50 protein-coding genes (1 of these 50 only partly in view) are annotated in these 57,671 nt (G+C 37.6%); 16 read left to right on the top strand and 34 right to left on the bottom strand.

From position 1 onward, the window contains the following. Positions 1 to 221 precede the first annotated feature (221 nt). Positions 222 to 641, bottom strand: a complete 420-nt coding sequence (locus tag DKG80_RS07955; protein ID WP_109830780.1) for a DUF1801 domain-containing protein — start codon at positions 639 to 641, stop codon at positions 222 to 224. Positions 642 to 689: 48 nt separating this feature from the next. On the opposite strand from DKG80_RS07955, the gene DKG80_RS07960 reads away from it, so the two are divergent. The 3 genes from DKG80_RS07960 (at position 690) to DKG80_RS07970 (ending at position 5,006) form a co-directional block, all read left to right on the top strand. Then, positions 690 to 1,061: a VOC family protein gene (locus tag DKG80_RS07960; protein WP_109830781.1), complete on the top strand. Its 372-nt coding sequence runs from the start codon at positions 690 to 692 to the stop codon at positions 1,059 to 1,061. 452 nt (positions 1,062 to 1,513) lie between these two features. Then, positions 1,514 to 3,328, top strand: a complete 1,815-nt coding sequence (locus DKG80_RS07965; RefSeq protein ID WP_109830782.1) for an arylsulfatase — start codon at positions 1,514 to 1,516, stop codon at positions 3,326 to 3,328. Between the two features lie 10 nt (positions 3,329 to 3,338). Next, positions 3,339 to 5,006: a sulfatase-like hydrolase/transferase gene (locus DKG80_RS07970; protein ID WP_109830861.1), complete on the top strand. Its 1,668-nt coding sequence runs from the start codon at positions 3,339 to 3,341 to the stop codon at positions 5,004 to 5,006. Between the two features lie 79 nt (positions 5,007 to 5,085). Here DKG80_RS07970 and DKG80_RS07975 read toward each other — a convergent pair whose 3' ends face one another. Then, on the bottom strand, positions 5,086 to 5,616 hold the full coding sequence (locus tag DKG80_RS07975; RefSeq protein WP_109830783.1) for a peroxiredoxin family protein: 531 nt from the start codon (positions 5,614 to 5,616) through the stop codon (positions 5,086 to 5,088). A gap of 175 nt (positions 5,617 to 5,791) precedes the next feature. Between DKG80_RS07975 and DKG80_RS07980 the strand changes: the two genes are divergently transcribed. The 3 genes from DKG80_RS07980 to DKG80_RS07990 are packed head-to-tail and all read left to right on the top strand — an operon-like array spanning position 5,792 to position 8,560. Then, a complete protein-coding gene (locus DKG80_RS07980) occupies positions 5,792 to 7,354 on the top strand; it encodes a transglutaminase domain-containing protein (protein ID WP_109830784.1) in 1,563 nt (520 codons plus the stop codon). Positions 7,355 to 7,360: 6 nt separating this feature from the next. Then, the gene (locus DKG80_RS07985; RefSeq protein WP_109830785.1) at positions 7,361 to 7,924 is read left to right on the top strand and encodes a Crp/Fnr family transcriptional regulator; all 564 of its coding nucleotides are present in this window, start codon (positions 7,361 to 7,363) and stop codon (positions 7,922 to 7,924) included. Positions 7,925 to 7,981: 57 nt separating this feature from the next. Further along, positions 7,982 to 8,560, top strand: coding sequence for an NAD(P)H-dependent oxidoreductase (locus tag DKG80_RS07990; RefSeq protein ID WP_109830786.1), 579 nt, complete (start codon positions 7,982 to 7,984; stop codon positions 8,558 to 8,560). A 51-nt stretch (positions 8,561 to 8,611) separates the two neighbouring features. Here the strand turns inward: DKG80_RS07990 and DKG80_RS07995 are convergent, their stop codons facing one another. The 10 genes from DKG80_RS07995 to DKG80_RS08040 all read right to left on the bottom strand — a co-directional run bounded on the left by DKG80_RS07995 (position 8,612) and on the right by DKG80_RS08040 (position 15,749). Next, positions 8,612 to 8,995, bottom strand: a complete 384-nt coding sequence (locus DKG80_RS07995) for a hypothetical protein (protein ID WP_109830787.1) — start codon at positions 8,993 to 8,995, stop codon at positions 8,612 to 8,614. Between the two features lie 82 nt (positions 8,996 to 9,077). Then, positions 9,078 to 9,953: a DUF5777 family beta-barrel protein gene (locus tag DKG80_RS08000; protein ID WP_109830788.1), complete on the bottom strand. Its 876-nt coding sequence runs from the start codon at positions 9,951 to 9,953 to the stop codon at positions 9,078 to 9,080. Beyond that, a complete protein-coding gene (locus tag DKG80_RS08005) occupies positions 9,953 to 10,486 on the bottom strand; it encodes a YceI family protein (protein WP_162555756.1) in 534 nt (177 codons plus the stop codon). Before DKG80_RS08005 ends, DKG80_RS08000 begins: the two co-directional genes overlap by 1 nt. Further along, positions 10,486 to 10,839, bottom strand: coding sequence for a hypothetical protein (locus DKG80_RS08010; protein ID WP_162555757.1), 354 nt, complete (start codon positions 10,837 to 10,839; stop codon positions 10,486 to 10,488). The genes DKG80_RS08005 and DKG80_RS08010 overlap by 1 nt, the downstream gene beginning before the upstream one ends. A 203-nt stretch (positions 10,840 to 11,042) precedes the next feature. After that, positions 11,043 to 11,846 (bottom strand): SprB repeat-containing protein, encoded by an 804-nt coding sequence (locus DKG80_RS08015; RefSeq protein WP_109830791.1) that lies wholly within the window; start codon positions 11,844 to 11,846, stop codon positions 11,043 to 11,045. A gap of 132 nt (positions 11,847 to 11,978) precedes the next feature. Continuing rightward, a complete protein-coding gene (locus tag DKG80_RS08020) occupies positions 11,979 to 12,185 on the bottom strand; it encodes a hypothetical protein (protein WP_109830792.1) in 207 nt (68 codons plus the stop codon). A gap of 118 nt (positions 12,186 to 12,303) precedes the next feature. Then, positions 12,304 to 13,560, bottom strand: coding sequence for a DUF819 family protein (locus DKG80_RS08025; protein ID WP_109830793.1), 1,257 nt, complete (start codon positions 13,558 to 13,560; stop codon positions 12,304 to 12,306). A gap of 79 nt (positions 13,561 to 13,639) precedes the next feature. Continuing rightward, positions 13,640 to 14,281 (bottom strand): NUDIX hydrolase, encoded by a 642-nt coding sequence (locus DKG80_RS08030; protein WP_109830794.1) that lies wholly within the window; start codon positions 14,279 to 14,281, stop codon positions 13,640 to 13,642. 3 nt (positions 14,282 to 14,284) lie between these two features. Beyond that, positions 14,285 to 14,800, bottom strand: coding sequence for a DUF350 domain-containing protein (locus DKG80_RS08035; protein ID WP_109830795.1), 516 nt, complete (start codon positions 14,798 to 14,800; stop codon positions 14,285 to 14,287). A gap of 67 nt (positions 14,801 to 14,867) precedes the next feature. Then, positions 14,868 to 15,749 carry a hypothetical protein gene (locus tag DKG80_RS08040; protein ID WP_221409071.1) on the bottom strand — a complete coding sequence of 294 codons (882 nt, stop codon included), beginning with the start codon at positions 15,747 to 15,749 and terminating at the stop codon, positions 14,868 to 14,870. A 161-nt stretch (positions 15,750 to 15,910) separates the two neighbouring features. Here DKG80_RS08040 and DKG80_RS08045 point away from each other — a divergent pair, with 161 nt between their 5' ends. Further along, entirely contained in the window at positions 15,911 to 16,468 is a 558-nt protein-coding gene (locus tag DKG80_RS08045; protein ID WP_162555758.1) for a hypothetical protein, read from the top strand. A gap of 582 nt (positions 16,469 to 17,050) precedes the next feature. Here the strand turns inward: DKG80_RS08045 and DKG80_RS08050 are convergent. The 9 genes from DKG80_RS08050 to DKG80_RS08090 all read right to left on the bottom strand — a co-directional run bounded on the left by DKG80_RS08050 (position 17,051) and on the right by DKG80_RS08090 (position 29,739). Beyond that, positions 17,051 to 17,887 carry an HNH endonuclease signature motif containing protein gene (locus tag DKG80_RS08050; protein ID WP_109830798.1) on the bottom strand — a complete coding sequence of 279 codons (837 nt, stop codon included), beginning with the start codon at positions 17,885 to 17,887 and terminating at the stop codon, positions 17,051 to 17,053. Between the two features lie 53 nt (positions 17,888 to 17,940). Beyond that, complete coding sequence (locus DKG80_RS08055) at positions 17,941 to 18,936, bottom strand: hypothetical protein (protein ID WP_109830799.1); 996 nt, start codon at positions 18,934 to 18,936, stop codon at positions 17,941 to 17,943. Between the two features lie 125 nt (positions 18,937 to 19,061). Beyond that, the gene (locus DKG80_RS08060) at positions 19,062 to 19,670 is read right to left on the bottom strand and encodes a protein rhiA (protein ID WP_109830800.1); all 609 of its coding nucleotides are present in this window, start codon (positions 19,668 to 19,670) and stop codon (positions 19,062 to 19,064) included. Between the two features lie 37 nt (positions 19,671 to 19,707). Next, entirely contained in the window at positions 19,708 to 19,899 is a 192-nt protein-coding gene (locus DKG80_RS08065) for a hypothetical protein (RefSeq protein WP_109830801.1), read from the bottom strand. 89 nt (positions 19,900 to 19,988) lie between these two features. Next, complete coding sequence (locus DKG80_RS08070) at positions 19,989 to 20,801, bottom strand: helix-turn-helix domain-containing protein (protein WP_162555759.1); 813 nt, start codon at positions 20,799 to 20,801, stop codon at positions 19,989 to 19,991. An 890-nt stretch (positions 20,802 to 21,691) separates the two neighbouring features. After that, a complete protein-coding gene (locus tag DKG80_RS08075; RefSeq protein WP_109830803.1) occupies positions 21,692 to 22,420 on the bottom strand; it encodes a carbon-nitrogen hydrolase family protein in 729 nt (242 codons plus the stop codon). A gap of 228 nt (positions 22,421 to 22,648) precedes the next feature. After that, a complete protein-coding gene (locus DKG80_RS08080) occupies positions 22,649 to 27,154 on the bottom strand; it encodes a putative Ig domain-containing protein (protein ID WP_109830804.1) in 4,506 nt (1,501 codons plus the stop codon). A 687-nt stretch (positions 27,155 to 27,841) separates the two neighbouring features. Next, a complete protein-coding gene (locus tag DKG80_RS08085) occupies positions 27,842 to 28,846 on the bottom strand; it encodes a S41 family peptidase (RefSeq protein WP_109830805.1) in 1,005 nt (334 codons plus the stop codon). After that, the gene (locus DKG80_RS08090) at positions 28,843 to 29,739 is read right to left on the bottom strand and encodes a hypothetical protein (RefSeq protein ID WP_162555760.1); all 897 of its coding nucleotides are present in this window, start codon (positions 29,737 to 29,739) and stop codon (positions 28,843 to 28,845) included. The genes DKG80_RS08085 and DKG80_RS08090 overlap by 4 nt, the downstream gene beginning before the upstream one ends. 408 nt (positions 29,740 to 30,147) lie before the next feature. On the opposite strand from DKG80_RS08090, the gene DKG80_RS08095 reads away from it, so the two are divergent. Further along, entirely contained in the window at positions 30,148 to 32,286 is a 2,139-nt protein-coding gene (locus tag DKG80_RS08095; protein ID WP_109830807.1) for a response regulator, read from the top strand. Positions 32,287 to 32,473: 187 nt separating this feature from the next. Here DKG80_RS08095 and DKG80_RS08100 read toward each other — a convergent pair whose 3' ends face one another. Together DKG80_RS08100 and DKG80_RS08105 are read right to left on the bottom strand one after the other, a co-directional pair. After that, the gene (locus DKG80_RS08100; protein WP_109830808.1) at positions 32,474 to 34,426 is read right to left on the bottom strand and encodes a cadherin domain-containing protein; all 1,953 of its coding nucleotides are present in this window, start codon (positions 34,424 to 34,426) and stop codon (positions 32,474 to 32,476) included. A 302-nt stretch (positions 34,427 to 34,728) separates the two neighbouring features. Then, positions 34,729 to 35,577, bottom strand: coding sequence for a hypothetical protein (locus DKG80_RS08105; protein ID WP_109830809.1), 849 nt, complete (start codon positions 35,575 to 35,577; stop codon positions 34,729 to 34,731). A 230-nt stretch (positions 35,578 to 35,807) separates the two neighbouring features. Here DKG80_RS08105 and DKG80_RS08110 point away from each other — a divergent pair, with 230 nt between their 5' ends. Further along, complete coding sequence (locus DKG80_RS08110; RefSeq protein WP_109830810.1) at positions 35,808 to 37,955, top strand: ATP-binding response regulator; 2,148 nt, start codon at positions 35,808 to 35,810, stop codon at positions 37,953 to 37,955. 170 nt (positions 37,956 to 38,125) lie between these two features. Here the strand turns inward: DKG80_RS08110 and DKG80_RS08115 are convergent, their stop codons facing one another. The 3 genes from DKG80_RS08115 to DKG80_RS08125 are packed head-to-tail and all read right to left on the bottom strand — an operon-like array spanning position 38,126 to position 40,452. Further along, complete coding sequence (locus tag DKG80_RS08115; RefSeq protein ID WP_109830811.1) at positions 38,126 to 39,172, bottom strand: hypothetical protein; 1,047 nt, start codon at positions 39,170 to 39,172, stop codon at positions 38,126 to 38,128. A gap of 1 nt (position 39,173) precedes the next feature. Next, positions 39,174 to 39,893 carry a hypothetical protein gene (locus DKG80_RS08120; RefSeq protein WP_109830812.1) on the bottom strand — a complete coding sequence of 240 codons (720 nt, stop codon included), beginning with the start codon at positions 39,891 to 39,893 and terminating at the stop codon, positions 39,174 to 39,176. Continuing rightward, positions 39,883 to 40,452 (bottom strand): RNA polymerase sigma factor, encoded by a 570-nt coding sequence (locus DKG80_RS08125; protein ID WP_245906975.1) that lies wholly within the window; start codon positions 40,450 to 40,452, stop codon positions 39,883 to 39,885. Before DKG80_RS08125 ends, DKG80_RS08120 begins: the two co-directional genes overlap by 11 nt. A gap of 177 nt (positions 40,453 to 40,629) precedes the next feature. On the opposite strand from DKG80_RS08125, the gene DKG80_RS08130 reads away from it, so the two are divergent. After that, positions 40,630 to 40,830, top strand: coding sequence for a hypothetical protein (locus DKG80_RS08130; RefSeq protein WP_109830813.1), 201 nt, complete (start codon positions 40,630 to 40,632; stop codon positions 40,828 to 40,830). A 125-nt stretch (positions 40,831 to 40,955) separates the two neighbouring features. Here DKG80_RS08130 and DKG80_RS08135 read toward each other — a convergent pair whose 3' ends face one another. Together DKG80_RS08135 and DKG80_RS08140 are read right to left on the bottom strand one after the other, a co-directional pair. Then, positions 40,956 to 42,272: a glycoside hydrolase family 117 protein gene (locus DKG80_RS08135; protein ID WP_109830863.1), complete on the bottom strand. Its 1,317-nt coding sequence runs from the start codon at positions 42,270 to 42,272 to the stop codon at positions 40,956 to 40,958. A gap of 11 nt (positions 42,273 to 42,283) precedes the next feature. Beyond that, entirely contained in the window at positions 42,284 to 43,558 is a 1,275-nt protein-coding gene (locus tag DKG80_RS08140) for a family 16 glycosylhydrolase (RefSeq protein WP_221409072.1), read from the bottom strand. Between the two features lie 410 nt (positions 43,559 to 43,968). On the opposite strand from DKG80_RS08140, the gene DKG80_RS08145 reads away from it, so the two are divergent. Together DKG80_RS08145 and DKG80_RS08150 are read left to right on the top strand one after the other, a co-directional pair. Beyond that, entirely contained in the window at positions 43,969 to 45,021 is a 1,053-nt protein-coding gene (locus tag DKG80_RS08145) for a LamG domain-containing protein (protein ID WP_109830815.1), read from the top strand. A 50-nt stretch (positions 45,022 to 45,071) separates the two neighbouring features. After that, positions 45,072 to 46,241, top strand: coding sequence for a LamG domain-containing protein (locus DKG80_RS08150; protein ID WP_221409073.1), 1,170 nt, complete (start codon positions 45,072 to 45,074; stop codon positions 46,239 to 46,241). A gap of 77 nt (positions 46,242 to 46,318) precedes the next feature. Here DKG80_RS08150 and DKG80_RS08155 read toward each other — a convergent pair whose 3' ends face one another. Then, on the bottom strand, positions 46,319 to 47,131 hold the full coding sequence (locus DKG80_RS08155; protein ID WP_109830817.1) for a hypothetical protein: 813 nt from the start codon (positions 47,129 to 47,131) through the stop codon (positions 46,319 to 46,321). A 330-nt stretch (positions 47,132 to 47,461) separates the two neighbouring features. Then, positions 47,462 to 48,901, bottom strand: coding sequence for a sulfatase-like hydrolase/transferase (locus DKG80_RS08160; RefSeq protein ID WP_185140164.1), 1,440 nt, complete (start codon positions 48,899 to 48,901; stop codon positions 47,462 to 47,464). Between the two features lie 349 nt (positions 48,902 to 49,250). Between DKG80_RS08160 and DKG80_RS08165 the strand changes: the two genes are divergently transcribed. Together DKG80_RS08165 and DKG80_RS08170 are read left to right on the top strand one after the other, a co-directional pair. Then, the gene (locus DKG80_RS08165; protein ID WP_109830819.1) at positions 49,251 to 49,736 is read left to right on the top strand and encodes an RNA polymerase sigma factor; all 486 of its coding nucleotides are present in this window, start codon (positions 49,251 to 49,253) and stop codon (positions 49,734 to 49,736) included. Beyond that, on the top strand, positions 49,720 to 50,373 hold the full coding sequence (locus DKG80_RS08170; protein WP_109830820.1) for a hypothetical protein: 654 nt from the start codon (positions 49,720 to 49,722) through the stop codon (positions 50,371 to 50,373). The genes DKG80_RS08165 and DKG80_RS08170 overlap by 17 nt, the downstream gene beginning before the upstream one ends. 193 nt (positions 50,374 to 50,566) lie before the next feature. Here DKG80_RS08170 and DKG80_RS08175 read toward each other — a convergent pair whose 3' ends face one another. Continuing rightward, a complete protein-coding gene (locus DKG80_RS08175; protein ID WP_109830821.1) occupies positions 50,567 to 52,117 on the bottom strand; it encodes a sulfatase family protein in 1,551 nt (516 codons plus the stop codon). A 364-nt stretch (positions 52,118 to 52,481) separates the two neighbouring features. Here DKG80_RS08175 and DKG80_RS08180 point away from each other — a divergent pair, with 364 nt between their 5' ends. Beyond that, complete coding sequence (locus DKG80_RS08180) at positions 52,482 to 54,830, top strand: T9SS type A sorting domain-containing protein (RefSeq protein WP_109830822.1); 2,349 nt, start codon at positions 52,482 to 52,484, stop codon at positions 54,828 to 54,830. 41 nt (positions 54,831 to 54,871) lie between these two features. Here DKG80_RS08180 and DKG80_RS08185 read toward each other — a convergent pair whose 3' ends face one another. The 3 genes from DKG80_RS08185 to DKG80_RS08195 form a co-directional block, all read right to left on the bottom strand. Next, positions 54,872 to 55,744 (bottom strand): formyltransferase family protein, encoded by an 873-nt coding sequence (locus DKG80_RS08185; RefSeq protein ID WP_109830823.1) that lies wholly within the window; start codon positions 55,742 to 55,744, stop codon positions 54,872 to 54,874. Positions 55,745 to 55,805: 61 nt separating this feature from the next. After that, a complete protein-coding gene (locus DKG80_RS08190) occupies positions 55,806 to 56,252 on the bottom strand; it encodes a GNAT family N-acetyltransferase (RefSeq protein ID WP_109830824.1) in 447 nt (148 codons plus the stop codon). A 103-nt stretch (positions 56,253 to 56,355) separates the two neighbouring features. Further along, a complete protein-coding gene (locus DKG80_RS08195) occupies positions 56,356 to 56,667 on the bottom strand; it encodes an antibiotic biosynthesis monooxygenase family protein (RefSeq protein WP_109830825.1) in 312 nt (103 codons plus the stop codon). Positions 56,668 to 57,332: 665 nt separating this feature from the next. Here DKG80_RS08195 and DKG80_RS08200 point away from each other — a divergent pair. Further along, positions 57,333 to 57,671: the 5' portion of a hypothetical protein gene (locus DKG80_RS08200; protein ID WP_109830826.1), read on the top strand. The gene runs 312 nt beyond the window's last position; 339 of the gene's 651 nt are visible here — the first part of the coding sequence; the start codon lies at positions 57,333 to 57,335; its stop codon lies beyond the right edge, outside the window.

Consider the following 57,671-nt stretch of genomic DNA (forward strand, 5'->3'; position numbering starts at 1 on the left):
AACCTTGAGGCGTAAAATCAGGGGTATGTTGTATAGTACATGCTCCATGCTAAACATGAAGCTCTATTTGACTGACGTGGAGCTCTTAGTAAGTATTTGAGGATGATATTTATCAACCTGAAATTCCGAAATGATTACTCTGATTTAAAGAAATGAGCATCTTCTATTCATTTAGTCCGATCTATAGGTGATGAATCAAACCAAACAAATCATCTACCTTCTCAACCTCCTAACAAATCCAAGTGCTTGATTTTATGATAATTTAGAGTTTTTGAAATGCACGCTTTCAATTCTTCTCTAGGCACATCACCATTCAGAGGCAACAAAATGGCTCTGGTCTTCTCATATTGAAATAAGTCTCCATAGATGAACTGAAATGTAGAAACTAACTTACTTGTACAGACAAAGTATAGCGCATATTGATCTGGCGTTTTTTGCTTCCAGTCCATACGTAGCGTACTTCCATGCTTGGTCACATAGCTGGGTTCACCCCATTTGAGTGTTTCTTCAAGCGTATCAATTTGCTCATCTTCCTGAGCAGTCTCAATAACCAACTCACGAAGAGCATTCATTTTTTCACGAACGTGATCAGGATACTTATCAAACTTTTCTTGAACAGAAGGATTAGTCTTAAAGTGCATGATTGACGGATTGATTTGTAACTTTAAGTAAAATTAAATTTCAATACTATGCAACTTGGTACATTCTCAGTCAGCCTTACCGTCAAAGACATTAATGCATCAAAAGACTTTTATGAAAAAATAGGGTTCAAGGTTTTCGGTGGAGATATCGAACAAAACTGGCTGATCATGAAAAGCGGCAACAGCACCATAGGTTTGTTCCAAGGTATGTTCGACAAAAACATACTCACTTTTAACCCTGGGTGGGATGACAAAGCTCAGGAGCTTTTCAACTATACTGACATTAGAGAGATTCAAAAAGAAATGAAAGCGAAAGGTATCGCTTTAGAATCTGAAGTAGACGAAACAAGTTCTGGACCCGCAAGTTTTATCATCTCTGACCCAGACGGTAACACCATACTAGTAGATCAGCATATTTAGATATCAAAATATAATTGTAAAAAGCAAAGCCGTCCCGATGATGAGTCGAGACGGCTTTAAACTTCAAAATGAATTTAACTCTACTATGTGATGAAATAACAATTTGAGTCCTTTGGTTTAGGAATCAAGTTGTAATACTAAAATACATCACTAGTAACCTCCTGATAGGGATAAATTGTTCAGATTAGTATTCCCCCCCTCTTGTAATGACAAGATATCCTTCAAGGCCTTTACTCAATATTGTCTCATCACAAGAAATTGAATAAGATCTTATATCAGATATAATTACACCTCTTTCTTTGTTCCGTTTTTTCCACCTTTGAAAAAGGCACAGGGCTACTTTTGCTATACCAATCTATGATATAAAACTAAAATTGTGATTTGCTGATAAATGGAAAAACCCTGAATATTTTTCCGTAGATGCAACCTCACAAAATGAACAACAGATTAATATGAGACTAACAACACTACTTTTCACATTGGCTATGGTGGCTACCTTACAGGCGTATAGCGCTAGCTCCGATAAACCCAACATCGTGCTGGTCATCACCGATGATCAAGGCTATGGCGACTTAGCATGTCATGGTAATCCGTGGATCAAAACTCCTAATATCGACCAGTTATACACTGAAAGTACTCGTCTTACCAACTTCCATGTGAGTCCTACCTGTAGCCCTACACGATCTGCTGTCATGACAGGACACTACAACAACCGGACAGGTGTGTGGCACACTATCTCTGGCAGATCAATGCTAAGAGACAACGAAATCACTATTGCTCAGGTATTATCTGACAATGGCTATGCGACAGGAATATTCGGAAAATGGCATTTGGGGGACAACTATCCATTTAGACCTGAGGACAATGGTTTTCAGGAGGTGGTTTGTCACCTTGGCGGTGGTGTTGGACAACAACATGACTATTGGAACAATGACTACTTCAATGATGTCTATGTCCACAATGGTAAGCAAGAAAGATACGAGGGCTACTGTACTGATGTATGGTTTGAAGAAGCGACTAGATACATCGATGAAAAAGCCGAAGAGGGTAAGCCATTCTTCGCATACATCGCCACTAATGCGCCACATGGCCCCTATTATGTTGACAATAAATATGTAGAACCGTACAAAGACAATAAAAACATCCCCAACCCGATTTTCTACGGCATGATTGCTAATGCTGATGAAAACATTGGTAAACTTCAAAAGCATTTGGATGAAAAAGGGCTAGCAGATAATACCATCTTTATATTCATGACCGACAATGGCACCGCAGGTGGTGTCAAAATGAACTGGAAAACGAAAGAAGTGACTGGTGGCTACAACGCAGGTATGAAGGGAAAAAAAGCCAGTGAATATGAAGGAGGTCACAGGGTTCCTTTTTTCATAAAGTGGCCTAATGGTAACTTACCAAAAGGGAAGGATATTGATTACTTAACAGCACATGTTGATATGATGCCTACCCTATTAGAAATGGTAGGAATAGATTATAAATCTCCGGTTCCTTATGATGGCACTAGCATCATAGACGCTATCACTAAAGGAAAACAAAAGAAACTGGAGGATAGAATTTTAGTTGTAGATAATCAGCGTAAGGAAATTCCATTGAAGTATAAGCAATGTGCTACCATGCAAGGACCTTGGAGAATGGTCAACAACAAAGCGCTGTACAATGTATCTGATGATCCAGGTCAAAAATTAGATATCAAAGATAAATACCCTAAAAAGTTCAAAGAGCTTCAACAAGCCTATGAGCAAACTTGGGCTGATTTAGAGCCTACATTCGCTAATACTCCTCACTTCCCACTTTGTCACGAAGATGAACCAGTGACATTACTAAGAGCTCATGATGTCCACCTTGATGAAAAAGATGGACACAAATCTGTTCCTTGGAATGCTGAAAAAATGCGAGCTGGGTTCAAGACCTATGGTTATTACGCAGTCGAGGTTTTGGAATCTGGCAAGTATAAGTTTGAGTTGCTCCGATGGCCTCCAGAAGTCGAAGCTCCATTGACAGCTGGTCTTCCTATCAAACCAGCAGTGCCTGGCACTACGGTAGTAGCTTTCAAAGAAGGTGTCGCTTTACCAATAAAAACAGCTGGTGTGATTATAGATGGTCTAGATGTGTCTACTGACATAGATCCAAATGCCAAAGCCGCAGTTATGGAAGTAGAACTTAAAAAGGGAAAACATCAACTTAGAACTTGGTTTGCAGAAGAAGATGGTAAGCGATATGCTGCATTCTATGCTAGAATCACAAAACTTTAAGCACAAACACATGAATAAATCAATATTGACATTGATAATAGTATCATTATCATATTTAGCTCAAGCTGGATTGGGTAGTGATAAACCGAACTTTATTTTCATCCTGACAGATGATCAGCCTTACAACTATATGGGCTTTACAGGTAATGAAGTAGTAAAAACTCCGAACTTAGATAAACTATCTTCTGAATCTGTATTTTTCAACAATGCACACGTCACTAGTGCGATCTGCACTCCTAGTCGAGTTTCCATTCTTCTGAGCCAATACGAAAGAACTCACGGTGTCAATTTCAACTCTGGGACTTCTGTAAACGATGAGGCATGGAGCATGTCTTACCCAGTAGTCATGAGAGACAATGGCTATTATACAGGGTGGATTGGCAAAAACCATGCGCCTATTGGCAAAGGAGGATATCAAAGTGGTGTAATGGAAAAGAGCTTTGATTACTGGTATGCAGGGCATGGACACCTGAGCTTCTACCCTAAGAAAAGACACGATATCTTCAAGAATGCAGAATTTGATACGCAAGTAGAAGTCATCGACGAAGGTGTTCAGGACTTCCTGACGAATGATCAAAAACTAGACGGTGCAGTACAGTTTTTAGGAGCACGCCCATCGGACAAGCCATTCATGTTATCCATTTGTTTCAATCTCCCACACGGAAACGGTACGGGAAGTATGAAAATGAAGAAAACAGATGATGAGATTTACAAATCTCTATACAGAGATCAAGAGATTAAGCTTCCCAACAACTACGTCGCCAAAGCGGATATCAAAAACCCAAAAATACCTTCAGATGTACTTAGAGCGGAGCAAAGACAAACTGGTTACAACTATTCTGACACGGAAGAAGATACTAAAGAACGTATGATCAGGATGTATCAGGCCATGACTGGTATTGATAGAATGGTGGGCAACTTATTGGCTACTTTAAAGAAAGAAGGTCTGGATAAAAATACTGTTATCGTTTTCACCAGTGATCATGGCCTTTTCATGGGTGAATTTGGACTCGGCGGAAAGGCGCTTTGCTATGAAGTAACTACACATGTACCCATGTTCATCATGGATCCAAGAATGCCTAAGAAGTATAGAAGACAAACAGACGCTCTTGTATCTACCATCGATATTGCTCCTACTATGCTAACCCTAGCAGGAATACCGATCCCGTCTTCATTCCAAGGAAAAGACTTATCGTCATTCCTAGAAGGAGACAATGATAGTCCTCGTGAGTATACATACACGGAAAATCTATGGTCTACTCAGTTTGGAAACCCTAAAATCGAAGCCGTACAGGATAACGAGTGGAAGTATATTAGATATTATAAAAATATCTCCTATCCTGCTACTGAGAAAATCAGAATCGCTAAAGAAATGAAAATCCCTGTCAACAAAATGCTTTATGCTGTTCATGACAATGAGATTCCTTTCTACAGAACTTTAGCAGAGTCTTCTCTTCAAGGACAAGAACCTGACTATGAAGAGCTATTTAATTTGAAAGAAGATCCTGAAGAGGTGACTAATCTAGTGAGTAAAAAGGAATATGAAACTAAACTTAAGGAGATGAGAGCTGTATGGAAAAAAGAACTAACCGCAGCTCGAGGAAAAGGAACTCCTAAGGTGTTTAGATATACCGCGACGAGTAAGTTGGAAGCAGGTAATGCTGGTACAGGTCATTAAAAATTTCTAATATACTGTCTCAAAATTAGACCTGTCTGGACGAACGTTCAGAGGCCTTAAATTTTGAGACAGTATTCAACTACCATCTGAAAATACCCCCAAGAATAGAAGAAGACTTTTTAAACTTCTTAAGTTCTTTCTCAAGTCTTTCACCCCTAGGGTTAACAGCGATAATATTACCATCTCCGTCTAGTAAATAACTCTGCGGGATACTTCGGATACTATAAGTCTTAGCCGCGGCACTTTTCCAGCCTTTCAAATCAGATACATGCGTATCCCATACCAATCCATCTTTTTCGATTGCTTTTTCCCACGCTTCCTTTTTCATGTCTAGAGATACACTATAAATCGTGAAGCCTTTACCATTTTCAAACTCTACATCCTTGTACTCATTGTACATTCTTACCAGCATTGGGTTTTCTTTTCGACAAGGCTTGCACCATGATGCCCAGAAATCTAGCAATACCACCTGGCCTTTAAGAGAGGATAGCCTTACTTCCTTACCATTCACATCCTGAAGAATGATATCGGGAGCTTTTTCACCCTTTTCAAGAGCAAAAGCAGCTAAACTCAAACAAAGTGTAAAAAATATGGTATATGCGTATTTCATAATAAAAAGGATTATCTCTCGATCTAGGCATAAACTTAGTCAATGAATGAAAGAATTGTGCCAGAGTGGAAGTGATATTAAACGTAACACGTCTTTGTTGCATATTAGAAAGTATTCTAAAAAGATGATTATTTGTATAGCAGACTCTATGTAATATTGAAATGCAATTGACAATATGAGATATTCTGTACTACTAATTATTAGCCTCCTGACGCACTGGTGCATCGCTCAAGACTACACCGTATTACTCAACGATGTCAAAATCGGATCATACCAAATATCATCGACCCGTTCAATAGACTCTGTCAAAACCGAAACGCAATATTTGATTGAGATTTTTAGACTAGAAGACACTATTAGGTATAGCCAACACCAAGTTTATCTTGAAGTAAGTGACACGCTCAGATCTTTCAAACAATCAATTACTGTCGGTACTGACTCATTTCCATCTCAATGGCTACAAGACTCCTTATTAGTTTTAGGAATAAAAGGCATTCAGAAAACCAGCACTAACAGCCTAAAAAAAATTGAAGACTCTATAGTCTACAGCAGTATCTATGATCAAAACAGCCAACCTATCAAATGGTCTAGAAAAATTACAGACTACAAAATCATCAATGCGAAAAAATATTGGGTAGTAAAAGACTCTTCTACATTTCAATCTTTGACCTCGATCTACGATCGTAATTTCAATCTATACAGCAGTGCCTTTCTGTCTCCTATGGGGGTCATGAAAATAAGAAAATCAATCCCCAAAGACTCCATTAATTCCTTGTATGAAAAACGGTTCTATGAGGTTATTCCGTCGAACCTTTGGCTACCTGACCCTAGTAACATCAACGGCATAAATATCAAAATCACTTACGATAGCCTCATTGAGGAAAAACAGCTTACTGACAATAGCTTCAGTCCTGTCGATCAAACTAGAATAGAGGAATTTACTGCGTTCAACAACTGGGTACAGCCTCTTCCCAACAGTCTTAGAAAATTGACAAACCCTATCCGGCGAAACAAAATTGCTTTTGAACAAAAGGTATATGAGCTCATGAAGCTAATTAAGTCAGACAGTACTATATCCAATGAAGGGTTGATGTTAATGCGTATGTCACGAACCCTTTACCTTCCTACTAGAATAGTATTTGGATGGGTATACCATAAGGCTGAATGGCACCCGCATCAATGGATTGAAGTAGGCCTCGATGGAGAATGGAAAACCTTTGACTTTGAATTTCCAGAAGCATCTACCTCATTGCGGCTCATCGGCAGTACAAGTTCACTGGCAAACGGTCCAAATGAACTGATGAATTACCGTAAACCAACTGAAATTCGAATCGATGAATTTTTATATCTACGAAAACCTAGGAGAATCAAAGACAATAACGTCGTTTCCTATCTAATGAATGAATACATCAACAAAAGCTTAGGCATAAGGTTTGAGCTACCAGAAAGGTTCGTGTTAGTAAAATACAATGATCCTAGTGTGATAGAATTCTTCAAAGGGGACGAAGATGAGTCTATCAGAATACGGCAACTCGATAGACAGGAAGTAGAGAGCTTCTTACAAAATCAATACATCGATTTAGACTCTAAAGATCAAATGATAAAAGATGATTCTCCGGTCAAAACACAAATAATACATAGACAAGGCGATAGTTTCATCCTGATAGAAATTGAATCCACTGAAAAAGAAAACATCTATAGCAGCTTGATGAAAAAGAACTTAAATTTTGAATTTTAATCCATCATGAAAGAATTCCTTCAATCCTTTGAAATTCTTACTTCAGATGAAATAGAATCTTTTATATCCCTCCTCCGTCCCAAAACTGTAAATAAAGGGAGCTACTATATCAAAGCAGGCCAAGTAGCTAAGGAAGTCTCATTTATTCAATCAGGAATAGCACGATCTTTTTACTATTCTTCCACCAGTGAAGAAGTTACCTATTGTTTCCGATCCGAAAATTCATTTTTAGCTGCTTACTCATCGTTCATTTCCCAAACTCCGACATCTGAGAATATTCAAGCTCTGACAGACCTCAAGCTGTTGAGCGTTTCATGGCAAGAAGTCAAAAGACTGGAGGCTACTAGTCCCAATTGGCTCAGAATGCTGAAACACCTAACAGAACTGGAATACATAGACATGGAAGCTAGAATATTCCAACTACAAAGAGAAACCGCAGAAAAGAGATACCAAGATCTACTCAATAATCAACCGGAGTATCTTAATATGATCCCACTGAATTACATAGCCTCTTATCTCGGAATCACTCAAAGACACCTAAGCAGGATTCGCAAAGGCATATCGAATTAGACATATGTCCTTTTTCTTAGTAAGCAATCATCGTTGGTTTGCTAGAAAAAAGAAGACATGAAAAAGATTCTTATCATCAACGGCCATCCAGATCCTGAAAGTTATAATCAAGCACTATTCGAAGCTTATAAGGAAGGGCTTAAGACAGAAGGCTACTCATATTCTGAAATATCAATTGGAAGCCTGAACTTTAACCCTAGCCTAGTTCATGGCTATCGCAAACGAACTGAATTAGAACCTGATCTCAAGGAATCAATAGCCAAAATCAAAGAAGCTGACCATATCGTATGGATATTCCCTATGTGGTGGTATGGCTACCCTGCGATTATGAAAGGTTTCATTGACCGTACATTTCTACCTGGTATCACATACCAACCCATCGAGGGTAAACCACTTCCTAAAAAATTACTTGAGGGTAAATCTTCTAGAATAATCATTACGGCAGATTCTCCACGCTGGTACGAAAGGCTTTGGATGGGTAGTCCTGTTACTAATCAATTCAAAAAAGGAACCTTGCAGTATTGTGGTATCAACCCTGTGAAGGTCACCTATATCGCACCTATCAAAAACTCCACAATCGAATTTAGAACTAAGTGGATTGAGAAAGTGAAAGATTTGGGAAAGAGCGGATTATAGTATTTACTAACAAATCACGACTCGAATCAACTTTTATTCAAGTCGTGATTTTCATTTAGATCTAGCAAGCAAAAAGAAAAGTATAGAAAGGACGAATGTGATCGGTGTGAAAATCATAGCTTCCAAGGAGTTAAGAGAAAAGAGATTCCCGACAGTATTAAGAGCAAAAAGCCCTACAAAAATCCACAGAAAGACTGTGACGAGCACTGGAGAGAGGAGTTGATTGATGAAACCGACCTTCATCGATACTATAGCTATCATTATCAGATTGATGGCTATCGAAAACAACTCAAAGGCATACATTTCCTGAACCGTCTTCAGCCTACCTCCCCAAACCATGTCAAATGGCACAACACCTGTAACAATACTTAAATGAAACAAGAGCACCAGACTAAGAGTACTGATGATAATTTTAGCTATTTGAGATGGAGTCATGACTAAGTAAAAGATGATAAGCGTAAAATTCCCTGAACTAATCAGAGAATTTTACTTAACCTATTATCGCATTGCGATAAAATTACCAGTCTTTTTTCTTCTTCCCTAGAGCAAACGAACGAGATATATTAAAGCCAAAAAACAAATCTCCTTCTCCCCATTCGCCAGTAGTTTCTGCTACAAATCCTTTTTCAATCATTGCTCTAGAGTTGGAGACATGAAGTTGAAATACATGCCCTCCAGTCTCTATATCTACTCCTAAAGATAGCGCGTCAGTATAGTCATCAGTGTTATTGAATTGAGGATAATACTCGACATTGAAAGAAACCCTTGGTGTGAATTTGTATCTACCTCCTACCCCTAGAGCTACTACGTCATTAGAATCATTAGCAGTCACTACCAAATTTCTATGAATAAGAGTAGGCATGAGTTGAAGCGATAGTTTGGAGTTAAATTTTCTAGCCACTAGAAGCTGATACGCATAGGAAGTCTTCTGCGAAAAGCTATAATCATAGTCAGGATCAGCAAAAGCATCTTTGTCTGTCTTGATTGCCATACTCGCAAAACCTGTGACGGTTACTGGCACTCCTGAAGTCTGCTGAGACAGAATTTTATACTTGAGATAACCATCTACAGTCTTTTCGTACGACGAACGACCAATACCTACCATAAGATCATCTGTCACGCCATACTCCAATCCCAAACGAATCTGTGCATCATCCAGTCCCCAAAACTCTTCTACTCCAGAGTTGATTGCGCCAAACCTGTGATTGATCACAAAATCCAACGTATTTTTATCCAGTGTCCTCACCGTTTGTCCACTTACTAATCGAGAAGCTTTGAAAGTACTCGTTACTTCTTTGGACTCTTGTTTTGTATCCAGCATAGACATCAAATCATCCTGACCATAGGCTGATACAGCACTAAAAAGTGCCAGTGCTAAAACTATTTTTTTCATTACTTGATTGGTTCGTATTCGAAATGTACAGTGACTTCTATTTTTTCAGCAATGTTATAAAAGACTGCTTTAGGAATCTTGATTTTGTGATCCTTCAGTTCTATCACAAACTTTGCATCGACCATTACTTTATCATTGGTCTTAGAAATCTTACCTTCGATTTCCCGATTTTGGGTAATTCCATGTACATCTAATCCACCTTTTGCCGTGGCAGTTTGAGATGATGATAGACCTTTCCAATCTTGAAGCTGAGCCTTAAAAGTAGCTGTCGGATAGTCTTCTGTCTCCATATAGTTTTCATTGAAGTGCTCCTGCATCAATTTCTTGTCAAATTGAAATTGATCAACAGGAATAGAGAATACTATTTGTCCCGATTCAGCATCAAATACACTTTGAGACTGCGAATTAACAGCCTCAATATTCTCCATAGGTGCCTCTGAAAAGAAGTGTACTTTCGAACTAACAGACTTGTACTTCTGAGCATCTGCTACAAAAGCACCCAATAGTAGAAAAACTAATAATACCGCTCTCATTAATCTAGCTCTGCTCCTTGATTTACCCATGAGACTATAATATCTCTTTCTTCAAATGAAAGTGTTCTACCTATTGGCATTCTACCACTAGTAACCTCTATTTTGATCTGATTAGCATCTGCTTCAAAATTTTCATCCTTGGTATAATTAGGAAGACCAGTTCCTCCAACATGACATCCCGATATGGCACAGTTGGTACTGACGATTGGACTTACTTCAGTCTGATAACTAATAACCCGATCCTCTCTAGTAATAGTCCCTGGTTGAGTAATTCCTAAATCCTCCTCGTTTTCTGAGGAACAAGCAGCACATACTAGTACTGCAAAAAACATAAGTGCTAAGTTCTTTTTCATATTTATTAATTGATTGCAATAATTAAATGGAACTTCTAAGAAATTCAGCGATGCCTCCTTTATCAAAATATGAATAATTGGAAGCTGGTTGATCACTAAGTATTTTTTAATCGCAGGGCGATAGCCCATTGGGTCAAATTCCCCAACTCTAAGGTCGAGGAATCAAATAGCTAAGATACCCCGTCGCTTTTCGTCGGGGAGCTTCAATTGCTAAGAGCTCCATCGTCAACCCAACAAGCAATGAGGTCAATTTGTTCCGAAGAAAGGGAACCTCTGTCGGCTGGAGGCATCGATCTATTTTGTGTTCTAGACTTAATCTCATCAGCAAACGACTGTACGTTACCAAATACTGATAGATTGGGGCTTCGTCCCCCTGAAGAGTGACAACCAGATATCGCACAATTATTTATGATAATATCAGCTACTTGAGCATCATAGCTTACTCCGCTGAGTACTTTCACCTCCTGAGTAATCTGGCAATCTGCTTCGTCCTTCACCATCAATTCATAGATTCCTGCCTCTAGATTAGAATAAACAGCTTCAGTACTAAAACTAGCTCCTTCTAAACTGTATTGAATTTCACCAGTACCTCCTGTAGCAGTAGCCGAAAACCCTCCAGTACTACCTCCACAGCCAGCAGATGCATCAAGAGAAATGTTAAGACTAATGGCATCTTCTGACGGCTCCACTGTCACCGACTGAGTGGCTTGGCAACCTACTTTGTCTTTTACGGTAGCGGTATAGTTTGAGGCTAACAACCCGTCAAATTGACCATTGGAATTACTTACACCATTTAAGGTATAGGTGTATTCACCTTCACCTCCACTGGCAGCTAGAGAGACTGTACCGTTGGCGTCACAGTCTGCCTGAGTGGTGCTATTGACTGCCAATGACAAACTTGATTCACTACAGTCTACTTTGATCTCATCTTGATCAGACGAGTTTTCGTCTTCGCATGAACATAAAAGGGCTAATACACAGGCTAAGGAATAGAGTGTTTTTTTCATCGAATGTTAATTTGGGTCTTAGTTGTTTTAACAAAAGTTGGTCAACCAAGTTAAATTAACTCAATTAATTCGATGTTGTATCACGAAGGAATGGAAATGTTGGTAATTTTTGAAGGAGTGTCTTGTTTAGGATTATGATCCTAAATACTCCATGCTATTTTTTTGATCGTTTACGAAGCAAGGAAATTTTTCCCAAACTCCATTTTCATTATTACTTTTTGATTTAGCAGTATGGCAATCATAGATATCTGAAGATAAATCTTCAGAAAGAGCAGGTCGCTCACTAGAGCAACTATACAATGCAGAAACGCTGATTAGAGCTAAAAAAAGAAACTTCATATGTTTACGAATTGTTCTTCAAATTGAAAACAGTCAAGGTTCGTAAAACGTTCAGAGGTAAAATAAATTCCCCTGCACTAGGGGGAATTGGAATAAATCGTAAGGTTATGCCTAGCGATTAAAGTGCGGCGATCTTCATCAAAACGCCGCAAAAATAAGCTGCATAGGTGCCTAAAGCATATCCCAACACAGCTAATAATACTCCTACAGGTGCTAGAGAAGCATTAAACGCTGAAGCAACAACTGGCGCAGAAGCCGCACCTCCTACATTGGCCTGACTGCCTACAGCGATAAAGAAAAATGGAGCTTTGATTAATTTACCTACTAGTAGAAGCAACCCTATGTGAACCAACATCCAAACTATACCTAGCAAGAATAGTTCAGGAGCATCTAGTATGGCCAAAACGTCCATTTTCATCCCGATGGTAGCAACAATTATGTAAATAAATACACTTCCTATCTTGGAAGCTCCTGCTCCTTCGAGACTACGATATCTCGTGAATGACAAAATTAACCCAACTGTGGTAGCTGACACTACAATCCAGAAAAAAGTGCTCGTCAAACTCGAAAATGGGTTTTCAGACTCGGATAATGATGGAAATAATTCAACTATGGCTGGTGAAACATAGTCTGCGATCCAATGTGCCAACCCTGTAGCTCCAAACCCTATGGCTAACATCATCACCAAATCATTCAAAGAAGGAATCTTAGCAATACTTGCTCTGTAAGTTTCTAACTTTTGTCTGATATCATTGATAGAGCTATCATCCGCTTGTAACCATTTGTTGATTTTCTTATTTTTACCCACGCCTATGAACAACAGTGCCATCCATATATTGGCTACTAATACGTCTACAGTCACCATCTTGGAAAACATGACATCATCGACTTCAAAGACTTCTTTCATCGCAGCTTGATTAGCACTTCCGCCGATCCAACTTCCTGCCACGGTAGTCATACCTCGCCACATATCATCCAATGATCCTCCTACTACATCTGGCGCTATTGCTGCAAATAGTAGTATAGCCAATGGACCACCTAGTACGATCCCTGCCGTACCGGTCAAAAACATAATGACAGCTTTACTTCCTAGACGCGAAATTTCTTTGAAGTCTGTTCCCAAGGTCAACAGAACCAAACAGGCTGGCAACAAATACCTTGAGGCTACAAAATATAATTTGGACTGATCTCCTGATATGACACCAAGAGAATTGAATACTGACGGAATAAAATAGCATAGTAATACCGCAGGAACTACTCCGTAGAACTTCACCCAAAATGGATGTTTAGAGCTATTGGTTTTAAATATGGCTCCTAGGATGATCATCAATAGTCCAAAAACCACTGCGTCATTCGTGATCAGCACTTCTTTCATTTGTTAATATTTTCTATTAGCTGGCTATATTGAATTCACTATTCTCAACCAATCAATTCTTAGGTACTTAATTCTGGTTTCAGGGTTGGCTGTTTGTCATCTCTTTAATCACAGCTGCCATTTCACTTAATATCATGGCTGTAGCTCCCCAAACAATTCGACCGTCAAAATCAAAACATGGGGCTTGGATCTTCATATTTTGAGAGACTTTGACTGGTGCGAATTTACGATTCTTATCGTCAATCAAATCAATTTCATTGATATCAAATACATCGACGACTTCTCTCTGGTCTGGTTGGTAGAGTGGTTTGCCTTCTGTAATTCCTATTATTGGCTTGATATTGAAGTTGCTAGGGGGAATGTATATATCCGAAAGCTGCCCGATTACTTCGATAGCATCTGGTGTCACACCTATTTCTTCATGAGTCTCTCGAAGTGCGGTCTCTTGAAATGTCTCTTCAAGTTCTTGCTTGCCACCTGGTAAAGCTATCTGTCCACTGTGCGTCCCGTTGTAAACAGGGCGCTGAATCAAGGGAAACTGCCATTTATCTTGGTGATAATGCCATAAGATCAATACGGCGCTTTGCTTAGGAATTTTGCCAAGGCTCATTTCCGATCTTTGTTCTGGACGAATGGGGTCCATTTCCATGTGAGCAGATTCTCCTGGTAAAATTCCATCTAACACCTCTATCAACCCTTCTACGAATGCTTCTTTTTCCATATTCTATCTAGGTGGCAATTGTGGGTAAGGTATCACCGATTCTATTAATAATTCTACTCCGCTTCTAGTCATTAGCGTAAGCGTAATAATAATGACACTCACTACTATAGATACGCCAATATTGTTTTTTATAATCTCTTCGAACTCCTTGATAGGGGTAATCTTGGAATACAAAATGGTACTCAATAGTCCAATAACCAGTGCAAAGACATAGGCTATAGCGATAAACACAAATCCATACCCTAGATGACGTGAGATCACTTCAAAGGCTGAACCGTCTGCACTTGATAGTCTATAGGAGGACATCAATGGCTGAATCACTCCACTGACCAAATATCCTACGCTGTACAGTATGGCTGCGGTATAGATACTGTATGCGAGATTTTCTTGTTCTTGTATGTGATAAAACCGCTGGCCTATGAGCTTGACCAGTTTATAGGTCATTGCTAGTATCACTACACCAATACTCAGCGCAGAAATAATCTCAACCAATCCTAATATTGCTAAACTACTGTTCATCTATTTGTATTTTCAATTACATATTCACTCGAAACGGAGATTTTGAAACTTTTGTCTTCACACTTGATCATAACAGTTCGGATGTTTTAAGGGTAAATGGTGGTAAGGCTACTTTCCAATAATCCAATACATTCATGGACGGTGGCAGCATTCCTACTGACCAACCGGTAGCAGTAGTCTCCCAAAAATAGTATTCAATCCCTTGATATCGAATATGGTCTCCTGTCACGGGTAGATCTATGGCTATCATAGCGTGTGCGTATTCTCTACTGACTACAATAATCGGTAGATAATCAAATTTCTTCAACAATGCATATAGTAGCACACTTCGGGTATCACAGTCTCCTTTCAGTGTATGCATGAACTCTGACGGCGCCAAAATGCCAAACTTTTGTTCCCCTATGCACCTTCCTCTGTACTCTCTCAGTTCGTAATCGGTACAAATCTCTGTACTGACAAAAGTATATTCGATGTCTTGTACGAAGTTCACGATCAATTCAGCAGCTTCTACTCTACTCAATTCTTTCCTATTGAAAGTTTCTTCGAATAGGTTGGCCAATGAGTCTACCATCCATTGATCTCTGGTCACCAGCTGCTCATAGATCTCTCCCCAAAAATCTTCCATTGCGGTTTGATATGGATATTCTATTTCTTCCTTTACTTTTTGAGACTTGGCGTTGATGGATTGGTATGACCAATAGCCTTCGCAATATCCTTTGGCATTGGATACCCAGTCACGACGATGATAGACGTCTTGGTCTTCATCGACTATACTTTCTTCCATACAGTATTCTTCATATACATCAGTAGTGTAAGAACTTTTCAGACTATGGTAGGCATTGTATGCGAATAGCAATACGAATATGATGTATATGTAGTGCTTGGTTTTCAAGTGTATATATAGCGTTTGGGACAAACTTAGAGCAATATTCTTTATCTTAGAAGACAAGCCTTTAAATCCCAATGGACGAATTGCCCGCGTATATTAGTTTGGTTTTTGTGGTGACGACAGTTGCTACGGTTCTATTCGTGTACTATGCTGTCAGAGCTACCGAATCGAAAAGGTCGCATCTCGCTTCCTCTATTACTCTTGGATGTATCTTAGTATGGATGGGAATCACTTACTTCTTAGCCGATTCTGGTTTTTACAGAGCCTTTGAGGCGATGCCTCCTAGAGCGATTTTCGTTATTACCCCACCAGTTTTTGCTATTGTCGTCTTACTACTGATCCAACGAACTAGGGGCTATATGATGCGCATTCCGATTACGATCCTCACGTATCTGCATATCATCCGTGTACCTATCGAGATGGTACTTTGGTGGCTGGCGCTTCGGGGTATGGTTCCTTTTCTGGTGACTTTCGAAGGGATCAACTATGATATCTTATCTGGTGTATCTGCTCCATTCATTGCTATATTCTTTGTCGGGATCAAGCGCCAAAACCGTATCGGGGCGATTATTTGGAATCTAGCTGCCTTGGGTCTTTTGATCAATGTAGTCTTTCATGCTCTTCTGTCCGCACCGACACCTTTTCAACTATTTTCCTTTGACCAGCCTATGCTAGCGGTTTTTTATACGCCGTTCATTTGGTTACCTGCCGTGGTGGTTCCAGCAGTGCTTTGGAGTCATTTGGTAGGTTTGATTCAGTTGATCGGTAGGGAGTCTTAATTTCCACACTTCGGATAAATAACCCCTGAAAAACCTCACTAAGAACCAGTGATTAACAACATTTAATTGGTTCTATCTCATTTTTTATTGGTTCTGAGTCATTTCCGAGTAGTACTATTTTATTTTACATTCGTCTTGAGTGAATTTAGAACCGTTCTCAGTCATTTTTTAGTGGTACTGAATGATTTCTTAGACGTCCTTATTCATTTATCAGCAGTACTCAGCCATTTTCTAGCAGTCCTTAGTCGATACTTATAGGTTCTCAATCAATAAATAGCCTTTCTGAGTCAAGTTCTCACTGTTCTTGAGGCGCCATGAATAAGTTGACAGGTTTTACATTAGATAATAATTAAAACATGACACACTTTACTGAATAGCCCCCCTCATTGCCTACGTTTAAACATATCTAAACACATAATTGTATCTCATTGATCCAAAAAAACCACAGAACAAATCTCCTGTGGTTTACCTCATCGTCCTTTATCTGTAAAGGAAATAGTCTACTGGTTATGATGTTGTTGGTTACTATTTGATAAAACAATGACTTTCTAAGACATCGTAACTATTTCAGACTGGTAAGAATCAATCCGTTCCCCAAATACGAGTTACGAATTGAGCGGAATCGATAAAAGGGTTTCTGTTGTTTTGTATTAGATATACAGCATTATTCCTTTTGGTTTCCTTTTCGCTTACCGGATCACCCTTATGCCAATCCAATAGTAGATCTACATACCAATCTTGAAAAGAGGTAGAATCATTTCCTGCCAAGACATATTTGGCTTCTCCATTATTAGCCCAGCCTGCTATTTTATCCTGATAACAAGTAGCCATATAAAAATATGTTCTGGCAAAGTCACCTTTATACTTATCTATTGGCTCGAATACGACAATATCACTACCTAATATTTTATTCGTAGATGCATAGCCTTTTTTACTACCATTTTGAGATAACGGAGGGTTTTGCTCAGTTACTTGATCATAAGGGACATTTCCTCGCAAATTATTTATTTTAACATCAGTAGGGTATATATGAAACAGGTCAGTGTACATAGGAGAGTTTTTCTTATTACCAAACCAGCTAGCTGGAAAAGAGTGTTCCCTGTTATAACATTTACTATTTTTATTTTCTCCACATTGATCTATTTGGTATTTGTAATAAAACGGATTAGCTACAGTATTAAGAGGTGGAAGAGTATACATGTCGATGATGGTATCTTTTCTTGTATCTGTCTTTTCAAATGCAGTCCAAAGATCATTGTATTTCAATTTTTTGTGCTTGTTTATAATGTCGTACAGTGAAGTTTTTAGCTCATAGCCTGTTTTGCCTATAGTCCTATCATAATATCCTAATGGTGGCTGTGATTGACCGAATCTGGTGAGAATCGTGATTAATATTAATGGTCCAATTATGTTTTTCATGATTTCAATATTTATAAGTTTTAAAAGTTGGTTTAACAATAGATTAGTTAGAATCAAGCCCACTTTATGGTATAGAGTTCGGCTATATTTTTGGGTCTAGTTTCCTTTCCTCCCGTTGATCCAGTAGAAGTATCTCCTTTAGTCACCAAGTCCATAGCTGTATCTCCGATGGCCTTAGCAGATAGTGAAAAACCTATGCTATGATGATGTTCTTTGAATTGGTCGAGCTCTTCAGTTCCGACGTTATCTCCTGTTACTTTTGATTTTCCCCAATTGGTTCTATTATAAGCGTCAGGGTCTGTTCCAGAGCCGTTGTCCCATGATCGACTAAAATATCCTCGCATGTCGGGTAGATAGGATCTTTTATTGTCACCGTAACCAAACCGGCCATTCAATACGGAATCGAGACGAGAATATCCTACTGCTAGCTCCTCAGATGATTCGCAAAGTGATAATTCTTCTGCAGGCGGCGTTTCTGTTGAGAGGTACTGCTTTCGCTCTCCTATGAATCCTTCTACTATACAAGGATTCGTGTCAACTGCCACCGTACCTATATTGGCGTATGCACATAGAATATCTATCACTACATTTTCAGTACTCGTTTCTATTGACAGTGTTAGTTCTTCAGCGTCTGAACTCACCTCAATCTGCGTCACTAGAATACACTCTCCTGTAGTCTGCGCTAAATGCGATTGAGTAATAACCCCATCAGAGAGAGACAGTGATATGATAGTCTCAGACTCTAGCTTTAAATGAGCTTGGGCTGTAACAGTTTGCCCTTTTAAAGTTTCCTCCCATCTAGGAAATTCATTGATTTCCTGTGAGAGCTTAGTCTTTTCTGTACTAGTCTCTATCCTGCAGGAATTGTTTTCCTGATTAAGACCAATTTGACCATTCCCTGAGTAAACCCACCCATCTGGATGCCCATACTCTGCTGGAGAAGAAGCTACTCCCCTATTGCTGAAGTACAGAAAATTATAATTATAGACTAAGTTTTTCTGTCGAATGGCGAATAACAACGCCTCCGCAGTGATATCGTTTTCTTTCATTGTATTTGTCTTAAAATGTTGTGTAGATAGTGTATTCTGATACATAACCTGAGGTTATGATAGTGCCCGGATTAGCTCCGAGCACTACACATTGTTATAATCCACAAACTTTAGCAGCTGTTATTTCAATGAACAGACCAAGTATTGTCCGAATTAAGAACAACGTTCATCGTATATTGATTGACAGGAAAGGCGATTTCCTGAGCTGTAGAAGTAACCTTCTCTATATCCAAAACTTCACCCTGCTCGAAAGAACCAAACACTATCCAGTACTTAGGGTGTGGCGTGAATTGTAGTTGCATGTTAGGCTGAGAACTAACTACAAATGTACCACTGCCTGACATACCTATTCCTACAGAAGTCTGATTTGGGGTTACAGTTCTCTTTTGATAGACATACAAGCTACCATCCTCTGGACCAGCAGTTTGGTTATCAAAAGTGTAGGCATCTAGAGAGGTATCTTTAAGGAAATCTACCGCATTGTTATTGGAAAGATCGGCATCCCAAATCTGCGCAGCTTCATACTTCACACCTGGTATTAGGACTCCTTGTCTTGACCATGTGAAGTTGTAATTAACATCCCAATTGAATTTTACCATAGTCGTTGGCAGTGCTGACTTTGCGAACCATGCTAATGACAGAACATCATGCACTCCCAAATTGGGGTCGGTTTGAAAAACACAAGCATTCCCTCTTTGTGAAGAGTTGTTTTTGAAGTTTAATGTATACTCCATGATTATTAAGTTTATTATTCCCTACTCATAAGGCTTTTCAGGGGTCGCCTCCTGTATTTTCTCCTACAGAAAAGAGCGTTGATTTAAGTGAGTTCTGCTCCACTATCTTCATTAGCTGCTGCCTATCGACTTCAGCTGGATGCGCATCGTTTAAAGACATTTCAAAATTCTTGTATTTCCTCCCTCGAAAATTGTATCCTATTGACCAATGAATTACACTTTGTTGCATAGCAGTTTTTTGGGTTTTAAAGCCTCCAATTTCTAATAGAAAACAGATGACGGGTGATTATTAAAAACCTTGAAAGATTGAAAATAAGGTTATATTAATAATCCATGTAATACTGACAGATAGTCTAGTTTGCTTCCCTTTTTTTTATAATCTGAGGGACTATTACCAAATAACTGTTTAAATGCGTGACAGAAATGTGCTTGATCAAAAAAACCTGCCCTAATGGCAATTTGTGCAATCGAATAGGGAGAGTGCATTAACTGATCAGCCGCATATAACAATCGTAACTGTTGTTGAAGTTTCATGGGAGTAATCGCTAATGCAGCTTTTAACTTTCTTATTACTTGCGAAGGACTCATATAAAGTTCTTTGGAAATAACTTCAAGTGCAATAGCCTCTTTATCAACAGCGTTGATTAGCAATGCAAATAGTTTATGAAGCCAAGCTCTCTGATGTACAAATAGTCTAAATTCTTCATTATCATCTACTAAAACTTCTATAGACCAAATAAATCCGCTTCTGACTTTATTCTGTAGTCTGAGGGCTCTATAATTGGTAGGGCTGCAATGAAACTCCTGATAAAATGCTCGCCAAAAGCTATTGTAGCTTAAAAAACCACATGATATTGCTACCTTTTTGACTGGGTCACTACTAACGGATAAGCGTTGAGATGCATTATGTAGTTTTAATTGACGAATTCTTTTGCCAGGGGAAACTCCATCAAGTTCAATGAACTTTCGGGAGAGTTGAGAGCGGCTCAACTTCATACATTCCGCTAGTTGTTCTACCCCAAAATACGGATCTGAGGTTCTGTCTTTAATAATAGCGTATATTTCATCTAAGAAACATACTTCAGCTTCCTCTATCAGGGAAACCAATTCATAGTTCTGGTTGGATGGCATGTGCTCTGGGTATAGAGCGACTCCCTTAGCTAATGCCCTGATTATACTTTCAGTACACACATACTATGGTGGTCGCGAGATTTTAGATTTAAATCTCTTCTCCAGCTAGCCTTAAAAATTGTAGCTAGTAAGCGTTGTCATTGCTATTTGTATATGTGACTATCTTGTAATACTGCCGAACTAAAAAGTAGCAGACAACAGAGTTGTTGTCATGCTATATGTAGGTATAGTTGAACCCTGCTTAAATATTATGTCAAGATTGTTTTTTAAAATTGAGATCCATGAATTATTAGTAGTATGCGTGCTCGGTGATATCATCTGGAAGGGCGATTATATTTAGTAGTGAAATGAATGTCTCTGCTAATGACTATAGTATCACATAGTACAACTATGAGGCCATTTAAGTTCTTATCTAAGCAAGCTCAGAATAACTAAACAGATTTCTATAAAATTTGGATTTCTTGCCCCCCCAATCAAATGATTCCGCTACAAAACACAATATCTAAGTCAATAGAATACAATCCTAACTATAGTTGGTTTCTCAATTTTGAACTATGGTTTTCAAAGCTATTTACGATCAAGGGGGTTGAGAAAATAGTGACTATTTTCTCACTTGGCAGTAGTTAAAATTATGGTGTAGGGCTTCTGCCAAAACCTGATCAAAATACTCTAAAGTGGTAGAGAGTAGGTAGCTTAATAATGATTGGGTTGTCGGTGTTAGACCTAGCAACACATTAATAGAAAAAATCAAGCCGTACATAACGGCTTAAAAATGAATGTGCGCTGCAATGGAGTCTAGTACTGACAATTTTTTCACTAACCAATCTTAATGGAGGAGCTAAATTGAAATCCTGTTCAAAGATTTTTAACTGCATTCAAGTAGCAATATCTCATATAGTTTTCTTAGATGCTTTTTTTGTATTGTAGTCATACATCAGAAGTCCTATTTCTACTTCATTCAAAGCTAGAATAAGCTTGCCCTCTTCATCCCATACGGCTGATTGACCACAGCAGTCCATACCGTCGTAGCGCCCTACACAGTTAGACATCATAATTGGAATTTTATACTTCTTAGCTACTTCTGGGTAATATTTATAGGCCCTCTCTGTAGCATCTCGATGTTTGGCAACACTTGCCATATAAATCTTAGCCCCCAGACTCAAACATGCTTCTAGATGCTTCTCCTTCATCGATTCATAGCATATAGCAGGGGTTAAGAATATACCACTTACTTCTATTCCTACTTGCTCTGTTCCTTCTATGAAGTATGGTTCTTCATCTTCATGAAGATATTGTTTTGAGTATATGACTTGTTCCTTATTTGGTTGGAATATGACCATACTTATAGTAATTCCTCCAAATACTCTTACAGGAATACCTGCACAAATTGTGATATTATATTGATCACTAAGACTTTGTAATTCTTTGATTTCTAATAATTCACCACTTACAGCTTCTTTATCGGCTAGTTTAGGTTCATATCCTGTCATTGACAGCTCTGAAAAAACTATACAATCTGCGCCTTCTTCCGCTGCTGATTTAATCCAAACTTTGTGATCTTCAAGATTCTTAGTTCGATCGTTTAAAATGGGCTTTGTTTGAGCAACGCAAATGATCATAATATCAAAATCTAATAACTAGTTATAAACACATCGAGTGATTTGCTTCCTAAAATAGAGACAAAATATACAATCACAAACGCCTTAATTGTGTAAACAAAAAAACCACAGAAGAAATCTCCTGTGGTTTACCTCATCGTCCTTTATATGTATAAGGATTGATCAACTCGACATGTTGTTGTGGATTGAATTGACGAGGCTTTTAATCAGCATTTTCTATCTCAAAGATTATTTCTTGACGAATTTGACTGTATATGGAGTCTTTCCTGATACCTTGAAAACATATATACCTGATGACAAACTTGATACCGGGATTGACTCTAGAGTAGAGGATATCATACCTGTTTGCAACACTTGTCCTGAGAGATCCAATATCCAATAGTTCCTTTTGTCACTCTCACTAGATGATACTTTCATCCAGTCTCCTATGACGGGATTGGACAATAATAGGATATCTGTTTGTTCTTCATCAATGGCTATACCTTGCTTTGTAGAAGCCTTATCTAAAGTGTCTGTCAAGTCGCCTCCTACGATAGGGTTTGTTGTAGAAAATGATAGTTCTCTACCTCCACTTATTGTCATATTCGATATTGGAGAAAGATCAGAAGGTCTAGCAGAATCTCCGATTCGTACCAAGAAAGTCTCACTATCTGTCAAAGCTCCGTCACTCACTGTCACTGTTACATTGAAAGTACCTATGTAAGTATGATGTGGGGTCCAGCTGAAGAATCCTGAGTTGGCATTGATACTCATCCCATAGGCTATCGAAATAGCATCTAAGCTATAGGTCAAATTATCTCCAATATTGGGATCAGTTGCTGTAGCTGTAAATGTAAGTGTGCGATTGGATCTTACTACTTGGTCTCCAATCGCGGCTAATATCGGTGCTTCTGGTAAATCTGTAACTGTGATATTAAAAGTCTTGCTGTCTGTCAAAGCTCCATCACTCACAGTAATTGTCACCAGATAAACTCCCGATTGACTAGTAGTTGGTGTCCATTGGATAAGTCCTATATTACTATTGATAGTCATACCTAAGGCAATAGAGGCCGCGTCTAAACTATAGGTTAAACTACCTCCATTCGGATCTGTAGCTGATGCAATAAGAAGCAAAGTGTTACCTTCTAAAATGGTTTTATCTGTAATAGCTGCCAATACTGGTGGTTCGGGAAAATCAACTACTGTGATCAAGAAAGTTTCGCTATCTATGAAAGTTCCATCAGTTACGCTCACTGTTACATTATAGCTACCACTTTGACTAATACTAGGTGTCCAACTATACACTCCCGTACTTGAGTTTATAGTCATCCCTTGTGCGATAGAGGCTGCATCTAAACTATAAGTCAAAATATCGCCAACATTGGGGTCAGCTGCTGTAGCTGTAAATATCAACGCATTGGTTTCTATCACAGTCTTACTACCAATAGTTGCTAATACTGGAGCTTCGGGAAGGTCTATGACGGTAATGTCAAACGTCTCACTATCTGTCAAAGCGCCATCGCTCACTGTTATTGTTACTGAATAGACTCCTGATTGACTTGTGGTTGGTGTCCACAGAAAGGCTCCTGTATTGCTATTGATTGTCATACCCAAGGCTATAGAGGCTGCGTCTAAACTATAGGTCAAACTACCTCCATTAGGGTCTGTGGCTGATGCTGTAAAGGATAAATTGTCAGCTTCTAATACAGTCTTATCTGTAAGAGGTGCCAATACTGGTGGTTCTGGTAGATCTGTTACTGTAATCAAGAAAGTCTCACTATCTGATAAGGCTCCGTCGCTCACACTTATGGTCACATTGTAGGTACCACTTTGACTATTGTTGGGAGTCCAGCTATAAACTCCTGTAATTGAGTTTATGGTCATACCCTGAGCGATAGAGGCAGCATCTAAACTATAGTAGAGTATATCTCCCACGTTGGCATCTGTAGCTATAGGAGTAAAAGTCAACAGATTAGTTTCCATGATTACTTTACTACCAATCGAGGCTAATACCGGGGCTATATTTACCACTGGGGAAGAGAAACTCTCGTAAGCGCCTATATCTATTACCCCGCCAGCTATACGCTGATTACCTGCTAAATCTCCTCCTGGTATCTTACTGGATATTCCTGTAATATCACCTTGGTCGATCACTGTACTGGTAGTTTGCACAGAATAGTCTCGATTGGTAGGGTCTATAAATAGAGGATCAATATTTGTAGAATGAAAAGAGATATTAGCTGTCCCTAGTGCATAGGTATTATCGGGAATATCTTCAGAAAAATTCCTACGCATAGTCAAATTTGTCATTCGAGTAAAGGTTCCACTTTCCCAGAAGCCTAAACTTTCCTTAGAGTCATTGCCATAAAATATGTTGTTATAGCATGCTACATTCACTTGAGGACTATGTCCGAATGTACTTCGCTCACCAGTACAAATCAAAGCATCTCCAGATATTACATTGGATCCATTATTCTTATTATCAGCAAAAACAGAGTTGATGAATGTTGCAGTCACATTACTTGTATTATAGGCTAATATCACTCCTCCTGCTGAAGCGGTGAAACCTTTTGTATTGGGTTTATCCTCTGTAGAGTTATGATCAACGAGATTGTTGACGAAATCAAAATTAACAATGGATGCATCGCTTGACTGTAACCAATAGGAAGGTCCTCCTCTTGACGAATTGTCATGAATATGGCAATTCTCAATAAGGATATTTTGGGTAAAATTCCCTCCTGCCCCCATGAATATTCCAGCACCGACTGAGTGCCCAAAATTGTCACGTATTTTACAATTCTTAATCTTAAAATCTCCGCCTGAATCATCTACTTTGTATAAGATACCTGCTCCTTTACTTTCATCACTAGAGGTACTGGCATTTAATGGTTGTGTACCTTTTTCAATAATTAACCCATCTAATATTACACTGGGTTTAGTAACCTTCAATACATTCTCATATCTCCCATCGCCACTGAGTATAGTCAAGTTGGCATCCAAGTCTCTTTGTCTAAAAGAAGTCTCACTTCCATCAAACCCTCCAAAAACACCAATATTGCTTTCAATATCAAAACCACCTTCATACGTCCCCCTTGCTACAAAAACAGAATCAGAAGCTGTATAGAGTGCCTTGCTAAGGTCTGTAAAGGCGTCACTCCAAGACGTACCGTTGTCATTTCCTGTAGCTGTATGATCTACGTAGGCGTTTTGCAAGTCTCCTTTCAATAAAATGGAGTATTGAGAAAGTCCAATTGAATTTGCATATCCGCCATTGTACTGATCGACTCCTGAAGAAGTCACGTCCAAGTCAAAGGTACCTTTATAGAATCCACCAACAGTTAACACACGTTTATTATAGTCGACGCAAGTAGATCTCCCAAAATCACCTCCTATAAATAGATGTCTAACCAAATCCCCATCTTTGTTGAAGACTATCGCAAACCCATCATTATTTCCTGCATCAATTTGAGTACTAATGGTAGACGATGGTCCTTGCGTTGTACCATTATGTCTTATAGTTCCTAACCCTGTTCGACTATCAGCCGCTGTGGCGATTTGACCTGTTAAAGGATCTATATCAACATCAGATATTACCATCGGATAGTATGGCTGTGACAAATTAAATAATATTCGAGACCATGTAAAATTGAAAGCTGTTCCTGTTGAATTAGGAGAAAACTTCATGATAATACCCCTTCTTTTATCATCTGAAGAATTCCCTGTAATGATTTTACCATTCGTGGATATATTTCCTGAATAATCTGCTGCAACTACAACTGAATTGTCTATATCCGAATAATCTATATCAAAAATGCGCATTCTATTATTGGCAGCTGGGCCTAAGGCAACTACTCTATGAAACCCTTTAGGAGTTCCTGTTTGCTTATCTATTATTATGATATATCCATCAGATGCTCTGAGGGCTGGAGTAGTAACTATATTATTGGATGCCACCCCATTGACCTTAGTGATTGTAATAGGGCTGGAAGGGCCAGCACGTTCAATATATCCTCCAACAAAAACTTCGTTGGGGCCGACCGTTACTGATTGACTCTTCACGACTACCGGACCTCTTGCCGCGACAGCCCATTGAGCTGCAAAACTGGCATCATACTTTGCTGTGAATGAATTCTGTATACCTGGATATCCTTGTGAATTCAATACATTTGGGCCGGGATCAAGATCAAGAAACCCATCGGAATAACCTGTTACATAAATGTTGTTTTGATCATCTACTTCAGTTCCTAAAACATAGCTGTTTCCTGAGTTGGTATAATTCATACTTTCAAGGAGCGTACCAGTCGAATTAAACTTCAGCACAAAACCATTTTTGGTAGTAGTAGTTATTCCTGTCATCTCAGTAATACCATCTATTTTGAGCTCATGAACATAGTTTCCTGACACCAAAACATCTCCATTGGGTGTAACAGTTACTTCATATGCTTTATTAGTTCCCGATCCATGAAATGTCTTTTTCCAGATCAGTTCACCGTTGGCATTGTATTTTACTAAAGCACCAGCTGCTGTGGTTCCATAATTGACCTCATCTTTTCCAGCCCCGAAATCAAAATCGGCATTTCCTCTAAGAGTCATGGAAACATACGTGTTTCCATAATCATCAGAGTCGACACGATTAACTGCCATATCCTGATTGGTAAATATCATTCCTCCCCAGTCATAGAAAGTCTTGTGCGAGGCTGCTTTTGCATCAGCTACCAGCCATAGCAACATCAGATAGGTAAATAGTTTTTTCATTGTTGTTTTAATAATTATGATTTGTGATTAATTCTCTTCGGGTTTATCAGGTTTAATTAATAAAGAGTCATAACCAAGTTTTAGGTACTTTTTAAAACTTGAATTATCCAATTCATGATCTTCAATTGGTCACTATCAAAGTCTAATTCATGCTTTCATTTGAGGTGCTAAAGTATCTCTGGAGGGATTCAAAAAATCGTCAAAAAGCTCCACGATTCTGTCACAGGCTCTTGATTTGACTCAATTCCCCCCCAATTCTGTTTTGAGATATTATTAGTTGATTGTAGACATTCTGATTAGTAGTTCAGAACTACTTCATGAAAGAAATAGAAAGTTGAATAGAGACAGTGTTTCGATCAGCCTAACAAAACCTATTTTGTACTGGTAACCATTTTCTTTAAGAGAAAAAACACCTATAACTGTATCAAGTCATAAATACTAAATGATACTACTAGGTTCTTGAGATAAAACTTGAACCCTTTTTATACACTAAATAAAATCTATTGAGATTCTAATAGAACCCTAGATCATTTGTTTTCTATAAAAAAGAAAAAGGGTACTAGCCAATAATTCATTGACTGGTACCCTTTCTTTAAATTAGGAATCTTTAAAATAATGCTCTAATTACATTACAATCAACTAAATAGTAATAGGGTCAAGTGCTGATTGAACTTATGATTGTAATTATTATTTCTTCAATTCTTCAATTGCACGATCTAATATTTCATCCCTAGTAATATCTGTTCTATTCAAAGCAACAGCAATATCAGGAGGGACACCATTTTCATAATCAGGTTTCAAATCAAGGGTTAAAGCCTGAGAAATCGAGAATCTATAAATCCATCCATTGGGCAGTTGACCACCGTTTGGCAAGCCAAGGCCTCCACCAGTGGTATCACCAATTTGTATTATGCTAGGTATGGCCTTCATAGCCAATGAAGTGAATGACCCTGCACTATAAGTCCCTCTATCTGTCAGTAGTACTACTTTTTTCTCATATCGAACACCATCATTTGGACTTACATAAACTGGCTCAGCACTGGAAAAGTCATTCCTCCCAGGTCCTGATTTAATTCTAGAATAATTAGTCAGGGTCTTTTCAGATATAAAGCGACTAATTAAAGAAAAAACATCTGTCACTGCACCTCCACCATTCTCTCTTATATCCAATACTAGTCCTCGAGTGTCTTTGTATCTGTCTAGTGCAAAATCAAGATTTTTTGTATCGACAGTTCCTGTAAATTCTGGAAATCTAATGTATCCAATAGTACCATCATCAATAAAGTCATGTGCAAAGGGCCCTGAACGATAATAGTTGCGAGGCAAATAATTGTCCTCAACAATTCTAAAATCAAAATTATCCGATGTTTCTCTTGTAATGTCAAATCTGGAGACGTTAAAATTTGATACCAAGTTGGTATGATCATCTTTTAACTCTATCAACATTTTAGCTAAAATATTGAACAAAGAATCTTCTGAAATATCCTCTGAAATTTGCGCTGAATATCGAACTTTCACCTCATCCCAATCAACTCCTTTCAGCTCAAAATAGGAGTACTTTTCATTGCATTCATTCCACAAATACTCAAAATTGGTCATTGGATCTGTAGAAGCTAAATCTGGCTCCAAGAAATAGCTTTCACACGCTATCAACAATATGAAACTACATAATAGTAAGGTTATCTTCTTCATCGTCCTTTATTGTTAGTATTAAATAGTAAAGTCATTTTTAGTACATGGTGAACCATCTCTAAAGGATCTCTATCTCCTGTACGATAGGCTTCCCATGTGTAAGAATATCGAATGGCATTGTGATTTTTTAAATAACGTGTGTATTGGAAACTCCCCATTGCCCTAATTCCTGAAAACACTTTAAACTCATAGCCTCCAAAAATTTTCGGATCATTGAGCAATGCTGACTGGTCTGCATATGCAAATCCGTTTCGATACTGACTATTGACTAATCCAATATTGAACTGACCTGTCAAACTTCTTGTTTTGGGTCTTTTTTTGATTTTTAAAAACCAAATCTTTTTCTCTACTTCCTTTTTTCGACTGATGTCTTTAGTCCCTCTAAATGAAGCAAAAAGTGTAGGTATCATTTCAAACCCAACTCCATTATTGAGTAATGATTCGTTGATTCGAAGGTTGCTAGTTACATTGATAGTCCCTCCTACTTTCCAATCAATATTTGAACTAGGTAACCATCGATTGATAGATCTAAGATATTCGTAATACAAGCTCATGGACCTTACAAGACTGACAGCCTCATGATCATTGTATACGTTGTAATATGCTCCACTTGAAAATGAAAAACCATAATTTTTAAACAGATCCTGATTTTCCTTGTATCGAGAGACGGCCGTATGACTGGTTAGCCCAGAATAAAATAAGGGAGAGGTGGCAAAATCTCTAAAATAAGACACCCCCAAACCGAACTGTAGATTAATATACGACGGGATTTGCCGCCTTATTTCTTTTTTGGAGAGCGACGTTTCTTCAGGTATTTCTTGAGCCTGAGTCGAATGAAATAGCTGCATACAAAAAATTGTTGCTAATACTATTTTGAGTTTGTACTTCGTCATAATGAATAGACAGTTATTGATAGTCTTTCTTTTGATAGTTGATTGTTAAAAGTGATTGGTATTTCTCCTTGAACAAATGTTTTTAAAATGTTTTGTCTTCATAGGTATGTTGTTAATTAGTTCAATCAATAGATGACTTCATAAAAATAGAGGAGCTCATTAATTCAAAACATTTATTCAAATCAAAATATATAAGTTTCGGAGGTGTTTGACTGCAAATTAATACTATGATAAACATTGAATAAAAAAATGACGGTTGTCTTATCAGAGTCAATGGCAGTAGTCTAAAGAACCATTACTTGGACCATCTATGATTAGATATTTTGTAAGAAAGAATGATAAAAAGGAAGGAATAATTAATCATAAAAAGCTAATTCTATACGACTAAAAAAGCCTTTATACTTGTATATGATTCAACAGATAATTGGTGTTGGTGCACACCCTCTTCTCCCTTCTTCTGAGCAGAAAAAAATAAGATTGATTAATACTATTTGTCTTATTTGGGGTGCTTTTACAATTCTTTGGATGACGATAGATACTATTGGCATGCTGATTGGCGAATTGAGCTTATCTGGTTTTCAAAACAATATCATCACCCATACAGTGATTTTCTTGTGCTTAGGTCTAACAGTCCTTCTCAATAAAGTCCGTAAATATCAGATAGGTCACTTTATATTTTTCACCAATCTTTTCTTTTCCCTATCGATGTTCAGCTTCATTTTGGAGCCTGGTAAGGGAATAGAGTTTTTCATGATAATAATCGCCCCGGCTTCATTGGTATTCTTCAATAACAAAAAAGTCAACTACCTGTTTCTTATTATATCTTTTGCCCTCTTTTATGCTCCTAACTTACTAGCTGAGTATGGAACTTCAGAAATAGAAAGCAACCGTATGGCTGAGATTCAAGTCATCACTAACGACCCTACTATAAAAATAGCCTTGTTCTATTTTGTTTTTGTACTAGTCTATTATTTCAAACAATTGAATGACCGTAATGAGGAGCTTCTTACTACTCAGAGAAATGAAGCTATTCGCAATGCAAAAATCATTACAGCTCAAAAAGATGAATTGGAAAAGCTACATGAATTTAAATCACACTTTTTTGTCAATATATCACATGAAATAAGAACTCCTCTGACCTTGATAAGTGGCTATAATGAAAGTATAAGTGATATACTGGAAAAGACTTCTAATAAAAAGATACTCTATGCCAATCAGGCTATTGATAATCAATGTCAGAAGATCAAGTCCATCGTGGATAGTGTGGTAGACTTATCCAAACTAGATCTAAAAGCGCTCTCATTAGACCTTAAAATCATCCAGCTAAATACTTTTATTCGACGTATTTACAAGGCATTCAAACTTCCTTATGACAATAAGCAGGTTGGCTTGGCTTTGATAGATGAAGCTCCTGATTTATTCATTCAAGCTGATGCTTTGTATCTAGAGAGGGCTTTTAATAATATTTTGAACAATGCTTTGAAATACACTGAAGCAGGTCAAAATGTCGTCATCCTATTGAAAATAGAACATGACACAGCATACATTGAAGTGAATGATGAAGGAATGGGTATTCCAGAAGATGAAGTCGACAAGGTGTTTGAACGTTTTTATCAGGTCAAAGACAATCTGGTAAATCAAACTGGAGGTAGTGGTATAGGTTTGGCTTTCTCAAAAGAAATCATATCACTACACGAAGGGAATATTACTGTCAAAAGCAAGTTAAATGAAGGATCTTCTTTTATAATCAGTCTGCCTACTTTAGAGGAAGCATCCTACCAAGAAAACGTTAATCACAACAATAATAACGAAGATACTCATCATGCTATTGATAACCTTAATAACTCCTCTCATCACATATTAGTCGTAGAGGACAATAGAGAGATGAGAAAGTTCATTGTCGATCTTTTGAAGCAATACAAAGTATCGGAAGCGAATAATGGCGTTGAAGCTTTAGAAATACTAGCGAATCGATCGATCGATTTGGTTATTACGGATTATATGATGCCTAAAATGGACGGGTATGACTTGGTTATTCAAATCAAAAAAAATCACCCTAAAGTACCTGTGATTATTCTAACTGCTAGAACAGAACCTACTACTAAGCTTGAGTTACTAGGATTGGGAGTAAATGATTACATCCACAAACCTTTTAGTTCGAATGAACTTTCCATTAGGGTAAAAAATATTCTGTCAGAGGACTTGAAAATCGATAAATCTAATAGCTCTGATAAAAATGACAATCCTTTGAATAAGTTAAAATCATATATTGAAGAAAACGCGAATCAAACTATCAATGTTAATGATATAGCGGACCATCTTTACATGTCAAAGAGTACATTATCAAGATTGGTCAAAGCAGAAACAGGGCTCAGTACAAATCATTTTATAAGAGAGATTAAGCTCAGACTAGCGAAAAAATATATTGAGGAAAACAGGTTTCAAACTATCAAAGAACTGTCTAATTCTATCGGGTACTCTAAAACTGACTACTTCTCAAAACTTTATGAGGATAGGTTTGGAACAAAACCTAGTGACCTATTATAGATTAAAAAAAGAGGTTGCTAAGTCGTAGAAAATTCATCTTTCAGAGCGATGGCGAAGTTTTTTTCAAATACCACATGGTATATTTCGCTCTGTCAATCATGACGTTTTTTAGACTTTAACAACCTCTTTTTTTCTTTCTAATCTATGCTTGATATAAGTGACAGATAAGAAAGTCTTATTTGAAGAGCTACAAAAGATTACTAGCAATCCATATCTTTCTGATAGAATTGTTTTCTCTATCCGCTACAAACAAGTTTCCATTTGTATCAAATACCATTCCTTCTGGATGTCGAAACCTAGCTAAAGAACCACCACCATTTACATAACCTTTAGCTGTATGGCCTGCAAAAACAGTCACTTTTGCGTCAGGTGTAATTTTTCTTATGACACTGTTATCTTTTTCAGAAACATAGAGATTGTCGCTTGAGTCTATTATGATACCCATAGGACCAGCAAAACGAGCAAGTGATCCTGTACCATTTGTAAACCCTCTGACCGATCCTGCGAATGTTGAAGTTTCTCCTAATGGTGTGACCTTTCGAATAAGACTACTCCCGTGATCTACAACGAATAAATCACCAGATGAATTGATCGCAATATCAGAAGGAAGATCAAATGATGCCAAGACTCCAACACCATCTTCGCTGCCTCTCGATCCTTTTCCTGCCAAAGTAGTAACTACCCCACTTGGAGTTATTTTTCTAATAGCATTATTCCCTTGATCAGCAACGTAAAGATTGCCTGAAGCATCTATAGTTATTCCAGCTGGTTGGTTGAAAGTTGCTGCACTACCTGTTCCGTTCGTAAAACCTGCAACGGTGGGAGAACCTGCAACTGTGGTGACTACCCCGGATGGTGTAACCTTTCTAATAGTATGACTTCCCTGATCACAAACATAAATGTTACCAGAAGGATCAATAGTCAATCCAGCAGGATTCCAAAATCTAGCTCTATTACCAGTATCATCGACATGACCTACGGATGTTCTGACTCCTGCAAGAATTGAAGTGACTTTGTTTGGATAGACTTTTACAATACGATGGTTGTTATAATCAGACACATAGAGGTTACCTGCAACGTCCATGACAATACCTCTAGGGTCATTAAATATTGTTAATGAAGGTGCTCCTGCAAAAGTGTTGACTATGGTATTAATTTCTACCACATCTGTCACATTGATAGTGATATCAGTTGTCTCACTCAACTCTCCATCAGTCACTTTTACTTTGACTGTATGAACTGTAGCGGTTTCATAATCGAGTGTTTTCACTTCATGTAAACTAATTGTACCGTCAGATGCTACTCTAAACTTATTTTCACTTTCTGATGGTACTAAACTGAATGTTAAATTACCTCCCTCTGGATCAGTGGCTGTTACATTTCCTACCACAGTGCCAGAAGCAATATCTTCGGCCGCTGTAAATACAAATGGTGATGAATCGAATTTAGGCGCTTCATTGACATCCGTTACTGTAACAGTAATATTCGCCATACTAGTCAACGTGCCATCACTTACTGATAAGGCAATAGAATAACTCTCCACTGATTCATAATCCAACTGAGCCAAAGCTTTGATTGTACCATCCTCATCCACAATTATGTCTCGACCATCAGGATCACCAGGCCAACTAAAAGTGAGTACGTCTCCATCAGAGTCGGTAGCTACAATTTGCCCCACTACAGCATCAATTGAATTATTTTCTGCTATCGTGAAACTTTGATCTACTACTTCAGGAGCTTTATTTTTATTGACACTGATTACATTAATAGTAATATCAGCCGAAGCTTTATCCTTACCATCTGTCGCTTCTACAGTAATGAGATGAGAAGACGTTGCTGTCGCATCAAGACTCTTACCAGGAGCAAGGCTCAGCTCACCTGACGAGGTGATTTCAAACAAGTCTTTGTCATTTGTAATGATACTAAATGTGAGTACATCTTCGTCATCTAAATCTGAAGCTTCTACCTTCCCAAATAGATCTGTGTCAGAAGCTGCTTCAGAGACATTAAAAGATTGTGCTACTATAGTTGGTAACTGATTTTGAGGTTGTTGAATTTCGTTTTCAACCTCTCCATCTTCAGCACAAGAAAATGACAATACAAGAATTACTATTAGTAAAGTGCTTTTTAATATTTTCATGATGTTTTTTAATAATTGGGTGATAGCCCATAGAGTTAATTACCGAACCTTAGATCGGGATTACATAGAATTTCGATAGTATCCCATACCGTAGTTCAAAGGATTTCATTAGGTGTTTCGCAGAAATAATATCAGATCATACTCAGCTGTAAATCAAAACCTTAGTTTGATCCATTGATTGAAAGGATGTTGCGGTGTAATCTTTAATGGATTTTAAAGATGCTATACTTTTGGTTACGACTATAAAGCCATAACCAAAAGATAGTTGTAAACAATAAGCTTAACTTCTCTACTCAATTCTTCTATTGAATAGAAAATCGAGGTTGTGAGTCTTTAGAATCAGATTCTCTTACAGAAAAATCAATGATTTCAGTATAAGTAGATACTTCTCCTATAGGTGTATTTTGAATAAACTGAACTTTGATATTGTTTTTACCGCTCTTTAAGTTCTCTTCAGGAATTGTTCCTGTTTTAACCAGATTAGAACTTATCACCTCATCGTTCAGAGTGATCTTGTATGCGTTAATACCTGTCTGTATGTTGGTAGTAATTTCATACCTAATTGCCTCATTTATCCTACCTAGAAATACTGAATTTGCCGTGATGTCTCGTGGAGGAGTCGTAATAGAAAAGTCATGAGTGACCTCATCCTTGACTTCCTTATCATCCGTAGAGATAGCAAAGAACTCTATCTCGTTATTTCCTAAAAACAACTCACTTGACTTAAAGTCATACGATAATACATTACTCTCTATTTCTATAGTTTCAACTTCTGTAATTATTCTATAACCTTTTACTTCAAAGTTTTCCGGTTTGACCCAATTAATAGTAGTAGCAAAAGGATCACCCATATTTCCAAAAGTGATTTTTAAATCAGCTGCTGTTGGCTCATCATTAGTATTTGAGCTGCCACCACCATTGTCCGAACTATCATTATTACTATCTCCCGAATCGTTATTACCCGTACCACCTGTATTACTTCCATCAGAGTTATCGTCATTCTCATTACCGTCATCTGATGTCTCTTCTGTCTGTTCATCTTCTTTCAATACTTCCTCACTTTCATCTCCATTACAAGAAACAAGAAAAAGAAATAAGGCCGCCATTCCTACCTTGCAAAACCATGTTTTAGCTTGATTAATTATTTTCATAATTGATATAATTTTTTGAAGCTAAAGTAGATTGAAGGCATTCCACAAAATCGTCAAAAACTACCACAAACTGGTCACAGCCCCCAATTTTGACTCTTTTACACCCATATTTCACTTTCTGAATATTTCATTTGCAGCAAGGCAATGCTTTTTTCTGTTAGACTTTAGCCCAGCAAATCAACTCTCTTGTATCAATGACCATTTGAATAGCGAATGGTAAATCTTTAACCATGAACAAATCCTTTAAAAGACTATCTAAACTCAACCCATACAGTAAGCTTATACAGCTAGGTATGAATGAAAATCTTGATGATACTCAAATCAAGAAAAACACCCATTTCAATATTTTTTGTATTGTCTGGTATCATTCATTTCTCATGAATATCATCTTGACACTCATCAAGGAAGAGCCCCAATTAAACATCATACTAATCAACTCTTCTGGGTTCCTATTTGTAATGATCTGTCAGTGGCTCAACCATATAGGCAAGTTTAATCTGGCTGTATTTAGTCTATTGACCTATACCATTTTCAATTTTTTCCTACTTTCTTGTTTCCTCGTGAACGAGAGTTTTGTTGAGTTCTTCTTTTTAATCGTTCCATGCCTTGGTCTGTTGTTCTTTGACAAAAACTTTTACAGTTGGATACTAATGGTACTGTCTTTGACTGCATTTCATGCCTCCTTTTTACTTTTTGACAACTATCAAGATAAGGGTCTTATTTTCTCTCCACCATTACTGACTTTCTTATTCGTAGTTGTTTTCATGATAGTTTTTTACTTGAAAAAATTGAACAACCAAAACGAGAGGCTTTTAAGACTGGAACGTGACAAGGTTCTAAATGATAAAATCATTCTCCAACAGCAACAAAAAGAACTTGAGGAGTTAAATGAATTCAAATCCCATTTTTTTGTAAACCTATCTCATGAAATACGAACTCCTCTCACACTAATCACTGGGCACAATGAACGGATTCATAACGTCCTTGGTGATAATATGAACCCTATACTGAACGGATCTACTAAGTCTATCAAAGAGCAATGTGACAAGATAAAAACCATAGTAGATGGAGTAATTGATTTATCAAAGCTAGACACTCAGTCCCTCGATATGGATCTAAAAAGAATTGCTTTGACTCCGTTCATTACTAGGATATATCAAAGTTTTAAAGTTCCATTTGAAAACAAAGGTGTCAAGCTTAAATTCATTAATCATACAAATGAGCTGTATATTGATGCAGATGAGCTCTATCTAGAGAGAGCCATCAATAATATCCTGAATAATGCTCTTAAATACACTCAACCCACAGGTAGTGTATTCATTACCTTATCTTTCAATAATTCCCAATTGATCATAGAAATTAGAGATCAGGGTATCGGTATTCCTAGAGAACAAATAAGTCAAGTATTTGAACGTTTCTTTCAAGTCAAAGACAATCCTATTAACAAAACTGGAGGAAGTGGAATTGGTCTTTCTTTCACTAAAGAGATTATTGGCTTACACCAAGGTAGTATTGATGTTGAAAGCGAATTGAATTCAGGAAGTTCTTTCTTTATTAAACTTCCTATTTCAGTATACAAAACAAATAATTCAACGGTCAGCACTCTTCACCATAAGCCTAATTTGAAATTACTTGATCCATCATTGTATAATTTATTGATTGTAGAAGACAATGTTGAAATGAGGCAATTGATAAAAGGAACGTTTAAATCCTATCGATGCTATGAAGCTAATCATGGATTAGAAGCTCTGGAAATACTGATGAAAGAGTCTATCGATTTGGTGATTACGGATTTCATGATGCCTAAAATGGACGGCTATCAACTAGTCATGGAATTGAAAAAAAGACAAATAAATGTCCCAGTAATTGTACTGACTGCTCGAACCGAGCCTCAAGCTAAATTGGAACTTCTTAACGCTGGTATAAATGACTATATACATAAGCCTTTCAGCATGCAAGAGTTATCCATCAGAGTTAAAAACATTTTGAATCAAAATGCATCAAGACAAGAGGTAATAGAAGACGAGAATAATTTACTAAATCAAGAGGATGACACCCTTCTTAAAATAAGGCTATTCATAGAGGAGAACCTCAATAAGCCTTTAAAAATAAGTGATCTAGTAAACAACTTTTACATGTCACAAAGTACCCTCTCTAGACTTATTAAATCTGAAACTGGTTTAAGTACCAATAATTTCATCAAAGAAGTAAGATTAAGAGTGGCTCGGAAGTATATCGAAACTGGTAAATACAAAACCTTAAAGGAGCTATCAAATGCTGTAGGCTATAACAAACCTGATTATTTCTCAAGATTGTATGAAGAGCGATTTGGCGTCAAACCTAATGAGAACCATGTGGATGAAGCGATAACCTTATAGAACTAAATTATCTAGCTTTCAGGTATTAGAAACTAATTATAGATAAATGAATGTATTTAGCCTAACTAGATATTTAAAGAGATATACCCTTTAATAGCTTGTGATTTAAAATAATCCATCATTTCAGGAAGTCTTATGGCTTTACTGAAATGATGGAACCTCAATAAACTCTACAACACTATCCCAAAACTGACAGCTTGTAACTGTGGACCTCTATCCTTTACGAATACATTGTTGAGGTCATATTGAACGAACATATCTATAAAACTAATTCCTATGAGTGCTTTGACGCCGTAGCGCAAGTTTGATAAATAGAAGTTACCTTTTGATTTATCCTTCTGTTTGTCTCCATCTAGCTGATAGATGAATTTCGATCTACTACCAATACGGTACCCTACATACCCGCCTACTCCTATACGAAAGTGTTTTCTTTTTTCTCTATCTAAAAACTCATAACCTCTATTCCCTGGTTTATCCTTTCCATAGTTAAAATCAATCATTGGTATAAATGAAGCATTGATATGTGTGATACCTAACTTACTTTTAATAGGGTTAATATCTGTACGCTCGAGCAGTTCGATAGACTCATCTCCTTTGATAAACTGATACTCGCTATTTTCAAGCTTGAACTGATACCAAGACATCCCAACTCCATAGTCTAACACAAACGGTCCTGCTACTTGCGTTTTTGTATTTGCTTTGACTGCAAAGTAGGTAGATCCCCAAGTTCGCAAAGAATAATTACTGTCAAAAGCATCCGGAAAGTCTCCATCTTCGAGCCAATTGGCTAATCCCCATTCAAGCTCCATGGTAGATCTAGACTTTTTAATATTCCAATTAGTTTTTTCCTCTTCTTCATCCTCATCATCGAGATCTTCAAGTTTTTCCCACCATTTTTTAGAGTCTTCTCTTACTTTATACTCTGACGCAGTGGAATCTCTCAGGTATTCACGCCCTTCATCATCTTCAATTTTCACCACTTGAGTAGTAGAATCTTCTTCTTGTACACTCTCGCTAATTTCCGAAACCATCTTGTTTAGATCGTATTTAACCATAGTTTCGAAATCCTTGGGATCATCAGCTATCAACATGACCTTTCCTTTATCTCCAAACTCTAATAAGATTGTATCTCGAGCTATATCTGATTGACTGACTAATCTATTTGCCGATACCAGTACTGGCAAACACAGTAATATTGATAATGCAATAGTCTTCATATTAATTATTATTTGAGTTTCTGTTTTTTAATATTCCTAATTCTTTAGTCGACCCTATTGTCCGACCGACCTTATGTTTGATTGACGCCCATACCTCTGCGGGCTTTTCTTTTGTAAACTTGATCACCTTATCTATATCATCATTCGGCAGTACTGTCTTAGATTTAGCAACCAAATCACCAGTTTCTTTTTGATTTGCTTTGATATAAGTAATCTTGATAGGTAGTAATTGTTCTTCTTCTAGTTCCTCTATAGTGTTTTCTTGAGCGATGTACTCTTCTATTAAACCCATATCATTTGTAGACTCTTCAATAGGCATTTTTTCCATCATTTGATCTTCCTCTTCCTGCTTTTCAGTTAATAGCGTAGTGGAATTAGATTTTGCAATAATTGAGTACGGGTTTAACTGTTGTTTTTTAACAACAAAGTCTACTTCTTGGATATTTAAGTTTAATGATGGCTTTGCGATCTCCTGTTTCAAAACTCTAGGCACCACATAGCTTACTTCAAACTTCTCTCTATTGACGGTACTATATCTAACCCCTGCTACAACTAACAACACCAACATAGCAGCGGCAGAATACCAGTAATATGGATTTTTCTTTTTAACCTGACCCTCATCAAGCATTAGATCCAATTGACTCCAAGCCTCCTCGCTAACTGTAACAGTATGATTGGTTAGCTTCTTTCTAAATATGTTATCAAACTTCTTAGCTTCCATTTCCCTGCTTTTTTTGTGCGACAGCATTCCAATTAGTCATCTTATTTTGCAAAAATTTCCTAGCTCTACTTAACTGAGTTCGTGAAGTAATCACACTTATACCAAGTTGATCTGCTATCTCTTGATGGTTATATCCTTCTATAGCATACATATTGAACACCGATCTATAGCCTTCTGGCAGTAAAGCAATCAACTTTAAAAGGTCTTCCGACTCCAATTGATCTGCAATAGTTTCTAGTGGCATTCCTACCTTTACATCCTCTATATCCATTTCTAGATACATAGACTTATTCTTTCTTATCCAAGTCAAGCTTTTGTTGACCATAATCTTCCTGACCCAGCCTTCAAAACTTCCTTCTTGTTTGTAAGTATCTAGCTTTTGAAACACTGTCATAAAACCATCCAACATCACCTCTTCAGCCAAAGACCTATCACCAATGTATCGCATGCATACAGACAGCATCAAGGGTGACATCTGTTGAAACAGTGCCTTTTGAGCTTGCCTATCCTTCTTGAGGCAATATTTGATGAGTTCCTTCTCGGTTCTATTGATAATCACTAATTTTTTTATTGAGTTATGGGTTAGATACAGCTAATGCCCCATACGTTGCATCATAGATGAAAAATATTTCTACAAACGACAAACAAAACATGTAAAACACATAAAGTCAGACACTTACTAGCTTAAATAAATTATTATTTCTAACTTTTATGTTCGACTAAAAAATAAACCATCATGAAAAACAATGTCTCCACTCCTATCCTAACAGAAGACGAAAAAAGAGAATTGATTCTCGATGAAATGGTAAGCTTGATCGCTGATAACCTTAGAATAAAAAGTGATTATGAACTGTATATGGCTAGTAGTGCCACGGAACAGGACAAAATAACAGTTAAGAACCTCTATAATATGGCTTTCAAGGCTGCTAGCAACTAATTAAAAATTTGTATCAAAAAAGAAACCTCGAAAGTTTATCTGATCGTTCAGAAAACCTTCGAGGTTTTTTAAGGCCTATTTGTCTTTTCTTCTTTCTTTTAAAGAAGGCACTTCAATTAGAAACTCTATTCGGACTTTGCTCTCAAAGCTTCATTTTGAGCTTTGATTCTTTCCATTTGTTGACCTGATAGTTTCTGCTGATATAGATAATTGATAGATGGTCTCTTGTAATGCTTTTGCATTTGAGGATCATGAAGATCCCTGCTTAAATCACAGTCAAACCTCAAAAGTACTGCATGGTTTTTCTTCCAGTTACCACCTGGGACTGTATAGTGAGAAATACCCCAAGTAATACCTCTACCATCAGTGGTATTGGTAAATGCATCTGGGACATATGGACCAGCAGCATCAGGAATATTTTGCACACAAGAAGCGATTTCGAAATTAACCCAATCTTCAGCATATTGAATTGTGTTCATCTCATTTCCATCACGAATAGCAAATGCAGCCACACCTTTTTTGTAAGGGAACAAAGTAGTTTCGTGGCCTGAATTCATAACAGGATTTAATGGATGTTTTTCAAATGGACCTAATGGATCATCTGCAATAGCCAAACCATGCATTCTCACGGTATTAGTAGAATCTGAACCACCAAAATCTGACTTATAATACAGGTAGATCTTGCCATCATGTACCATTGGGTATGGATCGTGGATAGAATATTGATCCCATTCTCCTTCTCCTCCATTTGGAATTACCACTTTATTGGCAGCAGTCCAAGGACCATCTGGAGAATCGGCATAAGATACTGCCACAGGACAATTATCCCCACCACTTTTTCCTGACGCTTCTGAGAAAGCTTGGTAGTATAAGTAGAACTTACCATTGAACTTTAAAATATCCGTAGTCGTGACAGATCTCCATCCTGGAGCTGGTTTTGGAGGACGAGGAACTGCTACTCCTTGCTCTTTCCAAGTAAAACCATCCTCAGAAGTTGCATAATATATATCTGCTAAATCCCAGTCAGCTGACGGATTCACATCTGTACTCAAATGAGCATTTCTAACACCTACTGGAGGTACTGGTGTCTCTCTATGAGTGTAATAGACGTAGTATTTTCCATTTTCAAAGATGATTTTAGACGGATCACGTCGAGAGATCGTGCCATCTCCACCATTGTAATCAAACCCCTCTAATTTGGTGTACTTGAACTGAGAGTACAGTTCATTGGTCTCTGGTCTTGTTCCTTCGTAACTATAGTTTCGCTCTAAAGCTGCACTTAATGGCATATCAGGTCTTTCATTATTCATATAAAATGGAAAACCTTTTACTGTTGATTCAGAAGTCAAAGATGCTTCCGCTTTTTGATTCGTAGCCGGTGGGCTACATTGCATTCCTAGTATAGACAGCATCACTGCTGATGCCCAAAACAAGTGTCTCATGTTCATCATTGTTAATTTTTCTTTTTCTTATTTTTTGATTTAGTCTCTGGCTCCTTTGCTGGGTACAAATTAAGTCTCAAATTACTATGATCAATTCTATACCTTCTGGTTTTCCCAATCGGACGAATATATCCTTCAAGATTATAAGCCTCAGCTGCCGGAACCTCTGCAATTTTAAAGTCTGTTTCTAAATAACCATATCCAGCCAATACAGTGAAAACTTGATCTGCCACTCTTACACCTTCACTATTCTTTAGTATCAAATGAATTTCACGATCCTTATTGGCCTGATAGGTCAAAGGTATTTTAATACTTTCAGCTTTTGCATAGTCGAAACTCGCACCTTCAAAACTGATGCTTTCTCTATACAACTTAAGGCTATTTTCTAGTACCTTATTGTATGGGTTTTCTTCTCCCACATCTATTAGTCTATATCCTCGTACCCAATCATAGTAGACTGTATTCTTATTATCGTCAGCCAATTCCTCGTCTGTAGGCAACTCTATCCAAGGAAAAGGATAGGTTTCACATACCAATCTCATATACATTGGTTGATCAAAAGGTTTACTCTTAATCTTGTCATAAAACTTCTGATATTTAGGCTCCTGATTATCGTAATAATAACTCGCCATAGTTTCATCATGCCACCAACCTCCATATACATGAAAATTAGCAGATGCTAGTTCTGTATCTTGAAACCTCACATCTGGAGCTCTTAGATCCTCCAATTTTTTCTCACAGCCCTTGTACCAAAAGTGTGCATTCGAATGCATACCGTATGCAAAGAATTTTCCTTTAAAATCACCTGATCGACCTATACACTCTTGGATATCCCACTCTAAACCATAACTATCACATCCATCCGGACCTTTATTTCCTCTATGGGAAGAGAACCAAAACGTTGCAGACATAGTAGTTTCAGATGCCTTAATTCTAGATTCATAATACCCTAGATATGCCTTGTTTTTCGATACCACAGCTCCACCAGCGATATTGAAAACTCGATTATTGATAATGGTGTCCTTCTTAAGTTTTTCAGCTTTGATTTGAAGAAAACCATCTTTTACAGAAACCTGAGAGGATAAAAATATCCCTGGCTCACGACCCTTCCACGTAGGATGGTAATTATACCATTTAGTACTATCGAGAGATGTTCCATTAAACTCATCAGAAAAGTTCGGATTCAAAACCCATCTTTTACCCAATGGCGGTTTAGGTGCATCTGCCTGAGCAAGGAAAGAGTCCAAACTCAAAAGCGCCAAAAGTATTAGTGCATATTTATTCATACTTATTCTACTAGTCATATTCTTTACAAAGAAGTATCATCTTCTCTGAACGCATTTGAGTAGAATATCAAATATATGAGGGTGATTTTTGTGACTGGCAAGAATGACCTAAATAACTCCTGTGTACCTGCTAAACAAATACTCAACAAACCAAAAATCTTTTAAACATGTTACTATAATTCATCTAGCACAATCCTAGTAGAAATACGACTTGTATGAGTTCAAAATCATTCATATACTGTTTTTTCAAGGTTATATCGATGTTATGTCTAGTTAAAATACAGCCTAAGAAATAGCATTATTCAATGATTAAATATTCTTTTGCAATCACTCTTCAGATAATAGCCAAGTAAACAATTTGAAAAGGTAGTTGATAGATACAAGCCACTTTTCGAATAAGTAAACTTTCTATGCATACACTTTTACTTTCTGTCTTATTGATAATAAGTATTAAATACACCAAAGAGAAAACAAACAATGTTGGTAGAAATGAAAAAGTAGTACTGAATTCAATTACTAAGGAGAAAAAAATCTTTGATAAAGAACCTAACCATGTCTTGACAAAAGAAATGTTTGAGAGTATTAATCCTGACTTCCCGTCATTTGTATCCATTCATAATACCACTCCAAAAGACAAACATTGGGTAAAAGTCGATGCCATGTCAGACGAATTCAAAACATGGGATTCAAATAAGTGGAAGAAATCTACTTGGAACTATGGAGAGCCCGTATTCATGTCGACTGATGCAGAAAACTCAGGGGTAACCGATGGTAAACTTTGGATCAGAGCCACTCTAGATGAAAACAATTTTGTAACGAAAAAAGTAGATGGCAAAGAGGTAAAAGAACACAGATGGTTCAAAACAGCAAGAATTCACTCCAAAACCAAAATTAAGTACCCAATGTATACAGAGGCTAGCATAAAGGCTGCCTACATCTCAGCATACAGTACTTACTGGCTCAATAATGGTGATATCAAAAACAGAGATGAAATAGATATAATTGAAATTAACCCTAGACCATCATGCGAATGCCAGCCAGAGTTCCCCAATAGAATGAATTCACAGTATTTTCAGGCAGATGAAAATAAGATACCTGCCACTGTTCGTCATGAAGACAATTTTCTAAGAAGTAATCTAAGTGAGGTCAATCCTAAAAAACACCTTGGTTGGCATGAAGGTTTTCACACTTTCGGCTTGTGGTGGAAAGATGAAAAACACATACAGTTTTACTTAGACGGTGAACCAGCTGGCAGTGTAACAGTAGGGGAACACAGAGATGGTAAGTATTACAAGGAACGCGTCTTCACTAGAGATCAGGAAATCATATTTGATCTATGGACATACCATGAAAAGTGGATTGGAGGAATCACCCAAAAAGAACATTTGTCAAATACTGAAAATAGCACATTCCAAATCGACTGGGTAAGAACATGGACACTTGAAGATAAACCTGAAGACTAAACGAATCCAACTACTTAATAACCAAAGAAAACAACTAAAATCAAATTGTAATGATAAATAATCGACTAGCTTCGAATAAGCTTCTAATAGAAAGATTAATGTATACACTTTTACTCTGTTTGCTTTTGGCAATAGGTGGTTGCGATGCCAAGGATGAGCTTAGCGAAACTCAAGATGAGAATGAAAAAGAATCAACAGAGACAGTTGATGATAATACCGATGACTCAGATACTGAAAATACAGATGAGTCTGAAGAAACTGATGATTCGGGAAACTCCGATGGGTCAGACGGGGCTGAGGGCGAAAGTAGTGATACAGACGAGGATGAAACTACTGGAGAACTAACTGCTGAGATGTTTGAAAATATTGATCCTGATTTCCCTTCATTCGTTTCTTTAATCAACACGACCCCTGAAGACAAAGAGTGGGTCAAATTAGAGACTATGTCAGACGAATTTGATGTTTGGGATGATACTAAATGGTTTAAGTCTGAATGGAACTATGGTGTGCCAGTATTTATGACCAAAGATGCTGGTAACTCGGGAGTAACTGATGGAAACCTATGGATCAAGGCTACTTTAAATGAAAGTAACCCTGAAGGAAGATGGTTTCAATCTGCTAGAATTCACTCTAAAGCGGAGACTGGTTACCCTATGTACACTGAGGCTAGTATCAAAACGGCACATATTTCAGCTTATAATACTTATTGGTTGAACAAAGGTGAAGGCGGAGGTGGTATATACCGTGATGAAATCGACATAATAGAAAACAACTCTAAACCATCCTGTGGTTGCCAACCAGATTTTCATCAACAAATGAATTCTCAGTATTTTCATGCTGATAATGACCTAACACCAAAGGAGATTAGAAATAAAGGAAATTTCCTAAGAACCAATTTATCAGACGTCAACCCTCTCAAAAATGTAGGTTGGAATGAAGAATACCACACTTATGGTGTTTGGTGGAAAGACTCTAGAAACGTTCAATTTTATCTAGATGGTGAACCTGCAGGAAGTGTAGTAGTCGGAGAGCATAATGATGGCACATATCACCCTGATAGATTTTTCACTAGAGAACTTGAGATAATTTTTGATCTATGGACCAATGAAGCTACGTGGCTTGGAGGACTTCCTCCAAAATCAGATCTAAGCAATAACTCTATCAATACAATGAAAGTTGACTGGGTGAGAACTTGGGAACTAAAAGATAAGCCGGAATAGTATTTCAAAAGCACAAATAAGCAATAGAGGCTGAGCTATCCTTGGCCTTTATTGTTTCATTGAAAAAAAACCATAGATCAGATTTTCTTCATTTCTTTAAGATTAGTAATAAGTCTTTCTCCTACACCTTCAAAGGCATAGCTAAAAGCTTCAAAAGATTTATTAACAAAGTACTGACCTTCTGGCGTTTGCCAAACCCTTACATATTTGACGAGTTTATCAGTACTCATGGTTCGGTAAGTGTACAAAGACATCATCACTAGGGTACTTGACATTTGTTGAAAGAAAGCTGGAGTCATATACGAGCTCATTGCGGTATTAATCTCCTCCTCAGAAAGTCTATTATCTACAGGTGACATGGCATTTACACTGCGTACCATAGAGCCTATCAAGGTTTGAAACATAGTCTCAATTTGGTCAGATGTTCTTATTTCCTTATGTAAATTGTTAAGCATTTCTACTCTCTCTGGCATTGGAGGATTGGTCTGTAAACTTCGGAAATAAGCCATCTGAGCAGCCTCATTATTAGGATTATTTGCCGCCAACTCCATTTCCACTGCTTCTTTCATTAATTCAGATTGATATAATTTCAGCATAATCTTAGCTGTATCCTTATCAAAGTCAGAGGTTATTTTTTCCAAATATCTTTCCTTGAGAAATGTTTCATCGAACGTCTTGACCATAAGGTTAGTGAACTGGTTAAACTCTTCTTCAGAATCAAACTGATTTCGCTTGCTAGCCATTTGAGATTCAAGTACACTACCAATCTGTTCAAACTGCCCTATCATTCCTGAGACTTTGAGAAGTTTGATCAGATTCTTATCAGACCCTTTACTCAATCCGACATTGAGGCTGCTTAGCAAAACAACTAGGACAATTATCTTCTTCATATTTTTAATCCCTCAGAAAGTGCCAATTAGATACACTGATAAGTAGTTTATTGAACTGAATAAGCCCTCAACCACCGTTGACTACAGAAACCAAATAATTATAGATATAGAAAGTTATAATAAAATATACGCTTTCCCCGTTTTACTTTTTTGATCAAGTTAAAAAACCTCCTAATCGCTAACAATTCGTCATCTAGTAAGAATTATAATACCTAAATCGATGACTTACATATTCCTTCATAATTGAATAAAAAATCAAAAGTCAATAAACAAAAAGGTCTCCTGTTTTTGAATACAAGAGACCTTTTTGTGTTTCAAGATTGATCTATGTCAAGGCTGATCCATCTCATCAAGAACAGGATCTCGCTTCTCATCCATGCGTTTCATAGCATTGACTTCATAGACTCTCTTCAGCATAAACAATGGACGTTCGAGCTGTCCTTCCCATTCCCAGAGAACTTTAAACATCTCTCTGACTTTTTCAGGTTGCTTGTATGCAAGATTCTTTTTCTCCTCTTGGTCTTTGGCAAGATTATATAGTTCTGCAGGACGATCAGGAAATCTTAGCAACTTATAATCACCTTGTCTAACCATACCACGGTTTTCCTTTTTCCAATACAATATTTCGTGAGGCCGTTTTTTATTAGCCCCTGTTACAAATGGCTTCAAATCTACTCCATCTAATCCTTTGACCTTAGAAGCATCTCCTCCCGCTGCATTGAGAAAAGTCGGAAGGTAATCCAAAGTGATGACCGGGTATTCATAGGTAGAACCTGGCTCAATTACATTAGGCCACTTCATGATCATCGGTACTCTTATACCACCCTCCAGATTATTAGATTTACAGCCACTCAGAGGATAATTACAGGTTTTAGGACCGTCAGGCCCTCCATTGTCATTCGCAAATACGACCAATGTATTTTCATCCAGCCCCAGCTCCTTTAGCTTATTAAGTATCATCCCACATCCTCTATCCAGAGCCAATGTCATGGCAGCAAGTACTCTTCTTTTACCCGTCAATCCTACCTTCCATGAATCTACAGTTGCTAAATCTTCTTTCGTAGCATGTAATGGTGTATGTACTGCATTGAAAGACATATACATAAAAAATGGGGTCTTTTGGTGGCGATCTATAAAATCACACGCCTTCTCGGCTAAATCGTCTGTTAGATATTTCTCCGGTTCTTTAAAGTTTCCAAAACCTCTTTCCAAACGTTTTTCAGGATGATCAAAAGCTTCTTTTTGTGACAAAGGCCAAAAACCTCTGGCTCCACCTCTCAATCCATAAAACTCGTCAAAACCTCTATTGAGCGGATGATAACGGTCTGCGTTTCCCATATGCCATTTACCTAGAATGATGGACTTATACTGCTTAGGCAAGTAGTCGGCTATAGTCTTAATATGAAGTGGCAGTCCCATATCTTCTCCCATTAGTTTCGAAGAAGAACTCATATAACCAGTCACGTTATTCTCCTCAAATCCAAATCTCTGCTGATATTGTCCTGAAAGTAACCCAGCTCTGGATGGACCACATACGGCTGCTGTCGTGTATGCTTGCTTGAATATCATTCCATCCTTGGCCAATTGATCAAGGTTGGGCGTTTTAAAAGTTTTGCTTCCTTGAAAACCAAAATCTCTATATCCTGCATCATCAGAAAACAGGAGAATAATGTTCATCTTCTTTTTAGGTGGAACATTGGCTTGAATCGAAAAGTTACCCATTAGTAACCAACCCAATAAGCATAATAGGAATGTGTTTCTTCTAGTCATATCAATTTGTTTGATGCCTCAAAGTATAATTCAGCTAATGCAAGTTAGGCGCTATGAACACTTATTAATGGATACAAATGATTTAGATAAAGAGGTGTTCAGTTTTTATTCAGCACATGACACTTTCTACCAAAACTTGATAAACACTAATAAACCACTCACAACAACCTGTTTATCAAACCCCTGACGAAAAGTACCCTCTTGACCATAACTTTTTTTGATTCTAACTAACCTTTCTAAATGAATTAAGCTTTTGGGTTCATAAAGGTTAATTTGAAGATTCAATATTTTTTCTCAACAAGGTGTAAGTATTTGAAATGGCAGCCACTAAACAGGTAAATAATAAAAAATGACAGCAGATTTTTATCAAACTTCAATCTTACCGTATGCTGCGATTATTATCAAGATCTGTAGAGCTTACACTGACACTCAATCTGACTATGAAGATTATTATCAGGAAGTGTGCCTACAAATCTGGCGAAGTAGAGAAAGCTTCAAACAGGAATCTGAGTGGTCTACTTGGGTGTATCGAATTTCACTTAATGTGTGTCTGACATTGCTCAAGAAGAAGAAAAAGACTCCCGCTATATCTGATGAGGTACCTATAGATATTAGTGAGGAAGTCAACAACTACACAGAACAAAACTTGGAGCAACTCTATGTAGCTATCAGAAAACTATCGCAAGTGGATAAGGCGGTGATTCTGTTATATCTGGAAGAGAAATGTTATGATGAAATAGCTGCCATCACTGGTACTAATGCCAACAACATTGGTGTCCGGATCAACCGAATTAAATCACGTTTAAAAAAATTACTTCATGGAAAAATCAATTGAATCTATCTGGAAAGAGGGATTTCAAATCTCGAATTCTCTCATCGCTCCACGAATCAGTAATCTATATACACGAAAATCAATCGATGTAATAGACAGACTAGAGCGAATGTTTAAGTTCAACATATATCTTCTTGCAGGGTTTGCCCTTTTATTTCCCCCTGTATTCTTTGTTTTGAAGATGTATACGCTGGGTGTAGGGATGGGAACCTTGTTTGCAGGCTTTGCCATCTTCACTCAACGTATTCTAAAAACCTTCTACACCATAGATAAAGGGCAAGACAGCTATACTTACCTCAAATCAGTCGATTCTTGGCTGACAAACATGATGAACAAAATTCTAAAAATTTATCGTTTTGTATATCCGGGTATTTTCTTGCTAATGGTAATTGGACTTTATACATGGCCCTTAGCGGATAAGGTAATGGACAAACTACTGTACCATTTCCCTGATATGTGGTTGGTCTATGGCTATCCAGGATGGCTAATGATAGCAGAAGCATTGATCCTAGCGTTTATTATCATTTTCACAGAACCTATTTATCGCTTAGATGTAAAATCCCTATATGGAGACATTATCAAACAAATGAAGAACACTTTGGAAGAAATGGAAGAATTGGCCAGTCCAGAGTCAGTATAAAACAGAAAAGAGGAGTATTCTGATACGCTACCTGAATACTCCTCTTCTAATCACAAGGCAATGACCCTTTTGGTTTAGTTGCTCGCCAGTTTTGTCAGAGAAACTTCATTGGTTTCCTTCTCCATATAAAAATTAGCCCAAGACACTTTATGAACAACTCCTAGTTTAAATTGGGTCATTTAACATTAGCTTATTATTTCTTTTTTTTAGGCTCTAATTTTTTAGTCTTGACTCCTCTGATCTCCTCATACTTCGCGATCAACTCCTGAAGTTTCTCTGGATTAGCTTCAGCTAAGTTGTTTTGTTGACCAATATCCTCTTTTAGATTGTACAATTGGTAGTCCAAGTTCTTACCCAATTCTATGCCTGTATTCTTACTTACGGCAGCACCTCTATATGGTGGAATCATTACCCAGTCTCCTGCTCTCAAGGCAGTACCTCTACCCTCTCCTTCTACTAAGAAGTCACGGCCTTTTTGGCTCTTACCAAGAAATACATCCAAGAAATTCTTACTATCAGTCGGCACGGCTTCGACATTGTTCATAGAGGCTAGTGAAGCTAAAAGGTCAATCTGGCAAACTAAAGCATCTGAAACACCCGGCTCAATCGTACCTTTCCAATAAGTCATGAAAGGCACTCTAGATCCTGCTTCAAACAGGCTATATTTTCCTCCTCTCAATGCTCCCGCAGGTTTATGATTTCCAACCAATTCCTCAGCATCATCATAGTAGCCATCCTGTAGCACCGGACCATTATCACTTGAGAAGATTATCATAGTGTTTTCTAAGATACCTTCCTCTTCCAGAGTTTTCATGAACTCACCGATGCACCAGTCTGCCTCTAGAATCACATCTCCTCTAGGCCCCATACCAGACTTACCTACGAACCTAGGGTGAGGAGTACGAGGTACGTGTGGCTGCTGCATAGCATAGTACAAAAAGAATGGCTTGTCTTTGTGGGACTTGATATAATCTTTCACTTTGCCTAGGAAGTGGTCTGCCATATCAGTGTCAGTCCACTTAGCAGCTTCACCACCTTTCATATAGCCAATTCTTGGAATACCATTCACTATACTATTATTATGACCATGATGCCACTTCATAGTGGTCAATTCAGGATTATCCTTGCCCGTCGGCTCTCCTTCAAAGTTTTCCTTGTAGCTCACAGAGATAGGATCATTAGGATCAAGACCATCTACTTTACCATTGTCTATGTATACAGTAGGCACTCTGTCTTGAGTAGCAGCTAAGATGTAAGAATGATCAAACCCTACTTGATTTGGCCCAGGAGTAACTGAACCATTCCAGTCCATATTTCCATCACCAAGTCCCAAGTGCCATTTCCCTATCACTGCGGTCTGATACCCAGCTCTCTGCATCACTTTAGGAAGAGTCTCCTGATCTGTCTTAATAATCATCGGAGCAGAACCTGGTAAAATAGCAGCTCTCTTGTTTCTCCACGGATACACACCAGTCAACAGTCCATATCTACTTGGAGTACACGTCGCAGAAGTAGCGTATCCATTCGTAAACCTAATCCCCTCATTGGCGATTCTATCCATATTCGGAGTACTAAGTTCAGTAGCACCGTATGCACTCATATCTCCATAGCCTAGGTCGTCCATGTAAATCACAACGACATTAGGTTTGGTAGGCTCAGCGGCTTGTTTCTTCTCGGTAGCACAACTCTGCACGATCAGTAGACCAGCCAGTGCCAGTAGTAGGTAGTGAAATTTTCTTATCATCTTATAAGTATTCTTTTATGTTTCAATAGTCATATCCAGATCGAAGACCAATCCAGAACTTCAAATCTAATTCAGACTTTGGTATTTGAACCTAGGTAGATTCTTTGGTTTGAGGGTGTTTTTTGTCATGTGGAGAATTTGTTCAGTCCTCAGGTGATAAGAATACAGTTTCCCCTCCATTTTAGAAGTTATTCATTCGTTCACCTTGAAAAATTAAGTATCAGATTTCAACCCATTGAATTACAGTATTCGACATCATTCCATCGATAATAATGCTGTGTACAATTTTTACCTCCTTGAAAGAAAAGTACAATTTTTTGTAAGGATCATAGGCTACTTTCGCCCCAACAGATAATCTCATAGAATGGCTACTAAATCAGCAGTATCAACCTTCTTAATCTTCATCTTAGTCAACCTTGGAACAGTCTTTTCACAAGGCTTGAATTCTGGTATGACTCCTACGAAAAAGGAGCTTAAACAATTAAGAACATTTACATCACTTACTACGGTCAATAAACGAACAACAAGTGAACCTATCCACATAGCTATCAAAGCCAACATCGTCAGAAAAACAGATGGCTCTGGAGGACTTACAGAACTAGAACTGGTAGAAGCTATTGATGAATTAAATAATGCCTTCTCAGCCACAGGGCTTTCTTTTTTCTTATTCGGTCCTACCAGCTTTATCAACAATGATAGATTCTACAATTTTTCAGATGATGAAGAACTAGACCTAGTGAGAGGATCTGAACAATCCAATGTAATCAATATTTACTTTGTTGATGAAATTGTTGCATTTGGAAAGGGTAAGATGTGTGGCTACGCTTACTACCCAACAAGTGGAACTGACAGGATCATCTTAGCCAACGAATGTGTAAAAAATGGAACAGCGCTGATTCACGAAATGGGGCACTTTTTCTCTCTGTTTGATACTCATGGGATGCTAAATGTTTCCAACGATGAATTGGTAGACGGATCCAACTGTGATGTAGCTGGTGATAAAATGTGTGATACTCCTGCAGATCCAGGATTGAAAGGCAACGTAGCAGCAGGAACTTGTGAATATACCGGCACTGCTAAAGATGCTAATGGAGATGCCTATAAGCCTGACACGAAAAATTACATGTCTGATAGTCGAGGTAATTGTAGAAATCACTTCAGTAATGAACAAACTACTAGAATCTCAGAAGCATATTCTGTTTATAAAAGCCATCTTTATTCGAAAACATATCTAGCCCAATTCATAGCCTCCGATACAGAAATGTGCCCTGGTTCAGATGTCAGCTTTACCAACTTATCAGTAAATGCTGTTAGTTATGAATGGAGTTTTGAAGGAGGTGTCCCTAGTACCTCTACTGAAATCAGTCCAATTGTCAACTATCCTAATAAAGGGAGTTTTAAAGTATCTCTCACTATCACCACTGCAAAAGGAGAACAAGACATCATTCAAAAAGCGGAGTATATCAATGTAGGTACTAATTTTAGAACAAGTGAGAATATAAAAACGGGAGGGTTTGAAGAGGCTGAACTTACTGAAAAAGTCATTGACTCGGGAGGGAGTACTTTCCAACGAACAGCTCAAGTTGCTCATACAGGAGAAGGTTGTCTAACGATGGACTTCTTTGAGTACTATTTCAAGAAAGACACAGACTATATCATCCTTGGTGCAATGGATGCTTCTGAGCAAAAAACCTTTTATGTATCGTTTGACTATGCTTATGCTAAATATGGCAAATTCGGTTCAGAAGATCAATTTGCACTTGTATATCGAGAACCTTGTGGAGATATAGTTCCAGTATGGGAAGTGTCTATGGACGAAATGCAGACAAGGGAGTCTGTGAGCGAACGATTCATGCCTGAACCAGCCGATTGGAAATCAAAGCGTATTAAGATGACTATCCCAGATGATGTGGATATTGCTTTTATAGCACTAAAAACAACTAAAGCTCCTGGACAGGGTAACGTTCTATACATTGACAACTATGAAATTATTGCCGCTCCTTATTATTTTGAAATAGATGAAATATCTACCAAAGGGGTAACCTGCGAAGAATCTGGATCTTTAGAAATCATTGCATCCTCAGATGACAATCTCAAATACAGTATTGACGGAGAGAATTACAGTTCATCTAATATATTTAATGGGCTAGGCATAGGCCAATATAACATCTATGTTAAAAACTCTTTAGGTCATTCAAAATCGGCTGATGTATCGATAGCAGGTCAAGGATTACCTTTTGACGTAACCTCAATTTTCCAGAAAGATAAAACCACTTTGGCTGTAGAAGTGTCTTCTAATGAAGCAACTTTTCAATGGTACTACCAAGGAAAAGCTATAGTCAATAGCAATACTTCAGAGCAACGAATACTCGGCAAGGGAGAATATTATGTGGAGGTATCATCTGACGACTGTACTGTAAAATCTGCTTCCATTACTATCGTAGAAGAGGAAGTAACTTCCTTACCTGAGAAAATGCAAAATAAACTGATAAAAGTATTTCCAAATCCTGCTTCGAATGTCCTATATCTGGATATGAGCGAAGAGGCTCGTAACAAGACTGTATCAATCCAGCTACTTGACCTTACGGGGAAAGTAATGAGGTCTTTCACGCCAGATAGATCTATTCATATCGGGGATTTGCCAAATGGCATTTACCTGCTGGAGGTATCAGGAGATACATGGCAACAAAGAACTAGAGTGGTCAAAAATTGACCCTCTCTCTATTTCATTTCACTACGAATACAAGATGGGCACTACCCCTCTTGTATTTTTTCTATTTGATAATCACTGATACAATTTGACAAGAGATCTTTCTGTAGATCTGACAAGTCTTGCAAAATATACTCTATGATCACATCGAAATAATCCCTTTCAGTAATCACGGCCATTCCTTTAGTTCCCAGCTCATCAAAGTCTCTTTGCGCTGGAACAGAGAAATAACTTCCTTCTGCTAGGTACTGAGGCTTAGTTTTGATACTGACACGTTGCTCCAGCTTCTGTATAGTATCGATGATTAGCTGTACACCTAATGGATAGAGCTGCACGATATTTCCAAAAAGAGACTGACTACGATCCACATCACACCTAGCTATTTCTATAATCTCTCCTGTATCAATACCACTATTAGGAATCGTATGAAGAGTACATCCGATACTTCTATTACCCTCTTTGATAGCATGCAAAGTCCCCATAATTCCTCTATAGTCTGGTAATACGGCCGAATGCAAATTGATCAATCCATGCTTAGGTATTTGAATGATATCGTCTTTAAAAATCTTACCAAATCGAATAGAAATGAATAGATCAGGTTCAAACTCCTTCATCGTATCAATGAATTCTTTCGAATTCACACCGGTACTTTTTTCAATAGGAAAAGATTGGAAACTAGCATCGAAGAACTCAAAATCGGTTTGAATTTGATTTTCATTAATAAACCCAATGAGTTCATTATAAAAGAAACCCTTTTCAAAAAGCTCAAGCCTCCTCAAATCAAAAGGCTTATTTTGGGAACTACCTACAGCATCAGAGTAGTATACTTTCACCTCATGATTCAACAGTTCTCCCTTGAGCAAATTATAAGCGATGTTCGCTTCGATATCTTTATTGAGAAATAATGCTATTTTCATTCTATCTTTTATTTTTCTAACCCAAAACTCCAACCGACTAATTATACCTCCCTACAGAGCCTCAGACCTTATTTGTTAATATCTCAATCTTATTCAGTAAATCAAGAACTCTAATTTCAAAGAGAATTTTACTACCTGATTCTACTATTTTAAAACCTAATTTATGATGAAAAGAAATCGATCTGTCATTATTCCCATGAACAGAAGAAGAGAGTATTCGATATCGATGTGATTCCAAATAAGCTTTGATTTTCGTCATCCAAACTCTAGAAAGAAATGGAGTTGAAACCTGTAAAGAAGGAACATACAAAACTTCCTGTCCTTTGGGCAGAAACTCTATGTATGCAGTCAAAGCTCCTTTTAAATTTCTACAAGTAATTATCTCAGCACCTTCATTTATTTCTCTAGTCAATCCTTTTCTACGTCTATCTGGATCATAGTCATCAAGAATACCATTCATTTGTACTTTGTCAAAATTGACTATATCCTCTACTAGTTCTTGATTCATGGGTATGAAAGTTAATTACCTTATAAAAGAATGTTCCTCTTTGAAAACAATGTATTCTTCAAGCAATTTGACATAAACCGAAACAGCTAAGCTACTAACTCCTTTAGATTCCTTTAGTCTTAGTCAGATCCGCTATCATTTCCACCTCATGAAGCTTCTCTACAGATTCTAGAGTTGACCGCATACGGTTCAGTATGGAATTAGCTTCGTCATTCAGAAGCTCGTCAGCCTTATCAAATGTTGTCTTGTCAGGCCATTGAGCATATGCTATATACTGCCCCTCTTTCTCTTTGTGCAATCTAGATCCAAGACTTCCACATTGTTCATAAATCAACTGAGTCAACCTACTCCAATACTTTATAAAATCCTGTTCTTGATCCTGTTTGACTTTGAATGAGTAAATAACTGCTAGCATAATTTTATTTCAATCTTATTAACTCCCCTGAATGAAGAGTTGTAAAAATAGCCTCTAATCTATCGTGACACTTCTGAAACAATTACTTCTAGCTATACCCCCATTACTATTTATGATCGAAATATCGAATCAGTACTTTTTGTTAAGTTATTCCAGAGACTCAATAAGAAAAGCCGCTAATCATCATCCTGAACTGGATGCTTTGAGAGTACCAATGAGAAATCACTAAGAACCGCTAGAAAATGGCTCAGAACCACATAAAAATGACATATAACCACTCAAAAAACACTAAGAACCAACAAAATACCGTTCAGTACCAATAAAAAATGACTTATCCCATAAAATAATCACTCAGAACCATTCAGAAATGACTCAGGACCACCCAAAAATGATTGAGAACCAACAAAAAACCGTTCAGTACCAGCATAAAACAATATATCCCTCTATAAAACCACAGAGAACCACCTTTCAATGACTCAGGACCATAAAAAAACGATTAAGTACCAACTATAAACCACTAAGAACCAGCAACAAACCGTTCAGTACCAGATAAAAATGACTAAGCTCTGTTTTTCAGAGGTTGCAAAACCGTTATTATTCATTAATTTGCGCCACTTAGCAGCACACGAGACTCTCAAACAGAGTAATTTTTAAATTTTATACATATGAATAACCAAACCATTGACGGGCAATTGCTATTTGCCCAAAATGCAATCACCAATGCTATCCAGACACCTGGAATAGCTGAACCTTTAGCTGAATTTGGGTATGACAATGACCGTCTCATAGAGGGTCAAGCGAAATATTTGAAGGCAGCAGATCTACAAACCAAACAGATCAAGGAATATGGTGAGCAATACTCAGCTACGGATGCCCTAAATCAATCTCGTGACCTTGCTGGTAAACTCTATATGACTCATCTCAAAATAGCTCGCGTGGCTCTCAAAGGCCAACGCGGTGTGATGGAAAGTCTTCAAATGATTGGACGTCGAGAAAAAAGTCTT

Source organism: Reichenbachiella versicolor (assembly GCF_003171675.1).
Taxonomy (GTDB): domain Bacteria; phylum Bacteroidota; class Bacteroidia; order Cytophagales; family Cyclobacteriaceae; genus Reichenbachiella; species Reichenbachiella versicolor.

Coding starts and splice junctions, on each gene's coding strand:
- DKG80_RS07955 (WP_109830780.1), bottom strand. CDS start 641: ATGCACTTTAAGACTAATCCTTCTGTTCAAGAAAAGTTTGATAAGTAT.
- DKG80_RS07960 (WP_109830781.1), top strand. CDS start 690: ATGCAACTTGGTACATTCTCAGTCAGCCTTACCGTCAAAGACATTAAT.
- DKG80_RS07965 (WP_109830782.1), top strand. CDS start 1,514: ATGAGACTAACAACACTACTTTTCACATTGGCTATGGTGGCTACCTTA.
- DKG80_RS07970 (WP_109830861.1), top strand. CDS start 3,339: ATGAATAAATCAATATTGACATTGATAATAGTATCATTATCATATTTA.
- DKG80_RS07975 (WP_109830783.1), bottom strand. CDS start 5,616: ATGAAATACGCATATACCATATTTTTTACACTTTGTTTGAGTTTAGCT.
- DKG80_RS07980 (WP_109830784.1), top strand. CDS start 5,792: ATGAGATATTCTGTACTACTAATTATTAGCCTCCTGACGCACTGGTGC.
- DKG80_RS07985 (WP_109830785.1), top strand. CDS start 7,361: ATGAAAGAATTCCTTCAATCCTTTGAAATTCTTACTTCAGATGAAATA.
- DKG80_RS07990 (WP_109830786.1), top strand. CDS start 7,982: ATGAAAAAGATTCTTATCATCAACGGCCATCCAGATCCTGAAAGTTAT.
- DKG80_RS07995 (WP_109830787.1), bottom strand. CDS start 8,995: ATGACTCCATCTCAAATAGCTAAAATTATCATCAGTACTCTTAGTCTG.
- DKG80_RS08000 (WP_109830788.1), bottom strand. CDS start 9,953: ATGAAAAAAATAGTTTTAGCACTGGCACTTTTTAGTGCTGTATCAGCC.
- DKG80_RS08005 (WP_162555756.1), bottom strand. CDS start 10,486: ATGAGAGCGGTATTATTAGTTTTTCTACTATTGGGTGCTTTTGTAGCA.
- DKG80_RS08010 (WP_162555757.1), bottom strand. CDS start 10,839: ATGAAAAAGAACTTAGCACTTATGTTTTTTGCAGTACTAGTATGTGCT.
- DKG80_RS08015 (WP_109830791.1), bottom strand. CDS start 11,846: ATGAAAAAAACACTCTATTCCTTAGCCTGTGTATTAGCCCTTTTATGT.
- DKG80_RS08020 (WP_109830792.1), bottom strand. CDS start 12,185: ATGAAGTTTCTTTTTTTAGCTCTAATCAGCGTTTCTGCATTGTATAGT.
- DKG80_RS08025 (WP_109830793.1), bottom strand. CDS start 13,560: ATGAAAGAAGTGCTGATCACGAATGACGCAGTGGTTTTTGGACTATTG.
- DKG80_RS08030 (WP_109830794.1), bottom strand. CDS start 14,281: ATGGAAAAAGAAGCATTCGTAGAAGGGTTGATAGAGGTGTTAGATGGA.
- DKG80_RS08035 (WP_109830795.1), bottom strand. CDS start 14,800: ATGAACAGTAGTTTAGCAATATTAGGATTGGTTGAGATTATTTCTGCG.
- DKG80_RS08045 (WP_162555758.1), top strand. CDS start 15,911: ATGGGAATCACTTACTTCTTAGCCGATTCTGGTTTTTACAGAGCCTTT.
- DKG80_RS08050 (WP_109830798.1), bottom strand. CDS start 17,887: ATGAAAAACATAATTGGACCATTAATATTAATCACGATTCTCACCAGA.
- DKG80_RS08055 (WP_109830799.1), bottom strand. CDS start 18,936: ATGAAAGAAAACGATATCACTGCGGAGGCGTTGTTATTCGCCATTCGA.
- DKG80_RS08060 (WP_109830800.1), bottom strand. CDS start 19,670: ATGGAGTATACATTAAACTTCAAAAACAACTCTTCACAAAGAGGGAAT.
- DKG80_RS08065 (WP_109830801.1), bottom strand. CDS start 19,899: ATGCAACAAAGTGTAATTCATTGGTCAATAGGATACAATTTTCGAGGG.
- DKG80_RS08070 (WP_162555759.1), bottom strand. CDS start 20,801: ATGCCATCCAACCAGAACTATGAATTGGTTTCCCTGATAGAGGAAGCT.
- DKG80_RS08075 (WP_109830803.1), bottom strand. CDS start 22,420: ATGATCATTTGCGTTGCTCAAACAAAGCCCATTTTAAACGATCGAACT.
- DKG80_RS08080 (WP_109830804.1), bottom strand. CDS start 27,154: ATGAAAAAACTATTTACCTATCTGATGTTGCTATGGCTGGTAGCTGAT.
- DKG80_RS08085 (WP_109830805.1), bottom strand. CDS start 28,846: ATGAAGAAGATAACCTTACTATTATGTAGTTTCATATTGTTGATAGCG.
- DKG80_RS08090 (WP_162555760.1), bottom strand. CDS start 29,739: ATGACGAAGTACAAACTCAAAATAGTATTAGCAACAATTTTTTGTATG.
- DKG80_RS08095 (WP_109830807.1), top strand. CDS start 30,148: ATGATTCAACAGATAATTGGTGTTGGTGCACACCCTCTTCTCCCTTCT.
- DKG80_RS08100 (WP_109830808.1), bottom strand. CDS start 34,426: ATGAAAATATTAAAAAGCACTTTACTAATAGTAATTCTTGTATTGTCA.
- DKG80_RS08105 (WP_109830809.1), bottom strand. CDS start 35,577: ATGAAAATAATTAATCAAGCTAAAACATGGTTTTGCAAGGTAGGAATG.
- DKG80_RS08110 (WP_109830810.1), top strand. CDS start 35,808: ATGAACAAATCCTTTAAAAGACTATCTAAACTCAACCCATACAGTAAG.
- DKG80_RS08115 (WP_109830811.1), bottom strand. CDS start 39,172: ATGAAGACTATTGCATTATCAATATTACTGTGTTTGCCAGTACTGGTA.
- DKG80_RS08120 (WP_109830812.1), bottom strand. CDS start 39,893: ATGGAAGCTAAGAAGTTTGATAACATATTTAGAAAGAAGCTAACCAAT.
- DKG80_RS08130 (WP_109830813.1), top strand. CDS start 40,630: ATGAAAAACAATGTCTCCACTCCTATCCTAACAGAAGACGAAAAAAGA.
- DKG80_RS08135 (WP_109830863.1), bottom strand. CDS start 42,272: ATGAGACACTTGTTTTGGGCATCAGCAGTGATGCTGTCTATACTAGGA.
- DKG80_RS08140 (WP_221409072.1), bottom strand. CDS start 43,558: ATGAATAAATATGCACTAATACTTTTGGCGCTTTTGAGTTTGGACTCT.
- DKG80_RS08145 (WP_109830815.1), top strand. CDS start 43,969: ATGCATACACTTTTACTTTCTGTCTTATTGATAATAAGTATTAAATAC.
- DKG80_RS08150 (WP_221409073.1), top strand. CDS start 45,072: ATGATAAATAATCGACTAGCTTCGAATAAGCTTCTAATAGAAAGATTA.
- DKG80_RS08155 (WP_109830817.1), bottom strand. CDS start 47,131: ATGAAGAAGATAATTGTCCTAGTTGTTTTGCTAAGCAGCCTCAATGTC.
- DKG80_RS08160 (WP_185140164.1), bottom strand. CDS start 48,901: ATGACTAGAAGAAACACATTCCTATTATGCTTATTGGGTTGGTTACTA.
- DKG80_RS08165 (WP_109830819.1), top strand. CDS start 49,251: ATGACAGCAGATTTTTATCAAACTTCAATCTTACCGTATGCTGCGATT.
- DKG80_RS08170 (WP_109830820.1), top strand. CDS start 49,720: ATGGAAAAATCAATTGAATCTATCTGGAAAGAGGGATTTCAAATCTCG.
- DKG80_RS08175 (WP_109830821.1), bottom strand. CDS start 52,117: ATGATAAGAAAATTTCACTACCTACTACTGGCACTGGCTGGTCTACTG.
- DKG80_RS08180 (WP_109830822.1), top strand. CDS start 52,482: ATGGCTACTAAATCAGCAGTATCAACCTTCTTAATCTTCATCTTAGTC.
- DKG80_RS08185 (WP_109830823.1), bottom strand. CDS start 55,744: ATGAAAATAGCATTATTTCTCAATAAAGATATCGAAGCGAACATCGCT.
- DKG80_RS08190 (WP_109830824.1), bottom strand. CDS start 56,252: ATGAATCAAGAACTAGTAGAGGATATAGTCAATTTTGACAAAGTACAA.
- DKG80_RS08195 (WP_109830825.1), bottom strand. CDS start 56,667: ATGCTAGCAGTTATTTACTCATTCAAAGTCAAACAGGATCAAGAACAG.